Source organism: Pedobacter cryoconitis (assembly GCF_014200605.1).
In the GTDB taxonomy this organism is placed as follows: Bacteria; Bacteroidota; Bacteroidia; order Sphingobacteriales; family Sphingobacteriaceae; genus Pedobacter; species Pedobacter cryoconitis_B.
On record NZ_JACHCE010000002.1, the window covers coordinates 53,300 to 110,970 of the forward strand.

Sequence of the window (57,671 nt, forward strand, 5' to 3'; positions counted from 1 at the left end):
CAGCAGCGTCAGCAACGTGATGCCCAGCAACAGCAACAACAACGCCAGCAGCAGGATCAGCAGCGTCAGCAACGTGATGCCCAGCAACAGCAACAACGCCAGCAGCAGGATCAGCAGCGTCAGCAACAACAACGTCAACAGCGTGATGTGCAGCAACAACAGCAACGTCAACAACAGCAACAACAACGCCAGCAGGAATCAAGAAACTCTGGAGGAGACGCTTCTCAAAGACCTGAATCTTCAAGGGCAGGAAGAAGTTAATTACAATAAAAAGGAACCGGCTGTAATGGCCGGTTTTTATTTTATATATTATATTTATCTTTGCAGCCTCATCAAGCAATATGCTTAACCCTTTATGATTCACCCCGAAATAGAAAAACGAAAAACATTCGCCATTATCAGTCACCCGGATGCCGGAAAAACAACATTAACTGAAAAGTTTCTGCTGTTTGGAGGAGCGATCAATACCGCTGGTGCTGTAAAACGTAACAAAGCCAATCAAAGCAGTACTTCAGATTTTATGGAGATTGAGAAACAACGTGGAATATCCGTTGCAACCTCAGTAATGGGTTTTGAATACAAAGATAAACGCATCAACATTCTGGATACACCAGGTCACAAGGATTTCGCTGAAGATACTTACAGAACTTTATCTGCAGTAGATAGCGTAATCCTGGTTGTAGACTGTGTAAAAGGTGTAGAGGAACAAACAGAGAAGCTAATGGCTGTATGCCGGATGCGTAATACCCCTGTAATTATCTTTATCAATAAAATGGATAGAGAAGGTAAAGATGCCTTTGATCTGCTGGACGAAATCGAGACTAAATTGAATATCAGTTTATGCCCGTTATCATGGCCAATTGGACAGGGACATACTTTTAAGGGTGTTTACAGTATCTACAACAAACACCTTAATCTGTTCGAACCAGATAAAACAAAGATTGCCGACCCTGTTATAGAAGTAAGCGACCTGAACGATCCGAACCTGAACAATTTCCTGAAACCAAAAGAACTTGGAGAATTAAAAAATGACCTTGAACTAGTAGAAGGTGTTTATGGTACATTAGATCAGAATATGTACACAGAAGGTCTGCTGGCCCCTGTATTTTTTGGCAGTGCCATTAATAACTTCGGGATCAAAGAATTACTGGATACGTTTATTAATATCGCTCCAAGCCCAAGAAGCAGAGAAGCAGAACAAAGAGAAGTATTGGTTGAAGAGAAAAACTTTTCAGGCTTTGTCTTTAAAATACATGCCAATCTTGATCCTAAACACCGTGACCGTATCGCTTTCTTAAGGATATGTTCCGGTAAATTTGAAAGAAATAAGTTCTATTTCCATACACGTCAGGGTAAAAAACTTAAGTTTTCTAACCCAATGGACTTTATGGCTAACGAAAAAAGTATTGTAGAAGAAGCCTGGCCAGGTGATGTGGTTGGTCTTTATGACAGTGGTAACTTTAAAATTGGAGATACCCTGACTGAAGGCGAACAATTGCAATTTAAGGGTATTCCCAGCTTCTCTCCCGAAATATTCAAGGAAGTGGAGAACAAAGATCCGCTAAGGACCAAGCAGCTTGAGAAAGGGATACAACAGCTCACAGAAGAAGGCGTTGCTCAATTATTTACGCAACAGCCAGGAAACAGAAAAATTATTGGTGCAGTTGGTGAATTACAGTTCGAAGTAATCGCCTTCAGGTTAGAGCATGAATATGGTGCAAAAGCACATTTCCGCATGTTAAGCTATAGCAGATCAAACTGGGTAACTTCAACAGATAAAAAGAAACTGGAAGAGTTTGTGAAACGCAAAGGACAACATATTGGAGAAGATAAAGACGGAAATCCAGTATTTCTTGCCGACAATGATTTCATGATCAATATGACTAAAAGAGATTATCCGGATATTGAATTCCATAAGACTTCTGAATTCAAATAATCAGAATTCATATCAAAATTAAAGGCAGTACGGGAAAAACCGGCACTGCCTTTTTTTATACCCGAAAACACGGATATAAAAAAACAGACAAATTTCGACAAACGCCCATTTTCAATCTACGAATGCCAAAATAACATTCAAATAGGCCATTAACCTTGACTTAACCGTTCATCTAGGATAACAAGCAATTGGTATAAAACATTTTAGCTGCATTTTTTAAATCATTCTATTTGTTTCATCAAAACAAATGATTATGAAAAATCTGTTTAATGTCTCGCCATTTATACTCTTATTAATTCCGGTTTTTGTACTCATGGTCTTTACAGTAATGATCGGTCCGAACCCTATTATTCAGGATACAAATACCGCTGCAAAGACTACTATAAACACAGGTGATCCTTTAGTAAAAACTAACTTACCTCTTTCTCAATAATGATTAATACAGCTATCCAAACACATGAACTTACCTATTATTTTGGTAAACAAAAGATCGTAGATAACCTATCTCTGAAAATTGAAAAAGGCAGTATCTACGGTTTTCTTGGCCATAACGGGGCGGGCAAAACCACAACGATCAAAATACTTCTGAACTTATTAAAATCTCCTGAAGACACTGTTTTTATTTTTGGAAAAGAGATCAACAAGCACAGGATAGAAATCTTGAAGAAAATAGGTGCCTTAGTTGAACAACCAGCCTTGTATGCACACCTTTCTGGTAAAGAGAATCTGTTAAACCGCTGTATATTGCTGAACATCCAAAAAAACAGGGCCTTAGCGCAATTAGAACTGGTCGGTTTAAAAGATGCTGCCGATAAAAAAACAAGTGAATATTCTTTGGGAATGAAACAGCGCTTAGGTATCGCTATGGCCTTATTAGCTAATCCTGAGTTATTGTTATTGGATGAGCCGACTAACGGATTAGATCCGGGTGGGATTATAGAAATCCGCAATCTGATAATTGAGCTGGCCACTAAACATCAGAAAACAATATTAATATCCAGTCATTTATTAAGTGAAATTGAAAAAATAGCGACCCATGTTGGTATTATTAACAAAGGAAAGCTTTTATTCCAGGGTACTATCAATGAATTGCATCAGTTGAGTAATCCTACCATTGAAATCGAAGTCAGTCAGCCGGAACGGGCGGTCAGTTTTTTAATCCAGCAAGGCTTTAAAATACAAATTCAAACAGAAACCCGGATTATTCTGGATTATACATCTCCAGAGGAAACCGGAGAAATCAACACCCTGCTAATTCAAAATGGCTTCACTGTGTTTAGCTTATTTCAGGTTAGAAAAAATCTTGAAAATCTATTCTTAGACATTACCAGAAATAATTAATATGCAGTCATTATACTTATCATTACGCTCTGAATTCTATAAATCAAGAAAAACATTAGCCTTCTGGGCATCAATTCTGCTACCGGTAATTATTTGTGGATTGATTTCTTTTGGTTATCTCGCAACGACAAGAGGCCTGACCGAAATGTCTCCCAATATTTTGTGGTTTAACTATACAGGACAGATTGTGAGCCCTATGGGATACCTCATCTTACCTTTTTACGTCATCTTTATGGCTTTTTCTGTTCATAACATAGAGCATAAAAATGATACCTGGAAAAGTCTCTTTTCTCTGCCTTTAAATAGACTATCAATCTATAGCGCAAAATATTTATATGCAGTAATCCTGACCTTTATCTGTCTCTCACTTTTTTGTCTGTTAACTTATCTATTTGGCAATGCTGCACATTTACTCAAACCAGCACTCAGGTTTAATGAGTTTAACCCTATTGAATTACTTTCAAGAATATATCTGAAACTATTTCTGGCTGCTTTGGGCATATTGTCCCTTCAATTTATCATCAGCCTGATCTGGAGCGACTTTTTAAAACCAATGGGATTAGGATTTGTTGGGATAATCATCGGGATTATGATCGCTTCAGCTAAATGGAAATTTGCTTATCTTTTTCCTTATAGTCATCCCGTCATTACACTGTCTATGGCTAAAGATAGTACTCAATTCTTTACCAGAGAACTCTGGGCCAGCCTTACTTATGCAATACTATTTTTCACATCTGGTTATTTAATTGTTTCACGCAGGAGTATCAAATAATAAAAAAGGGTATCCCGATCAGTGTGATCAGCATACCCTTTTCAATTTATAAATCTTAAAGATTATTTCAACTTGCTTAACGCAGCTTTAACGCGTGGAATCATTTCATTGATATCAGCCAGAGAACAAGCACCAACCGAAGCACGGAACCAGGCTTTAGTTTCATCATTACCGAAGCAAGAAAACGGCACTAATGCGACCTGTGCTTCTTTAATCAGGTAAGAGTTCACATCAGTACTGTCTTTCAATAAATCGCCTTCAGCAGTAGTTTTACCGATATAATCAATTTTTAAAGTCAGATAAATCGCACCCATAGGTTCAATTGCATCAACAGCGAAACCATCACTTTTAATCCCCTGGAAACCTTTATACAAAGCGTTCAGACTATCCTGAATCTGTGCTTTAAATGAAGTTAAGAACTCATCAACCTTTCCTTTGCCGGCAAAAAACTTACCAACAGCTACCTGTTCCGCTTTAGGTGCCCATGCACCAATATGCGTTAATAAAGCTTTCATTTTACTGATCACTTTATCTGGTCCGAAAGCCCATCCTACACGTACACCGGTACTTGCAAGACATTTAGAGATCCCATCAATATAAATCGTGTAATCTTTTAATTCGGGGCGCAAACTAACAGGATTGATGTGCTCTTTTCCAAAGGTTAATAAAGAGTAAATCTGATCGTACATAATGTACAATGGTTTCTCACCAGCAGCTCTTGAGTTGTTTTCTTCAATTACAAGATCACAGATCTCTTCCAGCTGCTCTTTAGTAAACATTGTACCGGTAGGGTTCAATGGAGAACATAAAGCCAGCAGGGTCGCTCCTTTAAGATGTGGCTTTAACAGCTCAGCCGTAGGCATGAAATTGTTTTCAGCAGTAGTTTCTACAGCAATACCTTCTGCAGAAGAAAGGTGACAGTAGTGATTATTATTCCATGATGGAGCAGGATAAATTACTTTATCCCCCGGATCAATCAATGCCAGGTAAGTTGCATAGATCAAAGGACGCGAACCGCCTGAAACTAATATTTCATTGGTTTTAAAATCAAGATCATATCTGTCTTTTAATACGTCTACTATTGTTTCACGCAGCGCCAAAATACCGTCAGCAGGAGGATAATTTGTATGATTATGATTATAAGCATCAACAATCTCAGCTTTCAGTCCTGCAGGTATAGGAAAAATTGAAGGGTCAAAATCACCGATAGTTAAATTGGCAATCTTAGCACCTTTGCTTTTCAGCTCATTAACCTCATTACCAATTTTAATGATTTCTGACCCAATAAGTGTATTTGCTAATACTGATACATTCATGTTTTATAATTTATTAATGGTTAGAATTATGCCAGCAAACTTTGAATAGCTGACTTCGTTTTTTCAAAATTAAACTGGTCGAGAATAGTCTCCATCATCTCTTCAATTTGCGGATTGCATAGATTTCCTATACTACCCTCATGTGTATGATTGACCTTAACTCCCGGTACAAAGGTACCATTTTCAATCGTCTCTCCTACTATCTGATAAGCTTCTCTGAAAGGAACACCCTTTAAAGCTAAATCATTAACCACCTCTACACTAAATAAATAAGCATATTTTTTATCTGATAGAATATCATCTTTAAGAGAGATATGCTGCAACATATAAGTTGTCATTTCAAGACATTCATTTAAAGACACTATCGAAGGGAAAAGGTTTTCTTTTAATAATTGCAAATCACGGTGATAACCTGATGGCAGGTTAGTGGTCATCATTGCAATTTCATTCGGCAATGCCTGGATCTTATTACATCTGGAACGGATCAGTTCAAATACATCCGGATTTTTCTTGTGCGGCATGATGCTCGAACCTGTAGTCAGTTCATCAGGGAACTTAATAAAACCGAAATTCTGATTGATAAATAAACAAACGTCCATAGCCATTTTAGCCAGTGTTGCTGCTACAGAAGACATCGCCTGAGCAAGTACTCTTTCTGTCTTACCTCTGCCCATTTGCGCATAAACGACATTATAATTCAGGTTTTCAAAACCCAGAAGATTGGTTGTCATAGTCCTGTTTAATGGGAAAGACGAGCCATAACCCGCAGCAGAACCTAAAGGGTTTTTATTACAGATTTTCCAGGCTGCAAGCATCATTTCCATATCATCGACCAGGCTTTCTGCATAAGCACCAAACCAAAGCCCAAAAGAAGAAGGCATGGCAATCTGCAAATGCGTATAACCTGGCAATAATTTGTCTTTATGGGTATTGCTCAGCGCGATAAGCTGCTGAAATAAAACAGCAGAATTGCTTACCATTTCTTCAATTCTGTCTCTGAAAAACAATTTGAGGTCAACCAGCACCTGATCATTACGTGATCTGCCACTGTGAATTTTTTTACCTGCTTCTCCGATACGCTGGGTCAGCAACCATTCTACCTGTGAATGAACGTCCTCTACCGTATCTTCAATTTTAAAGTCTCCAGCTTCAATTTCAGCGTAAATATTTTTAAGCTCTTTTTGTATTTCAGCAAGTTCAGCAGCAGTCAGTAAACCAATACTTTCCAGCATTTCTACATGCGCCAGCGATCCAAGTACATCAAAAGCCGCCATTTGTAAATCCAGCTCTCTGTCTTTACCCACAGTGAAACTCTCAATACCTTTATTTACTTCTATATTTTTTTGCCAGATCTTCATTATATATTCAAATTATAAAACGCTCTTTAAGAGCAAATATTAAATGACAGAATAAGTATCATCCTGTCTTATCAGCTTACTTCCCTTTAATCACAGGTTTAAGCATATCAATGTATAGTTGTATGCCTTCAGCAACCTCTTTTACAAACACGTATTCATCTGCCATATGGGAACGCGCAGAATCGCCCGGACCTACTTTTACAGATGGGATGCTTAATAAAGCCTGATCTGAAGTAGTTGGTGACCCATAAGTAGTTCTGCCAAGCGCAATACCAGACTGCACCAGCGGATGCTCTTTATCAATTGATGAAGGTTTTAACCGGACAGACCGTGCCTTTACATCACAATCCACATTGGTCCGGATAATTTTCAAGACCTCTTCATTGCTGTAAGCATCTGTAACACGTACATCAACGGTGAAGGTACAGGTTGCAGGGACCACGTTGTGCTGAGAACCTGCATTGATAATAGTCACAGACATTTTCAATGGGCCAAAAACCTCTGATACCTTTGCAAAACGGTAACTTCTAAACCATTCAATATCTTTTAACGCTTTATAAATAGCGTTATCCCCCTCTTCTCTTGCCGCATGGCCAGCTTTTCCGGTCACAGTACAATCCAGAACTAATAACCCTCTTTCTGCAATGGCAAGATTCATCTCTGTCGGTTCACCCACAATAGCGAATTCCAGTTCTCCAAGATCAGGGATTACACATTCCAACCCATTATTACCTGATATTTCTTCCTCAGCAGTAGCTGCTAAACAAATATTATAAGCCAGGTCTTCCTGTTCATAAAAATAAAGGAAAGTTGCGATCAAAGAAACCAGACACCCCCCTGCATCATTACTTCCCAGTCCATATAACTTTCCGTCTTCAATTTTCGGTTCATATGGATCTCTCGTATAGCCTGTATTAGGCTTTACCGTATCATGGTGCGAATTTAAAAGTACAGTAGGCTTACTGGCATCAAAGTATTTGTTGTAAGCCCAGATATTATTCAGCTTACGGTGTATTTTAATTTGTCGTTCCTGCAAAAATTGCCCGATCAGGTCAGCAGTTTTATCTTCCTCTTTACTGAAAGATTGTATACTGATCAGATTCTTTAACAATTCTAAACTATCCTTTTGCAGCGTCTCTATCATAATTTATTCTTTTGTATATAATGCCCCGGCTTTTATAGCCGAAAGCTTAATGCCTTTAATCAGAGATGAACTGAACCCATTATGTTCCATTTCATTCAGTCCGGCAATGGTACATCCCTTTGGCGATGTTACTTTATCAATTTCCTGCTCAGGGTGCGATTGCATCTGTAATAATAGGTCCGCTGCCCCTTTTGCCGTCTGAACTGCCATTTTTAAAGCTTCATCTGCATGGAAACCAATTTCTACCCCACCTTGTGAAGCCGCACGGATTCCCCTTAAAAAGAAAGCAATACCACAGGCACATAAAGCTGTCGCAGCAGTCATCAGGTCTTCATTTATCTTCACTACAGCACCAACAGTTTCAAACATGGTGGATACTTCACTTACATGGGCTGCAGAAGCATTATCTGTCGCAATACAGGTCATAGACTGGCCAATGGCGATAGCCGTATTAGGCATCGCACGAATAACTTCTAAGGTTTCTCCTAATTTTTCACGGATAGCCGCACAGCTTACTCCCGAAGCCACAGAAATGATCACATGCTTTTTCAGATCAATTGCACCTGCAATCTGTTCCATCAGTTGATTCAGCTGCTGAGGCAGTACCGCAAGCACGATAACATCAGAACTGGCTACAGCAGCAGCATTATCTGCACTGATCTGATAACCAAGATCAGCAAATGCTGTTAAATGGCTTATCGTTCTTCTGGTTAATGTAATCTGATCCGCTTTTACATAATTCGCTTTAACTAATCCCTTAGCCAGCGAGAGACCAATGTTTCCGCTGCCAAGTATGGCAATCTTTCTTGTAAATTCTCCCATATTAATCTATTAATCGGGTTCCAAAACCCAGTGTATCAATCTGTGGTAATTCATCTGCTTTGCCAATATAGACTGCCTTAACCCCTTGTCTGATGGCTTCAAATGCATTATGTAATTTAGGGATCATCCCTCCTGAAACTATTCCTTCTGTTTGTAATCTTTCAAAATCTTCTCTCTTGATTTCTGTTACCAGCGAATTTTCATCCTCCACATCTTTCAATACCCCTTTTTTCTCAAAACAGTAAACCAGCCTGGTCTCATAAACTGAAGACATCGCTACAGCAACCGCAGAAGCAATAGTATCTGCATTTGTATTCAGCAGCTGACTTTCTCCATCATGTGTAATGGCACATAAAACGGGTACCAGCTGACTTTTCAGTAAACTGTCCAGCGTAGTAACCGATACCGAATTTTCATCCAGATCACCTACAAAACCAAAGTCTATCTCTTTTACAGGACGTTTTACAGCCCTGATCACATTGCCATCTGCCCCACTCAATCCAATTGCATTACATCCTCTGGCCTGTAACTGCGCTACCATATTTTTATTAATCAGCCCGCCGTAGACCATTGTAACGACACGCAGCGTTTCAATATCTGTAATTCTGCGTCCATCTACCAGTTTAGGTTCAATTCCCAGAGAAGTACCTAATTCAGTAGCAATCTTACCACCACCATGAATCAGAATCTTATCTCCCTGCAAAGCTGTAAAGTCAACAAGAAACTGGTGCAGCTTCTCTGAGTTATCGATTACATTTCCACCTATTTTTATAACTGTTAGCTGCTTCATTCTTTATTTTTTAAGGAATTCGTTGATGATAGGAAATTCTTTTTCCGGTTCTTCTACCTGTGGGTTATGACCTGATTTTTCAAACATTACAAATTGTGCCTGCGGACAGTATTCTTTGTATTTTACCATCATCCAGGGCGTTGCAACTCTGTCAAAACGACCACCAATAATCAGAATTGGCATTTTTAAATCCTTTAACTGCTTTCTGAAATCAAAAGTCCCGATATCACTTCCCACATAGAAATCACCATCTCTGCCTACCATCTGATAGTAAAGTTTGGTATTCATACTATTTGGATATGGTTTTCTGCCTCTGGCGACAAACTGACCAGGATTATAAGCGTATAAAAATCCGTAAGGGACTTTACCGTAAATTTCCTGATGCTGAGCATCACTTGAAACAGCCCCCTGCTCTCTGATTTTCATCAGGTCTGCCCATACTTCAGGATAATTGGTTTTGATTTCATGGTTAGAGTTATCATCATTTTCCTGCCACATCACATAACTGTGAAAAGTATTGGCAAGAATCAGGTGACTGACGTTATTCGGGTACTTAATTGCATAGCCCTGCGCAACCAGGCCACCATAAGAATGCCCTAAAAGAGAGACTTTATTTAATTTTAAAGCTTTTCTTAACCCTTCTATATCTTCAATATCTCTTTGTAAACTATAATCTGAAACGACTTTTGCAGTATCTGACTTCCCTCTTCCAAACCCGTCAAAGTAGATTAACTGGTGATTGGCATCTGCTAAAGGATCAAAACTTCTTAGTCCGGGATGTGCTCCGCCAGGTCCGCCGGCAATAAAAATGATGGGGTCACCCTGTCCAACAGTTACCACCCATAATTTAGCACCGTTGACGGTAATAAATTTACCGTCAGTCCAGCTGTCGACAGTTTTTTGCTGCGCAAAAGATAGTGCGGTAAAGAATAGCGCACAAAATAAAAGGCTTATTCGTTTCATCTGTTGGTCTATTTGTTATTTAGGTTTGTAATGGTTTAAAGCCATCAGAAGCATCATTTTACAGCGCTATCCGGCCCTCCTAAGATAGCTTTTGTAACAGACCTTTCAAAACTGCTTGTGCTGCCCACAAACGGTTTCCTGCTTCATGTATCACTAAAGAATTTGGCCCGTCCAATACTTCAGATGAGAGTTCCAGATCTCTTCTAACTGGCAGACAATGCATTACTTTAGCGTCATTCGTCTCTTTTAAAAGCTCATTAGTTAGCATCCAGCCTTCCGGATAAGGAAGTATTTTTCCGTATTCTTTATAGCCTGACCAGTTTTTCACATAAATATAATCGGCACCTTCTAATGCTTGGTGCAGGTTATTCGTGATATGAGCTCCAGAAGTAAAATCTTCGGAAAGTTCGTAACCTTCTGGCTGTACTATGGTAAAATCAAGCATATCTTCCTCTTGTGCTTTACACATCCATTCTGCAAAAGAGTTAGGAACTGCCTGTGGTAAAGCTTTGATATGTGGTGCCCATGCTAAAACAACTTTAGGTTTAGCTGTTCCTTTCCAGGTTTCTTTAATTGTAACCAAATCTGCCAGACTCTGTAAAGGGTGACGGGTTGCACTTTCCAGACTAACTACAGGTACACCACAATATTTGATAAACTTATTAAAGAAATCTTCGTTATAATCTTCTTCTCTGCTAACCAGTTTTGGAAAAGAACGAAGCCCCAGGATATCACAATACTGGCCCATTACCGCTGCTGCTTCACGAATATGTTCCACAGTATTCCCATTCATTACTACTCCATCTTCAGTTTCCAGTGCCCATCCTTCTTTATCCATATTCATCACCATTACACTCATTCCTAAGTTGATGGCTGCTTTCTGAGTACTTAAACGGGTACGTAAACTTGGGTTCAGGAAAACCAGCCCAAGAGTTTTATTTTTTCCCAGCTGCTGATCTGCATAGGGATTGCTTTTTAATGCAAGGGCATCCTTTACTAATTGGCTGATGTCCTGGACATCATTTACTGAAGTGAACTGGTTCATCCTTTTATAGCAATTTTAAAGTTTTCTAAAAATTGATCTGCTTGTGCTTTAGTCAGGTTAAGTGCTGGTAATAATCTGATCACATTAGGTTTAGCTTCTCCTGTGAAGATAAACTGTTTAAACAACAGGTTCTTTTTCACCTGAGAAAGTTCTTCCGGAAGGTCAATACCGATCATTAAACCACGTCCTCTTACTTCACGGATTTCTTCGGTCTTTTTAAGTTCTGTGATTAAATAGTCACCGATTTTCGCTGCATTTTCCATCAGCTGATCCTGTTCCATGATTTCCAGAACTGCAAGAGCAGCTGCACAAGCCAGGTGATTTCCACCAAAAGTAGTACCCAGCATAGAGTGCCATGCAGTGAATTTTGGTGCAATAGCAATTCCCGCTACCGGAAATCCATTGCCCATTCCTTTGGCCATGGTATAAACGTCTGCATTTACACCTGCATAGTCATGTGAATAAAATAGACCTGTTCTGCCATAACCGCATTGAACACTATCAGCAATATATACTGCATTGTACTGATCACATAAAGTGCGGATAAGCTGTAAGAAACTTACAGAAGCTTCTTTAATACCGCCAACACCTTGTATGCCTTCAATGATCACAGAACTGATTTCTTCTCCGTATGCTGCGAAAGCCTCTTTAAGAGCCTGTTCATCATTGAAAGGAAGAAAAACAATATGGTCTGTGCTGTTTACCGGTGCAATAATTTTAGGATTGTCTGTAGCAGACACCGCAAGAGAAGTACGGCCGTGGAAAGCACCTTTGAAAGCGATTACTTTTTTTCTTCCATTATAGAAAGATGCCAGTTTTAAAGCATTTTCATTAGCCTCAGCACCAGAATTACAAAGAAATAACTGGTAGTCAGTCTTTCCTGATACTTTACCTAATTTTTCTGCAAGCTCTGCCTGCAGTGGTATTTTTACTGAATTAGAGTAAAACCCTACTTTGTTCAACTGATCTGTCAAACGTTTTACATAGTGAGGATGGGTATGACCAATAGAAATTACAGCGTGTCCGCCATAAAGGTCAAGGTACTCCTGCCCATTGGCATCCCATACGGTACTGCCTGAGGCTTTAACAATTTCTATATCATTTAAAGGGTATACATCGAATAAGTTCATCTTTTTAAAAGCTTTTTACCTCAGATTCTGATCTCAGGTGGTTCGTAAAATAATTTGATTGCAAAGCAGACTATTTAAATAGACAGTCTGCTTTTGTTGGTCTAAAAAGCTGCTGCTTTAAGTTTCAGGCCCTGCCGTTCGTCTAATCCAAACATCAAATTCATATTCTGTACCGCCTGTCCGCTTGCCCCTTTTAATAAGTTATCTATAATACTGATTATTAACAACTTGCTACCATGCTTCTCGACATGCACTAATCCTTTATTCGTATTGACTACTTGTTTAAGATCGATATTCTTTTTACTTACATGTGTAAAAGGATGTTCGCTATAATAATCTTCGTAAATAGTTTGTGCCTGTTCTGCTGTTAAATCACTCTCCAGATAAACCGCAGCCAGAATTCCCCTGGTGAAATCTCCGCGTTGCGGGATAAAGTTCAGTTCCTGGTTAAAATCTGTGTCAAGCTGTAAAAGGCTTTGCCCGATTTCATTCAAATGCTGATGTTCAAAAGCCTTATAAACAGACAGGTTATTGTTACGCCAGCTAAAATGAGATGTTGCTGCCAGACTTTGTCCTGCTCCTGTTGAACCTGTAGTGGCATTGATATGGACTTCACTTTTCAACAGGCCATTTGCAGCCAGAGGTAATAAAGCCAGTTGGATACAAGTTGCAAAACAACCTGGGTTTGCGACAAAGTCAGCTGTTTTGATACGCTCTCTGTTGAGTTCAGGCAGACCATAAATCCAATCTGTACCTGCTGCCTGGGCCAATCTGAAATCCTGGCTCAGGTCTATTATTTTAATCCCTGCCGCAATAGGATTTGCGTCAAGGAATTTTTTTGCATCGCCATGGCCTACGCATAAAAAAAGCACGTCAATGGCAGAAGAAAGTTCAGCTGTAAAACGCAGATCAGTATCTCCTAAAAGATCAGTATGAACATCTGAGATCAGATTACCACCATTACTGTTGCTATGTACAAATACAATTTCTACGTCTGGATGATGAACTAACAGACGCAGCATTTCACCACCGGTATATCCGGCACCGCCAACTATACCTGCTTTAATCTTCATTGCTGTTCACTTTATGCCAGATCATGACCTGGTTGCCAAATATTTTAGAGAAGCCTTTAACGTCCTCGCCACTCCATGCATTGTTCATTTCACCATAGCTGCCAAATTTATTGCTCATCAGGTCGTGATCAGACTCAATACCGATAATCTGGAATCTGTATGGTAATAACTCTACAAACACTTTTCCGCTTACCGTCTGTTGTGTATCTGCAAGGAAGGCTTCGATATTACGCATAATAGGATCATGGAATTGACCTTCATGCAGCCAGTTTCCATAAAAAGAAGATAATTGCTCTTTCCATGACAACTGCCATTTTGTTAAAGTATGTTTTTCTAAAGTATGGTGTGCTTTAATGATAACCATTGGCGCAGCAGCTTCAAAACCTACACGTCCTTTAATTCCAATGATTGTATCTCCAACGTGGATATCACGTCCTATACCATAAGGCTGTGCAATAGCCTGTAATTTCTGAATTGCTTTTACTGGTTCTAATTGCTCACCGTCAAGTGCCACTAACTCTCCTTTTTCAAAAGTAAGTTCAATCCTGCGGCTCTGTGTTTCAGAAACCTGTGTTGGCCATGCTTCTTCTGGTAAAGTTTCGTTAGAGGTCAGCGTTTCTTTTCCTCCTACCGAAGTACCCCATAAACCTTTGTTGATAGAATATCTTGCTTTTTCTGCGCTATATTCAACTCCGTGTTTACTTAAATATTCTATTTCCGCTTCGCGGGATAATTTCAAATCTCTGATCGGAGTGATAATTTCTACATTAGGAATGATAATATTAAAGATCATATCAAAACGAACCTGATCATTACCTGCCCCTGTACTTCCGTGAGCCACGTAATCAGCACCAATCTTTTTCACATAATTTGCTATTGCTGTAGCCTGGCTTACACGCTCAGCACTTACAGAAAGCGGATAAGTTGCATTTTTCAATACATTACCAAATACGAGGTATTTAATACATCCATCGTAATAATTTGCAGTTTCATCAACCACTGCATGAGAAGCTACCCCTAAAGCGTAAGCTCTTTTTTCGATTTCCTGTAGTTCTTCATCAGAAAAACCACCTGTATTGACAATTACTGAATGAACTTCCAGTCCACGGTCCTGTGCCAGGTGAATACAGCAAAATGAAGTATCTAAACCTCCGCTAAAAGCTAAAACTACTTTCTTTTTCATGAGCAATGTGTGTGTGTTATTATTTAAAAAATAGAGTTGGTAAATGTAATATTGATTTCAGGCCTCCTTTATCATCAGGAGATTTTGGCTTAAGCACTAGTCTTTGTTTGATGCGCATAAAGCGTTCATATAACTTAGGCTTGCGTTCTAATTCTTCTGCAAATTTCTTTGCTACGTCATGTTTCTGTGTGGCAGGATCATAAAGCATTGCTGTACACATACAGTTCTTACGGTCTTTACTTTTCAGGATTTCGAAATTCACACAGCTCTGACATCCTTTCCAGAATTCTTCATCCTGAGAAAGCTCAGAATAAGTTACTGGTTCATAACCCAGATCGGAGTTAATTTTCATTACTGCCAGCCCCGTAGTCAATCCGAATATCTTAGCCTTAGGATATTTTTGACGTGATAACTCAAAAATTTTGTGTTTAATCGTATGGGCAAGTCCCACTTTTCTGTACTTAGGACTGACTACTAATCCTGAATTGGCCACAAACTGTCCGTGGCTCCAGGTTTCAATATAGCAGAACCCAGCCCATGAGCCATCCTTGTGAAAAGCAATGACTGATTTCCCCTCAGTCATTTTTCCACCCACATACTCAGGAGAGCGTTTAGCGATACCTGTGCCTCGTGCTTTAGCCGATTCAGCCATTTCTTCACAGATTTCTTCTGCAAAAACACGATGTTCAGGAAGTGCAACCTGCACTATAAAATCGTTTATATTCATTAATAGTTAACGAAAAAAAGATAAAATATTCTTATTAATTGATTTTGAAGAGACGTAAGCCTCTAAAGATTGAGTTAGAATTAACTCAAATACGGGGTGTATAATTTTGCCGGCTGGTGGTTACATAAATGACCGGTTCCAGACGTTCAATATATAAACTTCTCGCAGCAATGTTCTTTGCTGTTACGATTGAAAGTTTATGTATTATCTGTTTGATCATTTTCTGTACAATTCCCGCTTTAAAATATTAATGCTGTAAAGGTTTAAATAAATATCGAGTTGTGCAACAGGTTTTTTATTTTTTTACATTTCATCAACTCCTTGGGCCTCATGAGGTCAACGCTCAAAATTACGGGATATCTCAATAAGATAAAACAGCATAAAGATTAAATATTTGTTAATTCGCCGAGGGGATGAATATGCTGTCAATCTGGAGGAATAAGTCAGACTTATTTCCGCTCCAGTTTTTGAATCTGATATCCTTAAACCATCCTGTTAATTTATTTGTAAGTTTATCCTGGTTAGTTAATGCCCATTTTATGAAGAAATTCCTTTTTCTTATAGCACTTATTTTTTCAGGATTCCCTTCTGCTGTCTCCGCACAAAATATGTCTGCAGCCAGAAAGACTATAAAAAAGCTTACCTCTACAGACTTTTGGGGAAGAGGTTATACCAAAGAAGGAATGGCCAGGGCAGCAGTTTATCTTTGCGATGAATTCAGGAAGGCCGGCCTGAAACCTATGGAAGGAAATGATTACAGGCAGAATTTCTCTTATCCTGTGAATACTTTCCCGGGGAAAATGGAAGTCTCCGTTAATGGACAACAGTTAATCCCGGGCAGGGATTTTATCATTGAGCCCTCCAGCAAAGGTCTGCATGGCAAAATGAAGATGCAGCAAACGGACAGCATCTTTGTAAACCCCGAACAGCGGGTAGCTGTTGTGCTGAAAGATAAACTCACCTGGAGTGCGGCATTGAAAGTGGAAGATTTTACGGTACTGGAAATTAAAAAGACCGCCCTGACCGCCAAACCAGATTCTATTGAGGCGAATATTGAACAGGAGTTTATTCCTGAATTTATCACCAGCAATATCTGTGGAGTAGTCAAAGGGACAAAACATCCTGATTCGTTATTGATGATCACTGCACATTATGATCATTTGGGGGGCATGGGTGACCATACATTTTTCCCCGGAGCGAATGATAACGCAAGCGGAATAGCCCTATTGCTGAACCTTGCTAAATATTATGCTAAAAACCCAGCACCCTATACTATTGCATTTGTCTGTTTTGCAGGAGAAGAACCGGGGCTCAAAGGCTCTTCTTTCTTTACAACATTTCCTCCGGTCCCTCTTTCCAATATCAGGTTCTTAATCAACATGGATATGGTTGGCACGGGAGAAAAAGGGATTACAGTAGTAAATGCGACGATCCTCCCAAAAGAATTTGCATTGCTGAATAAAATAAATGACCAGTATAAATATCTGAGTAAAATTAATCCCCGTAATAAAGCAGCGAACAGTGATCATTACTTTTTCACAGAAAAGGGGGTTCCTGCATTTTTTATTTATACCCAGGGAGGTATAAGTGCTTACCATGATATTGATGATGTTTATGCCACCCTGCCGCTCACCAAGTTTGCTGATTTATTTAAGTTATTTATCCGCTTTAATGCAGCACTGATGCAATCATCCTCTTAACACGTACGATTGTGTAAACAAGTCCTTTATCGCTTTTCTGTCATATATTAAAAAAACAATATTCCCGTGATAAACAAATCGATCCTGACACCGTTTATTTGCATATAAATCTACAGGTCAATGTCAATTTTATTATCGCCATTAAATATCAAGAACATCACCTTGAAAAACAGGATTGTTGTTTCTCCAATGTGTCAGTATTCGGCCGAAGATGGCTATGCTAACGATTGGCATTTAGTCCATTTAGGCAGTCGTGCGATAGGCGGATCTGCATTGATTATTCAGGAAGCTACTGCGATTTCCCCGGCGGGAAGAATTTCTCCGGGAGATTTGGGAATCTGGTCTGACGGACATATCCCTGTTCTGAAACGTATTACTTCTTTTATTCGTCAAAATGGTGCTGTTGCTGGTATCCAGCTAGCCCATGCTGGCAGGAAAGCAAGTTTTGATTTACCCTGGAACGGAGGTAAACAAATTAAAGAAATAGATGGGGGCTGGAAAGCTGAAGCTCCAAGTGCAATTCCTTTCCACGACCATGATGAGGCTCCCATAGCTTTAACTGTCAATGATATTGAAAAGATTAAATCAGACTTCAGGGCTGCCACATTAAGAAGTATTGAAGCCGGTTATCAAGTCATAGAAATCCATGCTGCACATGGTTATCTTTTCCATCAGTTTTTCTCTCCGCTAAGTAATCTGCGAACAGATGAATACGGTGGAAGCTTCGAAAACAGGATACGTCTTTTACTGGAGGTTATCGTCCTGGTCCGTGAAGTATGGACAACCGAAAAACCCCTGTTTGTTCGTATTTCTGCTACTGACTGGGCTGAGAACGGCTGGTCTCCAGAAGATGCAGTCAAACTATCAGCTATTCTTAAAACTAAAGGTGTCGATTTAATTGACTGTTCATCGGGCGGAAATATCCATTACCAGGAAATCCCTCTTTTTCCGGGTTATCAGGTACAATTTTCTGATGCCATCCGCAAAGAGACAGGTATTTTAACAGGTGCCGTAGGCTTAATCACGACAGCAAAACAAGCTGAGGACATTCTTCAGGAGGGAAAGGCCGACCTGATTATGTTAGCCAGAGAACTTCTAAGAGATCCTTATTTCCCACTGCATGCCGCATTTGAACTGGATGATGAAATCAAATGGCCGGATCAGTATGTACGTGCTAAACCAAGGAAAAAGAGTTGAGCACTCCCATTTTTAAACTGTTTCTAAACCAATTTGTCTTAATTTTGTTCTTCAATAAAAAAAAGAAATTATGTTCGATAAATTAATGGCTGCTCAGCAAAAAGCTGAAGAAATCAAAAAACGTTTAGACTCAGTTTACGTTTATGCAGAAGTTGAAAGTGGTGCAATCAAAGTAACTTCAACAGCAAACAAAACAATTACAGCGATAGACATCAATGAAGAGTTCTACAAACAAGCTGACAAAGAAGAAATTGAAGAACTACTTTTAACCGCTATCAACAAAGCACTGCAACAGGCAGAAATAGTTAATACGACCGAAATGCAGGCTGCCACTCAGGATATGCTTGGTGGTTTAGGCGGAATGTTCGGTCAGTAAACCCAAACATTAAAACACAAAAAAAATGAAATACACCTATTACGGACAATCCTGTTTTCTTTTAGAGGCTGATGGAAAGAAATTTCTATTCGATCCATTTATCACTCATAACCCTCTTGCTTCAGCAATTGACACGACTAAAATCGAAGCTGATTACATCCTGGTAAGTCATGGACATGGTGACCATGTTGCTGATCTTGTACTTCTGGGAAAACAAACAGGTGCAGTAGTTATAGCGATGCCAGAAGTTGCTGCCTGGGCTGAACAACAAGGACTGACAAATATTCACCCAATGAATTATGGTTCTGCAACGTTTAACTTTGGAAAACTTCGTATGGTTTGGGCTACACATTCAAGCTCAATGCCAGATGGAAGCTACGGCGGGAACCCAGCAGGCTTCGTTTTGGAAACAGGAGGAAAAACCGTCTATTTTGCAGGTGATACTTCTTTAAACTACGACATGAAGATCCTTGCTGATCTTTATAACCTGGATTATGCAATTCTGCCAATCGGTGGTAATTACACCATGGATGCAGATGACGCAATCATTGCTGCTAAATATATCAATTGCAGCCGTGTTATTGGTGTTCACTATAACACTTTCCCGGCTATAGCAATTGATACTGCAGAAGCAGTAGCCAAATTTGAAAGAGAGGGTAAAGTGTTGTTATTACCTGAAATAGGAGAAACAATTACGATCTAAGGTTAGGTTTCTTTTAATGGTTTCTTTTTAAGTTTTTGAATTAAACATTAACCACCTTACCAACAACACACCCCTGAGGAAATCCTGGATTTATTTCCAGAGTTTCTTTAGAATTTACAAACAGCGATGCCCTGGTTTCTGATATCTTTCATCCCTTCAGATGAATGCGATCAGTAAACCAGGGCATCGCTGTTTGTAAACCGTAAGATGATCGCCCCTTAATGCGCCTCCAGCCAGGTACTACCTTCACCGATTTCGATCTCAATAGGTACCGTCGTCTTAATCGCCGTCTTCATTCGATGTGTAATAATCTTTTTCATTGCCTCAACTTCCGGTTTCAGTACATCAAACACAAGCTCATCATGTACCTGCATCGTCATTTTAGACTGCAACTTCTGATCTTTAATATCCTGATGAATATTGATCATAGCAATTTTGATCATATCAGCAGCAGATCCTTGTATTGGCGCATTAATCGCATTTCGCTCTGCAAAGCCACGTACGGTCTGATTAGCTGAATTAATATCTCTTAAATACCTTCTTCTACCCATCATTGTCTCCACAAAACCATTTTCACGGGCAAAATTCATCGTATCAGTCATATACCTCTTAATTCCCGGATACTGCGTAAAATACTGTTCAATCATTTCCGCAGCCTCTTTTCTCGGAATACCCAGGTTTTGAGACAAACCAAAAGCAGACTGTCCATAAATAATCCCAAAGTTTACTGCTTTCGCATTACGGCGTTGTGTAGAATCTACTTCTTCAATCGTAATTCCATAAACTTTTGCTGCTGTTGCCGTATGGATATCGATCCCTTTGTTAAAAGCATCCAGCATGTTTTCTTCCTTACTGATATCAGCAATAATACGAAGCTCTATCTGCGAATAATCCGCAGAAAGCAACACATGATCCGCATCTCTTGCAATAAATGCTTTACGGACTTCCCTGCCACGCTCTGTACGAATAGGGATATTCTGAAGATTAGGGTTATTTGAGCTTAATCTTCCTGTAGCAGCTACCGCCTGGTTATAACTTGTATGTACACGGCCTGTTTTTGGATTAACCAATAAAGGAAGTGCATCTACATAAGTTGATTTTAGTTTTTGCAGCTGGCGGAAGTCAAGAATATCTTTGACAATATCACTCTTATGGGCCAGGGCCGATAAAACATCCTCCCCGGTCTGATACTGACCTGTTTTTGTCTTTTTTGCTTTAGGATCAAGCTGTAGCTTATCAAAAAGGACTTCTCCCAATTGTTTCGGAGAAGCAAGGTTGAAGACCACTCCTGCTTTATCATAAACACTTTGTTCAAATCTGCGGATATCCACTTCCAGATCTTTAGAATAACTGATCAGTGTTTCCATATCGATCCGAACCCCTTCTTTCTCCATATCAGCCAATACATAAACCAGCGGATTCTCAATATTGGTAATCAGGTCTTCTGCATTCAGGTCTTTCAGGATCGGCTTGAAAACATGGGCAAGCTGTAAAGTAACATCAGCGTCTTCAGCAGCATAATCCACAACAGATTCTACTGGTACATCTCTCATATTACCCTGATTTTTTCCTTTCGGGCCAATCAGCGTAGTAATAGAAATCGGGGTATAACCTAAATAGTTCTCCGAAAGTACGTCCATATTATGACGTGTATCAGGATCTATCAGATAATGTGCAAGCATGGTATCAAAAAGTTTTCCTTTGATCTCTACTCCGTACCATTTAAGCACTAAAATATCATATTTAATATTCTGTCCTGTCTTGCCTATTTTTTCATTTTCCAGTACAGGCCTGAATTCATCTACTATAACCTGTGCTTCTGCTGCATCTGCCGGAACCGGGATATACCATGCTTTTCCGGCTTCAATACAAAAAGAAAGACCAACAAGCTCTGCTCTGTTCGCGTCTGTTCCTGTAGTCTCTGTATCAAATGATATACTTTCCTGCTGAAGCAACAGGTCAATTAGTGTTTTCCTTTTGGCTGCCGTATCTACCAGTTGATAGTCAGGCTTAGTATCTGCAATTGTTTTTCCGACAGGTGGCTGCTCAAACAAATTAGGCAGTTGTTCAAATGTCTTAGGTTTGCTTACGGGCTGATCTACAGCATTTCCGAACAAATCAGTTTGCTGTGATCCGCCTGCCCTGGCATCTCCGATATTGAATCCGTCTCCAAATACCCTTTTACCTAAAGTACGGAATTCCAGCTCTGCAAAAAGAGGTTCCAGCAACTCTCTGCTTGGCTCTTCTAAAAGCAATGACTTTTCGTCAAATTCTACAGGCACATCCAGAATGATTGTCGCCAGTTTTTTAGAAATCATCCCCTGATCAGCAAAAGCAATCACATTTTCACGCTGCTTGCCTTTTAACTGCTCTGCATTTGCAATAATATTCTCCATAGAGCCATATTGCTTAATCAGCAATTTAGCAGTTTTTTCCCCTATTCCAGGGATTCCAGGGATATTATCAACTGCATCTCCCCATAAACCGAGGATATCAATTACTTGTAACACATTTTCTATTTCCCATTTGGCCAGAACTTCCGGAACACCGATGATCTCCATCTCATTACCCATTCTGGCTGGTTTATAGATAAAAATATTCTCAGAAACCAACTGGGCAAAATCTTTATCAGGTGTCATACAGAAAACCGTGAAACCAGCTTTTTCTCCTTCTTTGGCCAGGGTTCCAATAATATCATCCGCTTCAAAACCATCTTTGGTAATGACAGGGATATTAAAGCCTTCAATCAGTTTAAAAATATAAGGTAAAGCTGCAGATAAATCTTCTGGCATACTTTCCCGGTGTGCTTTGTAAGCAACAAAATCTGTATGTCTTTCTGTAGGCGCTTCAGTATCAAAAACTACCGCTATATGGCTTGGTTTTTCCTTTTTAAGGACTTCCATTAAAGTATTGGCAAAGCCCATTACTGCCGAGGTGTTGATACCGGTAGAAGTAAATCTAGGGCTTTTACTTAATGCAAAATGCGCTCTGTAGATCAACGCCATACCGTCAAGCAGGAAAAGTTTTTTCATTGGATTATATATTATTTTTTATCAAATACCGAACCCGTAGGTTCTCTGTCCAAAGTTAACACCTGAATCTGAGCTAACCTAATTAGTATTTAGCTATAAATAAAAGTACCGGGAAGAAATTATACAGGGCATGAAGTGCAAATGAGTATTTAAGCCCATAATTCATCCTTGCATATCCTAAAACAAGGCCTACTGCCAATTGAGGTAAAGTATATAGTATGCCTAAGGGCAGCAGACTAATCCCCTTTTCAAAATTACTGAGATGTATCAGTGCAAAGCAAATAGCTGTCAAATGAAAATGCCAGGGAAAAATACGTTCCCAGAATTCGAATTTTAAAGTAACACTGCGGGCAAGGTTATACCGGTAAATAAGATATAAAACAATGAAAACGAGAGGGCTGATCAGAAAAGCCCAGTCAGTTTTAATAATGGCGCTCAAAAATGCACCACAGATAAAGGAAATAAACAAAAGACTCCCTGTAAAACGTCTCAACTGAGCTCTGAAAAGAAGCTCTTCGGACAATGGGGCCCAAACTACTGCCATGATAAAAAGTAAGGGTTTCGCCATTTCCTTTTTTTCAATCAGGGATGGCCCTGGAGACGGAATCAGTTTCAGACCAATCAATATACTGAGCAATATTCCACCACTAATCCCCGCCATTAAACAGATCAATGCCAGCTTAAGCAATAAAATAAATGGCTTTTCTGTTTTCTGAGGAATTCTGGCCAGATAAGGCTGTTTGAGATAACTTGTTAAATCATGTATCAGATCCAGCATTTATTTTGCTATACAGCCCTCTATATGATCGTTAACCATTCCTGTAGCCTGCATAAAGGCATAACAGATTGTTGTCCCAAAAAACTTAAAGCCCCGTTTTTTCATATCGCTGCTGATCGCATCAGATATCTCCGTTTTTGCAGGAACCGCAATGAGTGATTTAAAGTCATTTACAATGGGTTTCTGAGCTGGCAGAAATCCCCATATGTATTTTGCGAATGAGCCAAATTCCTTTTGTATGGCTACAAAAAGCTGTGCATTTTTTATGGCAGAGTTAACTTTGAGCTTATTCCGGATAATTCCGGTGTCATTCATCAGGCGTTCTGCATCGGCGGCTGTAAAAGCAGCAACTTTATTAACATCAAAATCAGCAAATGCAGCACGGTATGCTTCTCTTCTACGCAGAATTGTAATCCAGCTTAATCCGGCCTGTGCCCCTTCAAGTATAAGAAATTCAAATAATATCTGGTCATCGTAAACAGGTTTACCCCATTCTTCGTCGTGATATTTCGTATACAGAGGGTCGGTTCCGCACCAGCCGCATCTTTTCGGTTCTGCGCTCATTTTATATTACATGCTTAATTCGTCCCAATATTCCACAGCACGACGGTAATGTGGAATAACAATAGAGCCGCCCACCAGGTTGGCGATCATAAACACTTCATTAATTTCGGCGTCATTTACCCCGGCATCAAAACATTTTTCCAAATGATATTTGATACAATCATCACAACGTAAAACCATTGAAGCAACCAGTCCCATCATTTCTTTGCTTTTCACATCCAATGCACCCGCGGCATAGGTTGTGGTATCCAGTGCAAAAAAACGTTTGATGTTTGTATTGGCAGTCTCCATTATTCTATCGTTCATTTTTGAACGGTAGTCATTAAATTCTTCTACTAATTTGCCCATATAATATTTTATCTGATTACAGCTCTAATGCAGGATCCCAAAAAAGGTTTTTAAAGTCTTTAACTTTGTCCTGATCGATAACTACTCCTTCATTTTCTAACAGTTCCTGCATCAGTTCGGGGGTGGGAAAATGAAACTTCCCTGTAAGTAACCCTTTGTGGTTTACTACCCGGTGTGCTGGTATAGGAGGTAAAGCATCATGTGCATTGTTCATGGCGTAACCTACCAGCCGGGAAGATTTCCCTGCTCCAAGCGCTTTAGCAATGGCCCCATAAGAAGTCACTCTTCCTTTAGGGATTAACCGCACTACTTCATAAACCTGCTCATAAAATGATTGTTCCATTAGTCGAGTGAGAATTGTATGTAATTTATGTTTTTATCTTGTTTTAAATAGATTCTTTCATAATGTGTTTTGATCTTTAGCACATCATCATAAAACTCAGAAGTATATAAGTGATCTGTCTTTTTATAACAAGGCAGATTCAGCTCTTCAACCTTTTCAACTGTATAAGCATATAAACCGTCATTATCGGTCTTCAGGTTAATTTTACCGCCCGGCTTTAGAAGCCCTTTATATTTATCCAGGAAACCAGGAAAAGTTAATCTTTTCTTCTCTCTGCTATCCTGAGGCTGCGGATCAGGAAACGTAATCCAGATTTCATCTACTTCATTTTCGCCGAAATAGGCTGCAATATCTTCAATTTGAATTCTTAAGAAGGCCAGGTTACTGATGTTTTCATCTACTCCTGTCCTTGCGCCTCTCCAGATACGGTTCCCTTTTAAGTCTATGCCTATAAAGTTCTTCTCAGGGAAAAACTTAGCCATATTAACTGAATATTCTCCTTTACCACAAGCCAGTTCCAATACTACCGGATTGTCATTTTTAAAATGCTGTACCGCCCATTTGCCTTTAAGTTCCATTCCCTGCTCCATCTGATAGACGTTTGGAAAGGTATCAATTTCAGCAAATTTCCTTAACTTATCTTTACCCACTATTATTTTTTTTCTGCAAAAATACAATTTAATCTTCTCAGAGCCTATAAACAAATTAAGCCGATGAATTTTGGACAGCTCCCTTGGTTATGCTCACTTCTAATTCGTATTTTTGTATAAATACTACATCAAAACAAATTGGAAAAGAGCGCAAAAATTTATATCGCAGGCCACCGTGGGATGGTTGGATCAGCTATTCAACGTAAACTAACCAGTCAGGGTTTTACCAACCTGGTTATCCGGACTTCTTCAGAGTTAGACCTGAGGAATCAGCAGGCCGTTACAGATTTTTTCGCCCTTGAAAAACCTGATTATGTCTTTTTGGCTGCTGCAAAAGTAGGTGGAATTATTGCGAATAACACTTACAGAGCCGATTTCCTTTATGAGAATCTGACTATACAGAATAATGTAATCCATCAGGCCTATGTAACTGGGGTAAAAAAACTAATGTTTCTTGGTTCAAGCTGTATTTATCCAAAATTAGCTCCTCAGCCTTTAAAAGAAGAATATCTTCTGACAGGCTTACTGGAAGAAACAAATGAGCCTTATGCAATTGCTAAAATAGCTGGTATCAAAATGTGTGATGCTTACCGTGCACAGTATAATTGTAATTTCATTTCTGTGATGCCAACCAATTTATATGGCTATAATGATAATTATCACCCTCAGAATTCTCATGTACTGCCAGCTTTAATCCGCAAATTTCATGAGGCGAAGGTTAATGCGACCCCTGAAGTAATCATCTGGGGCTCGGGCTCACCAATGCGCGAATTCTTATTTGCAGATGATCTTGCAGATGCTTGTTATTTCTTAATGGAGAACTATAACGAACCTCATTTGATCAATATTGGTACCGGAGAGGACTTAACGATCAAGGACCTGGCTTTACTGGTTAAAAAAGTAACAGGATTTGAAGGCGACCTTACTTTTGACAGCACTAAACCGGATGGCACTCCCCGTAAATTAATGGATGTCTCTAAACTGCATAACCTTGGATGGAAACACCAGATTGAACTGGAAGAGGGAATTAACCTTGCTTATCGGGATTTTCTGGCCAAACATATTTAACATATTTTAGCCACAACTCATATAGCTTAAATTTATACATTTGTAAAAGTAAATAAATTTAAGCTATATGACCTTAGTTCAACTGGAATATATTGTAGCTGTAGATACCTACAGGAGCTTTGTTGGTGCCGCTGAAAAGTGCTTTGTAACTCAGCCAACGCTGAGTATGCAAGTACAAAAGCTGGAAGAAATGCTGAATGTGAAAATATTCGACAGAAGCAAACAACCTGTAATACCTACAGAAATCGGTTCTCAAATCATAGAACAAGCCCGCCTGGTCCTACAGGAGAGTCAAAAAATCAAAGAAATTATCAGCAGTCAGCAACAGGATATTGTTGGTGAACTTAAAGTGGGTATTATTCCTACTGTAGCCCCTTACTTATTACCGCAGGTGATCGCTTCAATGATGGAGAAATATCCTGACCTGAAATTACTCATCTGGGAATATACGACTGAAGATATTATTCATCACCTTAAAACGGGCGTACTGGACTGCGGTATCCTGGCTACTCCTCTAGGAGATACTTCAATTACGGAAATCCCGATGTATTACGAGAATTTTGTGACATATATCAGCAAGAACAGTAAGCTCTTTAAGAAGAAAAACATTGATGCCAATGATTTAGAGGATGAAAATATCTGGTTGCTTAACGAAGGCCATTGTATGCGTTCACAGGTACTTAATATTTGCAGATCTACAAAGGATAACCGCTTGCAGGGTTTAACTTATAATACAGGAAGTGTAGAGACACTGATCCGTATGGTGGATATGAATAATGGGGCTACGTTGTTGCCAGAATTGGCTTTGACGGAATTAACTGCTAAACAACTCAGCAAAGTGAGAACGTTTAAATCTCCGGAACCTGTAAGGGAAATTAGTTTGGTGACACATAAGAATTATATCAAGAAAAGGATGTTGAATGCGCTTAAGGAAGAGATTTTGGCGATTATACCGAAGGCGATGAAACAGAAGAAGAAAAAGGATGTCGTAGGGATCTAGAGGGAGGGGTACCGGGCTTCGCAAAAAAAAATTGTACTATATTCAGCCGGCATTACCTTTTCCTGAAGAAGGAAAAAGAACGCTATGTCCTCACATGAGTACAAGTTTTTTTTATATCCCTGCCTGGTTGGTGGTTATTGATTGGTGGCTACGAAAATATAATTATTTGTACCTAACCATCCTTACAGGAACACCTGAAACCTGGCGATATCTCCGGTCCGGATTGCGCCTCAGGGTAGCCTAAAATAAAAGGGAAGGCCGTGTTTTCTGACATCAGCCATCCCTTCAGATGGGTGCGGACAGTAAAACACGGCCTTCCCTTTTATTTTAGAGTTCCTTTAAAGCTTACGCTTTTTTGAAACGTTCTGCAACTGCGTCCCAGTTTACTACATTCCAGAATGCAGCAATATAATCAGGACGTTTGTTTTGATATTTTAAGTAATAAGCATGTTCCCAAACATCCATTCCTAAGATTGGAGTACCTTTAACCTCAGCAATATCCATTAATGGATTATCCTGGTTAGGAGTTGAAGAAACAATTAATTTACGGTCAGCACCAACGCTTAACCAAGCCCATCCAGAACCGAAACGGGTTGCACCTGCCTCAGCAAATTTAGTTTTGAACTCAGCGAAAGAACCAAAAGCAGCTTTAATAGCCTCAGCTAATTCTCCTGTAGGCTCACCACCTTTATTGTGACCCATAACTTCCCAGAATAATGAGTGATTGAAGTGACCACCACCATTGTTTCTTACTGCTGCAGGAAACTTAGAGATATGTTTGATAATCTCTTCAATGCTTTGTGAAGCTTCAGGTTTGCCTTCTAAAGCTTTGTTTAAATTCGTAACATAAGCCTGGTGATGTTTATCATGGTGAATTTCCATGGTTGTTTTATCGATATGCGGTTCTAGTGCATCTGTTGCGTAAGGTAACGCAGGTAATTCAAAAGCCATATTATTGTATATTTAAGTTTAAAAATTAATGGTTCACAAAGATAACATTCGAGGCTAAGTATTGTTCAGTATTTTGTCATTTACCCTCGTTTGTTCTCAAAAAACCGCTTCATCAGTTGTGCACATTCCGCTGCCAGTACGCCTTTTTGTGTCACTGTTTTTGGATGAAGCAAATTAGCATTTTTGCTTGTAAATCCACGCTTTTCTTCTGAAGCCCCATAAACTATTCTGCTAATCTGAGTCCAGTAAGCCGCTCCCGCACACATTACACAAGGCTCAATCGTTACATACAGTGTGCAATCTTTCAGATACTTGCCGCCAAGAGTCAGACTTGCTGCAGTGAATGCCTGCATCTCGGCATGCGCCGTAACATCATTCAGTTGCTCGGTAAGGTTATGTCCGCGTCCAACAATCCTGCCCTTGCAAACCACAATTGCCCCGATAGGAATTTCTTCATTGTCAAAGGCTATTTGTGCTTCCTGTAAAGCAAGACGCATATAATGCTCATCTTCTTTAGGCAAGTCGTTTTCTTCAGAAAAATTATAATAACTCATTTAATCTAACACAATTTACTGCCATTGGGTACTTTCCCCATCAGCGTTGTTAATACAATATTTCCATCTTCATCAGCAAATCCGGTGACTAAAAACTCGGACATAAACTTGCCAATTTGCTTCTTCGGGAAATTAACCACACCAACTATTTGTTTTCCTACTAATTCTTCTTTCGTATAATGGGCAGTAATTTGTGCACTGCTCATTTTTTCTCCATACTCACCGAAATCTACCCTGACTTTATAAGCAGGGTTTCTGGCTTCAGGAAATTCCAGGACTTCTAAAATTGTGCCTGCTCTTAATTCGACCTTCTCAAAATCATTCCAGTCTATATGCTCCATATTTGATATCCAATTTTGTACACCGATAAAATTACGAATCTTCAGCTTATAAAGCCGTATGTTGCGTATTGCTTTTTATTACCTTTGTAACATGATTGATGTTGTACTTAAAAAAGGCAAGGAAAAAGCCGTCCACCAAAAACACCCCTGGATATTTTCAGGAGCGATAGATAAAGTTAAAGGTAATCCGCTAAATGGCGAGGTTATCAGGGTTCTTGCAGCCGACCAGTCTTTTTTAGGTTATGGTTATTATAACGGCCAGTCACGCGTAGCAGTACGTTTATTGGAATGGGAAGAAGACAACATCATTGATAAAGCATGGTATGAGCTCAGGTTAAAAAATGCAATTGCTTCCCGTGCCCACCTGCTTAGCGATCTGGAAACGAATACTTGCCGCCTGGTATTTAGCGAAGCTGATTACCTGCCAGGATTAATCGTTGATAAATATGCCGATTATCTTTCCCTACAGATCCTGAGCGCAGGAATGGAGAATGTTAAAGCTGAACTGATTGAGATCTTAATCGCAGAATTAAACCCTATAGGAATCTTTGATAAAAGCGATGCGAACGCACGTACACATGAGAACCTGGAAGTTTCACAGGGACTGCTTTGGGGAGAAACCCCGCCAGAATTTATTGAAGTAAAAGAAAATGGTGTTCGTTACCACATCAATATCGCAGATGGTCAGAAATCCGGGTTCTATTGCGATCAGCGCGATAACCGTGAAATCCTTGCTGCTTATACAAAAGATAAAGAAGTACTGGATTGTTTCTGTTACAGCGGCGGGTTCACTTTAAACAGCTTAAAACATGGTGCTAAACATCTAACCAGTGTAGACAGTTCAGCGTTGGCCATTGAAACGTTAAAACACAATCTTGGTTTAAACGGATTCATGGAACATCAGCAAACCAGCATACAATCTGACGTAAACAAACAGCTCCGCACTTTTAAAGAGGAAGGAAAGCTTTTTGATGTGATCGTCCTTGATCCGCCAAAATATGCCCCTTCAAGATCTGCATTGGACAGGGCTGCCCGTGCTTATAAAGATTTAAACAGATTAGGGATGTTATTGCTTAAAAAAGGCGGTATCCTGGCTACATATTCCTGCTCCGGAGCCGTTGATCTGGAAACTTTCAAACAGATTATTGCCTGGGCAGCATTGGACGCAGGCAGAGAAGTACAAATCATTAAACAATTTCATCAGCCGGAAGACCATCCTGTAAGAATTTCCTTTCCAGAAGGAGAATATCTTAAAGGTTTATTATTGAGGGTATTGTAATAGAAAAAAAAGCATTTTATTCATAGGGGTAGCAAACAAATTTGCGTTTTGTTTGTAGATTAGACAAAACGCAAATTTCCCGAATGCTAATAGTACATAATATCCGGTTAAGCCGTATTCTAAGGAATACATGGCAAGTAGACCTCATCATGATCTTTTCCTGCACAGGAGCTTATCTTACCAGGGCATTCCTGATTAAACATAACTTTGAGATCCCATCTATCATTCCTACCGTTTTAGGTACAGCAATAGCTTTTTTTATTGGATTCAATAATAATCAGGCTTATGACCGGTGGTGGGAAGCCAGAAAAATATGGGGTGCGCTCGTCAATGATTCCAGATCATGGGCAAGAAGTGTCATTACCTATATCTCTCAGAATGAAGTCAGCAACCAGGATTTTAAAGCAATAAAAGACAGAATGGTCCGCCGGCATATCGGTTTCCTATATGCACTTAAAGCCAAACTCAGGGATGCTGTTGATGAAAACTATCAGCAATACCTGGATGAAGCAGATCTGCAGGAAATTAATCTGCACAGTAATGTACACAATGCAATCCTGACACTGCAATCCAGAGACTTACAGCAATTGAGTAAAGATGGGATGATAGATGGCTTCCGTTTTATGGAGCTGAACCAGCTACTGGTTAAATTCTCTGACCATATGGGCAGAGCGGAAAGAATCAAAAACACTGTTTTCCCAACCACTTACAATTATTTCACCAAAGTCTTTATCTGGTTATTTGTCGTTTCTCTAACACTGGTAGTGAGCCATGAAGCAGGTGTATGGGCAATTTTTATTGGCTGGCTGGTAGGCTTTGTTTTTGTTTCCACACAAATCAATGGAATGAGCCTGATTGATCCTTTCGAAAATAACTCATCCTCAGTTCCACTGAACCAGATTACCAGAACTATTGAGATCAATTTACTGGAAATGATAGGTGCCGAAAAAATTCCTGCACCTGTCAAACCTATTAATGACGAATATATTCTGTAATTGCTATTCTTCTTCTTTAAAGTAAACTTTATAATAGTTCATAGACTTATCGTCATCAAAACCTTTTTCTATGAGCTCTTTGTTTCCGTGAATATAGATATGGAAGTTTTTATCCAGTTTTAACACACTTTTGAATGCTTTGGCTTGTTTTTTAACCGCAGCTCCCGAAATATCAAAACTATCAGGTATAGGGGTTTCGAATTCTTCTTCGTAATTCTTTTTATAATTTTTGAAAGACTCGATCCCATCTTTATTCCCAATCACTTCGTTAGAGAACTCATCCATATCAAAACTCTCCTTCTCTTTGAAATACTTCATGGAGCGGTTCAGCAGATCTATCTTATCAGCTTTAGTAATATCATACTCCTGATCGAGTTTGTCTGTTACAAAGCTTTTATATACCCCTAATACGTTCTTTGTCTGATTATAATTATCATTTCTGACTTTGAGCTTTAAAAACTCGTCTTTCCAGTACACAGCTTCATTACTTTTGTTGGTCTGATCTATAACAGCAACTTTATAGCCTTCTTCTTTTTCAGTATTAAAGATAATGCATCCTTTATCAAGTTTATTGATATTGATCGCATCTTCTTCATAACTCAGTGCAAAACCTGCCTGCTCGGGATAAACCTTCAGGTAAGTTTCTTTTGTCTCTGATTTAAAGATCCCAATGGCATCATGCAGCTCTCCTTCAATCTGTACGTTTTCAAAATAGGCGACATACAACTCCCCTGCTTTAATTTTAGGATGGTTAGAGGTATCGTAAAGAAATTTTGCCAGCTGCTCACTATTTTTATGAAAGTGCTCTCCATTTTCAAATACCTGCGCAATGAAATGGTAAACCTCATTCAGATTCAAGTCGTCATTCGGATGAAAAAAACGGAAAATCTCATTAACCTTTTCATAAGGACTTAAAAAATATTGGATCAGCAGGTTTTTTAACTGCTCATCCTGAATTTGCATCGAAGCTTCAGATAATACATAAAACTCATCTTGTGCCTTATTACCAATTCTATGTATAGAAAGCTCTGCTAGAGAGGCTTCTGGAAAATAAATCATATACGCTGTAATTTATAGCTGTGTTAACGGGATTGCAAAAATACTTATTTTTCTTCTTTTGCAGTATTCCTGAGCGCTACAGGTTTGGTAGATTTCTTCTTCATTTTCAGATTCAGCAACTCTACCAATACAGAGAATGCCATTGCAAAATAAATATATCCCTTAGGAATATGCTGATCCAGCCCTTCAGCAAGCAACGAAACACCGATTAACAACAGAAATGAAAGTGCCAGCATTTTCACCGTTGGATGATTATTGACAAAGTCACTGATCGCATTTGCCGAAACCATCATGATAATCACAGCTATAATTACCGCAGCAATCATAATCTGAACATGATCGGCCATACCTATTGCAGTAATGACAGAATCTAAAGAGAAAACAATGTCCAGTACAAGGATCTGTGCAATTACACCAGCAAAAGAATGTACTTTAACCTTCCCTTCTTCTTCCTCTTCCCCTTCCAGCTTCAGGTGAATTTCATGGGTACTCTTATAAATTAAAAACATCCCCCCTAAAATCAGGATCAGGTCACGGCCCGAGATAGCCAGTTTTTCCAGCCATTCTTTATTATCCAGGTTAATCCATTCGCCAATATTAAATAATGTGGCAGTAAGGCTCATCACCCAGCTTAAAGATAAAAGCAATAATACCCTGGTAATCATAGCAAGCCCTAATCCCAATTGCCGGCCTTTCTTTTGCTGATGTGCAGGCAATTTTCCAGAAAGGATGGAAATAAATACAATGTTGTCAATTCCCAGTACAATTTCCAGAACAGTAAGGGTTAACAGCGAAATCCAGGCTTCGGGTGTACTAAAAAATTCCATATATTAATTGTTTTGCCGTAAAGCTAAAAAAAAAGCTTGTTGAATTAATCAACAAGCTTCGCACCGATTAGTTTTTTCTTATCTAAAGGTAACAGATCCATAATCGGCATTTACACGAATATTTGATCTTCCGCCACTCCCGATTTTACCAGTATAGGTTTTTGAATTATCGTCATCCTTAGAATCTCCCTGACGCATGGTTACTTTATCTCCCGATTTAAATCCGCTATAACTGGTTTGCACATTGAAATCACCATTAAAAGAATCGGAGAAATTCAATTTCGAGTCTACATAATCTGTATTGATAGTTAAGTTTTTACATCCTGCCCCTACTTCTGTAACTTCAAAATTATTATAGCTCATTTTGAAGTTGCCATCACCTCTTAAGTTCCCAACATTTACATTTGCATATTGCGCTTTAAGATCTAATTTACCTACCGTACCTATTTTAATATTATTGTATTGCTGTCTGATTACTGCATTCCCTTTGATATTATCAATCCTGGCATTTGCATATTGTATATCCAGATCAAGATTATTAACATTTGCAATACTGATTCCCGATCCATATTGTTGTTTAATTACCGCATCCCCTCTGATATTATTAATTGTGACTGTAGCATACTGTGCATTCAGATCCAGTGTTCCTGCTGCTGCGATAGTTACTCCTGAGCCATATTGCTGCCTGATCACCCCTTTATTAATTTCTGCAATAGTGGTTTTACCATACTGAACGGATACATAATTGTTTACACTGGTCAGTTTGCCTGCATTAAAATCCCCATACTGTACCTTGGCATAAAGAGGTCCTGCAAAATCTTCCATATTGACGTTACCAAATTCCTGCGTTAAAGTAAGAGAGTTTGTCGCTGGCAGATAAACCACGTAATTTACTTTTACCTCTCTTCTTCGATTCCGCCCCGACCACATATTCCGTTCACCTATAGTTGTTTTACAAGTGACCTGGTCACCGTTTTTCTCGGCAGATACATTGACCTGGTCAATCAGTTTCCCGGCTTCTTTATCTTCATTGCTATAGGCTTTGATCGAAACATCTATTTTCACTTCCTTCTTATCCCAGATTTTAATCACCATTCCGCCATACTGATTGTGAAGATTTATTTTATCTGAGGGACTCAAAGAGAAACTCTTACTGATGTACTTTGACCGCATCGAATCATCTCCGTTTTGCAAACCAGTGTTTTGTTCAGGGCTATTTCCAGAAATGGTTGTATTGGTATTCACGCTGGAACTTACCGCATAAACAGGGGCCTCATTAATAACCATACCTGTTTCACTTTGCGCATTAGCCATACTAAATGAACACAACAGAGCTCCTGCAAGGATCAACTTTTTCATATACTATTCTCCTTTTTATATTGACTGACTTCATTAATAATGAACAGCTGCTGATTTAACAGCTGGATTTGTATTTCCAGATTTCTGACCATTGCCTTTACAACCATTTGCTGATTTGGACTTCCTGCCATTTCTTTAGTCAGCCCTTCATAGGTTTTATTCAGGACTTCGAAATCTGCTTTAAATTTGCGGTAGAGTTCAGGGTTTGTTTTCGCAAAAGCCTGTAAACTATCTTGTTTCTGTTCAATCAGGCTTACAAACTTAACTTGTTTCTGTGCATATACAGGATTCACATCTGCTACACTTAACCGCCCTCTTTTTGCTGGAATAACATACAGGAAGGTAACAGCCAGCACAACTATAAATGAAGCCGCTATTCCAGCCCATAGTTGTATATTAAACATCCTTTTATGTTTTTTTTTAAGCTGTTCTTTTTTATCCAGCTCCGCTTCGATTTTATTCCAAAGACCTGCTGAAGGCCTGTCGGTATCAAACTCCCGCTTGTTGTCCCTGATAAAATCTTCCAGTTTAGTACTCATCTCTTGCTCCTTTCTTTTCTAATATATTTCTCAATTTCATTTTTGCTCTCATCAATTGTGACCGGGAAGTAACTTCCGATATTTTAAGGATATGAGAAATCTCTTCATGATCATAACCTTCAAATAAGTATAAAGTAAGCACTACTCTATAACCATCTGCCAAACCCTGTACTGCAGCTTTTACTTCCTCTACCCTTAATTCCAGTTCTTCCTGATCTGCTGATTCCTCTGCCGGAATTTCTACGCCATCCAGGCCTGTAAATTCAACTTTCCTTTTTCGCAGACAGTTAATTGACTTGTTAACGATAATCTGTTTTAACCAAAGGCCAAAAGTGGTATCTCCTCTAAAATCGCCAATCCGTAAAAATGCATCCAGGAAAGCCTCCTGTACAACGTCTTCTGCTTCAGCTTCATGGTTGACAATCCTGAGCGCTGCACTGTACATAGCTCTTTCATACAACTTGTATAATTCAAATTGTGCCGGTCTGCTTCCCTTTCGGCAAGCATTAACCAAGTCAATATTTTTATCTATGTATACTGCTTCCAATGTCTTCGTATTCGTTATAAATGACAGGATGATTTTCCAAACGTTGCATCTTAATGAAAAAACTTTTCAATATACCCCGTTAAATCAACAACCGTTTATAATATATGGCTCAAAATGAATATTTTTGCGGCTTAATCCGATGAAAAAATGTTAAGAACAACAACTTGCGGAGCGCTGACGATTGAGAATCTAGGCGAAAACGTAGTTCTGTGCGGTTGGGTACAGAAATCCAGAGACTTGGGAGGAATGACTTTTATTGATATCCGTGATCGTTATGGTATCACCCAATTGGTTTTTAATATGGATGATAACACTCAACTCTGTGAGAAAGCCCGCAGTTTAGGTCGCGAATTTGTGATTAAAGCAAGCGGACTGGTTGTTGAGCGTTCCAATAAAAACCTGAAAATGCCAACAGGAGAAGTGGAAATTAAAATCACTGACCTTGAAGTATTGAATGCTTCTAAGATCCCGCCATTCTTAATTGATGATGAGACCGATGGTGGAGATGATTTACGCATGAAATATCGTTACCTGGATCTGAGAAGAAATCCGGTAAGAAATAATATGGTTCTGCGTCATAGAATGGCACAGTCTGTAAGAAGATATCTGGATGCTTTAGATTTTATCGAGGTGGAAACTCCTGTTCTGATTAAATCTACGCCTGAAGGCGCAAGGGACTTCGTGGTTCCAAGCCGGATGAATGCTGGTGAGTTTTATGCTTTACCTCAATCTCCTCAGACTTTTAAGCAATTGCTGATGGTTTCTGGTTTTGACAGATATTTCCAGATCGTAAAATGTTTCAGAGATGAGGACTTACGTGCTGACAGACAGCCTGAATTTACTCAGATTGACTGTGAGATGTCATTTATTGAGCAGGAAGACATTCTGAACACATTTGAAGGACTGATCCGTACTTTATTCAAAGAGGTTAAAAACTTCGATTTACCTGAGGTTCCAAGAATGCAGTATGCTGATGCAATGCGCTGGTATGGATCTGATAAACCTGATACGCGTTTCGAAATGCGCTTCGTTGAATTAAACGGGGTAGTCAAAGGGAAAAACTTCCCTGTCTTTGATAATGCAGAACTGGTTATCGGGATCAATGCAAAGGGCTGTGCACACTATACACGTAAGCAGATGGATGAACTGACCGACTTCATTAAACGTCCGCAAATCGGAGCTACAGGCCTGATTTATGCAAGACACGGTGAAGATGGGTCAATCAAATCGTCTGTTGACAAATTCTATACAGAAGAAGATTTAAAACAATGGGCTGAAGCTCTTCAAACTCAACCAGGCGATTTAATGTTGCTGATGGCTGGCACTAAAGATAAAGTACGTAAACAATTAAGTGAATTACGTCTTGAAATAGGTACCAGACTAGGCTTAAGAGATAAAAATGTATTCAGCGCTTTATGGGTACTTGATTTCCCTCTTTTAGAGTGGGATGAAGAATCTGAGCGTTACCATGCTATGCACCACCCTTTTACATCACCTAAACCAGAAGATATCCCTATGCTGGATACTAATCCTGGTGAAGTAAGAGCGAATGCCTATGATATGGTCGTTAACGGAACTGAGATTGGTGGTGGGTCTATTCGTATCCATGACCGTACGCTGCAGGCTTTAATGTTCAAACATTTAGGCTTTACTGCCGAAGAGGCTCAAAAACAATTCGGCTTCCTGATGGATGCTTTTGAATTCGGAGCTCCTCCGCATGGTGGTATTGCTTTTGGTTTTGACAGACTTTGTTCAATTTTCGCTGGTTTGGATAGTATCCGTGACGTGATTGCTTTCCCTAAAAATAATTCGGGAAGAGATGTGATGATTGATAGCCCTTCGACTATTGATGAGAAGCAATTGAAAGAGTTAAAAATAAAAACTAATTTATAAGGAGTATTTCAGGAGGTGTTAAATTCTCCTTTCCTTAAAAATCAAAAAGCCTTTCAGTAGATACTGAAAGGCTTTTTGATTTTTAAGGAAAGGTTTTCTGCTTATAAAAAAGACGGGACAATATATTTAGCCAGAATTTCGAAAGCCTGTTTACTTTTAAATGAGCCATAATTTCCCTGTGCAAAAACAATGGTCAGATCTAAATCCTTTAGCATAAAAATATATTGTCCCCCATTACCAGAAGCAAACAATAGATCCTTCTGAAAGTCTTTTGTTTTCAGGAGTTCGCGATACCAATAAAATCCATAATACGCTGGCTGAGGAAGTATGAGCTGACTTCTGCTGGATTTAGCGAAAGAGAAATCAGGAATAGGAATATCACATTTTGTGGACTGGCTGATCCATTGCTCAGAGATAACCCGTTTACCTTTCCAAATTCCATTTCCATTGACAAGCTGCCCCAATTTGATCATATCCGATGGGTGTATATAAAAAGAACCGCCCGTCATCCCATGTCCTGCCGGGTCAACTGTCCATTTATAATCTGAAATTCCGAGTGGTTCAAATAAATACTTCCTGGAAAACTCCATAACCGTCATTTTTGCAGCTTTACTAATAATACCGCTTAAAATCATTGGATCAACGGAAGTATAAGACCAGGCCTCTCCAGGTTTATATTTCATGGGCAGGTTCAGGGCGAACTTCACCCAGTCTTTACTCAGGCTCATCTCCTGCTCACAATCTTTAGTACCATTAAACTCCTCACAATCGAATCCCGATCTCATCTCAAGGAGGTTTTTAATTGTCATCTCCTTTTTGAGCTTATCGTTTTTAAAAAACGGATACTCCGGAAAGAATGAATAAACCTTCTGATTGATATCTTTAATCAGGCCCCGATCAATTGCAATCCCGATCAGCAGGCTTGTCACGGATTTAAATGAAGAGCGGGAATCCTGTAAAGAATCCTTAGAGAAACCGTTAAAATAATGCTCATATATCGAATTACCCCTTTTAAAAATCAGAACACTATTGATTTTTGGATATTGTCCATTTTCAATTGCGCTGGTCATCTGCGTTAAAAGTGGATTCTTATTTACTTCCCCATCCTGTGCAGCAGCAGTTAAACCAAACAATAAAAACAATACACATATAATTATTATATTCTTCATTCCCCTAAGTTATATAACATTACCTTCACGTTAAACAACAATCCTCCTCAATCTTCTAATTATATGCCTTTTAACAGATTTAGCTGTCTTTTACTCCTGATTTTAATAGTCAGATCAACCCCTTCTTTTTCGCAGTCAGCGGCCCCTGCTTTTCAGCGCATTGATTCGCTATTGAAAGCAAAAAGCTCAAAACCATTTAATGGGGTAATCATCATTGCTAAAGAAGGAAAAACACTGTATGAGAACCAAAATGGATCTCCTGTACCGGGTCAAAAGAAGCTATTTAAGGAAACTGATCAGTTTGTTATTGGCTCTATCAGTAAACAGATCACGGCCGTGCTGGTCTTGCGGGAATTGGATAAGAAAAGACTAAATCTCCGGGACCCTATCAGAAAATATCTTCCTGAATTAGAAATGCCATGGGCAGACACCGTTACCATTCACCAGCTATTAACCCATACCCATGGAATTACGGCTCTTAATGAGCCCCTGGCTTATCCTGCTGGCACTAAATTCAATTATTCTACTATCGGATATCAGTTACTGGCAAAAATTGTGGCTAAAACATCAGGAAAATCCTTTCCGGAGTTATCCGATGAGCTATTTATTACTTGTGGAATGGAAAACACTTTTGATTCCAATCTGAAAAAACACAAAAGGCTTGTCAACGGATACATTGAAAAAGAAAATGGGAAACTGCACCTTCAAACCAGCCCGCTGAAAGACTTTACACCAGCAGCAACCTTCATATCGACCGCAAGAGATTTAGTCCTTTGGAACACCGCTCTGCACTTAGGAAAGCTGCTTTCACCTGAAACCTATCAACTGATGATTACACCATATGCTACCCGTCAGCATGCCTTTCTGGGAAAAACTGATTACGGCTATGGACCTACGATCACCACTACTGATAGGCTGTTACAAATTGGTCAGACAGGGTATATCCCTGGATTTGTCTCAATGGACTATTATTTCCCCAAGACAAAAACCAGCATCATCATGCTGGAGAACACTGCCTGGAGTTTAGATGATCTTTCAAAAACCTTTAGTTATCATTTACAGGCTTTAAAGTTTTTGAAAGAAGCTTTACTAAAGTAATTAAGAAACTACCTGGCAGAAACTTTTTTAAGGTGGGTATCAATCAGTTCAATCATAGCTGCAAACTCTTTAGGTTCATAACCTATAGACTGATAAATGATTTTCCCTGTTTCATCAACGATAATATTTCTGGGGATGGATTGCAGGGCAAATTTTTTAAATATACCTCTATCCACGTCTGGAAGAATAGGAAACGTAAAGCCTTTTTTCGCTTTAAAAGGGATTAATTTGTCCCATCCTTCTTCCCTTCCAAAAACAAAAAAGGCAAAACCAGGATTATCCTTATACTTCTCCCATATACGTTTTTGAACTTCCGGAAGCTCCGCATTACAAGGGGGGCACCACGTCGCGAAAAGATTAATCAGAATTAACTTTCCTTTATAATCATGAATAGAAACCGTCTTTCCTTTCTCAATTTCGAAATTAAAAACCGGAACAGCATCTCCAACCTTAGTTATTGTACCCTCATCCTGCTGTGCAAAAGAAACAAACGGCAGCAAAGCAAACAGTACAATAAAATATTTTAGCTTTCTCATCAGGATATATGTTTATACACAATAATACCAAAATAAAACTATTTACCCACCACTTTCTACCCTCTATTTCTACAGCAGGCAATACATTTCGCAAAGCAAAACCAGTATAAAACAGACTGGTTACCCCCATGTTAACCAGGGTATGAACCCACCTTTTTGCAGTAAATAGGCCGACTCATCATGGACTTGATGTCTATCTATTTCTCCTCTACGTTTCGCCAACCTGTTTCACCTCCCAATTTGACTTCTTTCTCCAAATCCGCATTAGATAAAAATTTGGCCTTTAAAAAAAACAAGGCTGTATAGTTTGTCAACATTGGCCATCTCTTCAGATGGGCGCAGTTGACAAACTATACAGCCTTGTTTTTTTTACCCGTACTAAGACTTTAACTAAAAGGTCTCACTATCCGCAGGAATCCCATAATCTACAAATCCAGGTCCTTTTTCTTTTTTCTTTTTCCCTGTAAACAATCCTTTAACGCTATTAAATATTGCAGAAAGATGTTCTGCATCCAGCGTCTTGCCAACCTTACTCGTTGCTAATCCTACCAATGCTTTTGTAACAAAGCCAGAGCCTTTAAACAGCGTGCTATTCATCAGAATAGGCAACACCATAGACATCAGTTTACTACTGATATTCAATTTATCATCAACCTTTAAAAATGCAGATGGTGTAGCATATTTTTTAATCAGGCTACCAAAAGTAAACTGTTTTAAATAAACCTTTACATCGTCCTTTATCATCTCTTCCTGCATCTTATAGTCTACCTTAAGACCAATCAGTCTTACGTTAAGATCCTGCAGGTTATTGATTTCATACTTTTTGCTCATCTTCCTCGTCCTCCTGTAGTTTTTTAAAATATTTCCTGATTGTGAAGTTGACAATAGCCTTTTCAATGAATTTCTCTTTGGTTACATATACAATAACGGCTAAAAAAAGATAAAGCAGTGAAACACAACCAAAGCCTGCTGTATAACTGGCAAAAAGAGTAGATAAGAACAGAGCAAGCGTAATTGTTCCCAAAATAAAGGCCAATACAAAACATACAGCCACAATAGCATTGGTGACAAGATCAGCAAACACTTTCGATGATCTTTTAATTAACACCAGACGTGCATACTCTAAACGTGTATCCACATATAGCTTAGCTTCTGAGAATATTTCTTCGATATTCTTTTCTTTCTTTTCCTCCATTGGTATTCAAAATTAACTTATGATGTAACCTGTAAGGTTACTCGTAATCAATATATCAGGCGTATTTGCCTAAGCGTGTTCAGCATCATCTACAAATTCTTCTTCAGCTTCATGCAGTTTACTTTTTACAGAACTTACTACTTTATCTTTCAGGCCAGTCAGATGATCAATTTCATCAGCTGCTCTTTCTTTTAATGCATCACCAAGTTCTTTTAATGACTGATTTAATCTATCACGAGTCTCACTTCCTTTTTCGGGTGCAAACAACAATCCCAATGCTGCACCAGCAGCCAAACCCGTTAATAATCCAATTAATACTTTTGAGTTATCGTTCATGACTTTAATTTTTATGTTTAATAATTGATTTTGTAGTGATGTAATAGATAGTAGCTGATATTATTTTGTTATAACTCTTTAGTCCTGTGAATTGTTTTAATCTTCTGAGAATTTAGAAGAATAGCCGCTCCTCCGACAAACACCAAAGAGAAACCAAAGGAGCAATGACAAACATTATCCTCTGATTCATAAATACAAAAAATAATTTGGCTAGGTATCCAGATTTATTGCCTTCATCTTATTATAAAGGGTTTTTCTATCTATATTTAATATTTTGGCAGCTTTTGTTTTATTGAAATTTACTTCCCGCAGAACTTTCAATATCGCTTCATACTCTGCCTCTGAAGCTGCATTTTTCAAGTCCCTTGACTTCTCATGGTTCCGGTGAATTGTATTTTCAATAGCAGTAACCTTGGCATCTGTAGAAATTTCAAGTGGTAATGCTTTAAGCTGAATTTCATCAGATTCAGTAAGTAATGTTGCTCTGCGAACCACATTTTTCAGTTCCCTGACATTTCCCGGCCAGTTATAACTCAGGAAGCACTCCTCTACATCTTTAGAGAATCCCATTACATTTCTGCCCAGCTCTTCATTAGCGAAATCAAGAAAAGTTTTTGCGAAGATCATAATATCTTTTCCTCTCATACTTAATGGGGGAAGATTGATAGAGAATTCATTGAAACGGTGATATAAATCCTCTCTGAAGCGGCCTCTTTGTATTGCAGTGGCCAGATTTTCATTCGTTGCAACAATAATCCTGACATCAAGATCAATCTCTTTAGTACTTCCAATACGTTTAATCTTTCTTTCCTGAACAGTCCTGAGTAAAGCAGCTTGTAAATCATAAGATAGATTGCCTACTTCGTCCAAAAAAAGTGTTCCGCCGTTGGCCATTTCAAAATGCCCGATTTTTGTATTCAAAGCACCTGTAAAAGATCCCTTTTCATGACCAAAAAACTCACTGCCAGCTAATTCTTTCGTTAATGAACCACAATCCATAGCAACAAAAGGATTATCTCTTCTGGGACTGTTTAAGTGAATAGCTTTTGCTACAGACTCTTTTCCTGTACCACTCTCACCAGTTAAAATTACGCTGTAAGATGTTGGAGCTACTAATTGGATCTGCTTCAATAACTCTTTCGAAGCCTGGCTTTGTCCAGCCACAAAATTCTCCACCTGATTGTAAACAGGTTTCGAAGTTTTTGCCTTTTGCACCTCAGATCTTACGCCTTCGGCCGTAGTATCATTCAGCGCTATTTGTGTATCTATAGCTTTATTTATTGTATTTAAGATTTCATCTGGATATAAAGGCTTGGTAATATAATCGTAAGCCCCTAATTTGATGAGTTCGACAGCAAGTTTGATATCCGAATAGCCAGTAATTATAATTACACCTGTTTGAGGATAATTCTCTTTGATTTTAATGAGCATCTCCTTTCCATCGGTATCTTCCAGCCTGTAGTCACATAAAACAAGGTCATATTGTTCTTTAGTCAGATAATCTTGTGCAGAAACGCCACTGGTTGCAGTATTCACACTAAACCCATTTCTGGTTAAGAATTTTGACAGTAATAAACCTATATTAATTTCATCATCTACTATTAGTATTCTTTTCATATCTCGCAACAAATTCTAAACTTATTAGATGATAAATATAAAGAAATATTTTATATGGGAAATATTTTCTACACTTATATATTCATATTCCCCTTATTCGCATACTTATCCCCTGAGATGCATGATATCATCCCTCAACAAATTTTAAACCATTTAAGATTAAGCAGTTATCTGCCTTTGAAATTTGCACGACGCTTTTCAAGAAAGGCACCTGCACCTTCTTTGAAATCTTCTGTGTCAAAACATTTACCAAATTCTTCAATTTCAACCTCAAACCCGTTTACCCCCTCATTTACAGCGGCATTAACACATCTTATCGCTGCTGCTATTGCAAGCGGTGCACGCTGCCTGATTTTGTTCAGAATCTCTTCAGCTTTTGTAATCAGCTCTGCAAGAGGTACAACATGGTTTACAAGGCCTATTTTCTCTGCTCTGTCCGCAGTAATCATATCAGCTGTAGTAATTAACTCTGTAGCTCTCCCTTTACCGATCAGTTTTGTCAATCTTTGTGTTCCGCCATAGCCAGGAATCAGTCCAAGGGTAACTTCCGGAAGGCCCATTTTTGCTGTATCAGCAGCCACACGAATATGACAGGCCATTGCCAGCTCCAGTCCACCGCCCAGGGCGAAGCCATTTATTGCCGCAACAAAAGGTTTAGTACAGTTTTCTATCGCATTAAAAACATTTACTTGTCCGCTTCTGGCCAGGTCTTCTCCCTGTTCTGTATTATAAGTTGAAAACTCCGATATATCTGCCCCTGCGACAAATGCCTTTTCACCGGCACCCGTTAAAAGAACCCCTCTTACTTCTTCTGTTTCTGAAGCAAAAACGATCACATCTGCCAGCTCAGCAAGGGTTTCCTTATTAAGTGCATTTAATTTTGACTCCCGGTTAATAGTTACGTAAAGTATATTCGCTTTAAGCTCTGATATTAGATTCTGATAGATCATAATTTAAAAATTTCTGTGTTCGTTAACCCTATCGCGGATATAATCAACGATAGTCATGATTGTTGTTCCGGGTGCAAATAATTCCACCACCAGTTAATATTACATTATTAAGTTACATTTGTTTTATAAACGTATATAAATCAATCGATACCAGCATTAAGCAGAAAGATTGCAATCAATTTACCCTGTAGTCATGCCCATCCAGACTGAATTGACTATTAAAACAGGAACAGGTCTATTTAATGTTTTGCTCATTATTACACCGATAATCTATCGTAAATGTAAGTAAATTAGCTCTTTTATATTAACTTTGAATATAAATTTACAGTTTTTATGAGTGAGGAAAGATCATTGAACTTTATTGAAGAGATCATTGAAAACGATTTAAATAGTGGAAAGTACAAAACTTTAGTTACACGTTTTCCACCTGAACCTAATGGATATTTACATATCGGTCATGCTAAGGCTATTTGTCTGAACTTTGGATTAACCCAGAAATATGGTGGTTATACCAATCTGAGATTTGATGACACAAATCCTGTGACGGAAAAAACTGAATATGTGGACAGCCAGCAGGAAGATATCAGGTGGCTGGGTTTTGAATGGAAACATGAATTATATACTTCAGATTATTTTGACACCCTATATGATTTTGCTGTTAAACTAATAGAAAATGGTCTTGCATACGTAGATCATGGCACTGCTGATGAAATAGCTGCCCTTAAAGGCACGCCAACAGAGCCAGGTAAAGATAGTCCATACCGCAACCGCAGCGTTGAGGAGAACCTGAGCTTGTTCAGCAGTATGAAAGCTGGTGAATTTGAAGACGGGGCCTGCATTCTGCGTGCTAAAATTGACATGTCAAGTCCTAATATGCTGATGCGTGATCCGATTATTTATCGTATTAAACATGCAGAACATCACCGTACAGGTAACAAATGGTGTATCTATCCAATGTATGACTTTGCGCACGGCCAGAGTGATAGTATTGAGGAAATTACACATTCTATATGTACTCTTGAATATGTATCTCACCGCGAACTGTATGACTGGTTTATCGCACAACTGGGTATTTTCCCTTCACACCAATATGAGTTTGCCCGTTTAAACCTTACTTATACAGTAATGAGTAAACGTAAATTGCTGCAATTAGTGAATGAAGGCGTAGTTACCGGATGGGATGATCCACGCATGCCTACTATAAGCGGATTGAGAAGAAGAGGTTATACCCCGGAAAGTATCCGTGAATTTTGTGAAAGAATCGGAATTGCTAAAAGAGAAAACCTGATTGAACTGAGTTTATTGGAATTCTGTATTCGTGAGCATTTAAATAAAACAGCCAACCGTGTAATGGCAGTTCTTGATCCTATTAAATTAGTGATTACAAACTATCCTGAAGGTAAAGAGGAAATTCTGATTGGTGAAAACAATCCTGAAGCTGAAGATAAAGGCGGTGTGAGAGAAATTCCTTTCAGCAATGAGCTTTGGATCGAACGTGAGGATTTCATGGAAGAGCCTGCTAAAAAATGGTTCAGACTTGCGCCTGGTGCAATGGTAAGGTTAAAGAACGCTTACATTGTGAAATGTGAAGATTTCAAAAAGGATGCTGATGGAAACGTGACTGAAATCCACTGTACTTATATCCCTGAATCTAAAAGCGGTGAAGATACCAGTGAAATCCATGTGAAGGGAACAATCCACTGGGTGAGTACCAAACATGCTAAAACTGCTGAGATCAGAGTTTATGACCGTTTATTCTCAGTAGAGTCTCCTGACAGTGAAGAAGGTGATTTCAAAGATTATCTGCATCCTGATAGCGTGAAAGTTATTAAAGAAGCTTATATCGAACCTTATCTTGCAGGTGCTGACCTTGAATCAAGATATCAGTTTATCCGTAAAGGATATTACTGCCTGGACAAGGATTCTACTACCGATCATTTGGTATTCAATCAAACTGTTGGTTTGAAAGATGCCTGGGCAAAAGCGAAAAAATAACTATTAAAATGTCCCTGATTTTCTAAATCAGGGTTTAAAATACAAAGGCCGCATCATTACTGATGCGGCCTTTGTATTTTAATACTTTTTATAAAGGTTAAATAAAATCATCTTATCTCCGTCAGTCAATACAGGACTGATGTCTGTCTGTACAAAGTGGCGCTTAAACGCAACAATTGCTGCTGGCAGATTACTTACATCATAACCGATAATACGCAAGGCAATTGCCGGATCAAATTCTACAGGGGGGATTTGCAGTATAGGATCGTACCACAATCCAAATCCTTTGTCAGCAAGCTGTTTCCATGGAAACTTATTAGGATCCTGCTTACGTTTTGGGGCTATATCCGAATGTCCGATAATATTTGATGTTGGAATATTATACTTTTTCTTCAGGGAAGTCAGCAGAGATAACAGGCTGTTCATCTGTGCATCAGAATATGGTTCATTTCCATTGTTATCCAGCTCAATTCCAAGAGAACAAGAATTTAAATCATATTCATTCCCCCATTTAGCAACTCCAGCATGGTTTGCACGCAGATAATCATTTACCATTTGCACTACTTTACCATCTCTTCCAACAATATAGTGTGCGCTGGTTTGTGTCTCCTTCTTAATAAAAGCTCTGATTGTTCCTTCTGTGGAAGTCATAGCCGTATGATGAATAATAATGAAGTTAGGTTTACGTATACCAAAATTCACAGAGCCAACAAAAGACTGCTGATCAGCTGGCAACGTCTCAATATTCTGGTTAAGCGGAGGCATAGCCGTCAGGATTTCACCAAATTCTTTAGCCTGGCTTTTATAGATCTTATTGGTTGCTGCATATTTATTTGTTGAACAGGCGGCTAGAAAAAGCACAGGCATGCTCAACAGTAAAATATTTTTACTTAGGTGGATTTGTTTCATAACAGGTAATTATAACGGTGAAATTACTAATAATAACATAAATGTATTAGAATACGCTAATCTTTATGCCCGGCTTATTATTTTTCCTAATTTAGTTGCGTTATAAAAAATTACCATGAGCAAAACTACCAAAGCAGCCTTATTTTTAGCAGGATGCTCGATCGTTGCAGGTTTAGGATCCTGTACTAATACATCGGGGACCAAGACGGCTACAACTACTACAGAGAAGCCAAGTGCAGTCAAAGACAGTTTACAGGAATATGTCCACAAAAGACTGGACATTTATGAAACCGTTAAATTAACGACCAACCTGAATGCATTAAGTGCTAATGAGCGCAAAATACTTCCTTTGCTTATTCAAGCGGCACAAATTATGGATGAATTGTTCTGGAAACAAGCCTATCCACAACGTGACAGCCTGATGGCAGGATTGAAAGATGAAAAAACTAAAGAGTTTGTAAGAATAAATTACGGTCCATGGGACAGGCTGAATGGCGATAAACCATTCATAGCTGGTATTGGGGCCAAACCAGAAGGAGCGTCATTTTATCCTGCAGGTATGACTAAAGCAGACCTGGATAAATCTACTTTAAAAGATAAGTTCAACGCATATTCTGTAATTCAAAAAGACTCAGCAGGAAAGCTGGTAAGTGTTCCTTATCACGTTTTATTTGCATCAGAACTACAGAGAGCATCCAGTTTATTAAAACAGGCAGCGCTCATGACTGAGGATACAGGTTTCAAAAAATACCTGAACCTTAGAGCCGATGCGTTAATGAATGATAATTTTACGGCAAGTGATTATGCATGGCTGGATATGAAAACCAATATTCTGGATATCGTTATCGGCCCTATTGAGAATTACGAAGATAAAATGTTTAATGCACGTACTTCTTATGAAGCCTATGTTTTAGTCAAAGACAAAGTTTGGAGTAAACGTCTGGCAAAATATGTAAGTATGTTACCAGAATTACAAAAAGGATTACCTGTTGCAGAAAAATATAAAAAAGAAAAACCAGGTACAGATTCAGAATTAAACGCTTATGATGTAGTTTATTATGCTGGAGATTGTAATGCAGGATCAAAAACAATAGCTGTTAATTTACCGAATGATGAGGTTATCCAACAGAAAAAAGGTACACGCAGATCACAATTGAAAAATGCAATGAAAGCTAAATTCGATAAGATTTTAGTACCTATTGCAGCAGAACTGATCGATAAAGATCAGCAGCAGTATATAAATTTTGATGCTTTTTTTGCAAATGTTATGTTTCATGAAGTAGCACACGGCCTGGGTATCAAAAATACGGTTAACGGCAAAGGTTTTGTAAAAGAAGCCCTTAAAGAACAATCTGGCTGGCTGGAAGAAGGGAAAGCAGATATCCTGGGGCTTTATATGGTCACAGGCTTATTGAAAAAAGGTGAGCTGACAGGTGATATTAAGACCTATTACACCACCTTTATGGCCGGCTTGCTTCGTTCAGTAAGATTTGGTGCTTCAAGTGCCCATGGTAAAGCAAATATGCAATGCTTTAACTTCTTCAAAGAGAAAGGTGCATTCGTAAGAACAGCAAACGGAACTTACAAAGTAGATTTCGCGAAATTCCAGACCGCGATGAATGAGCTGAGCAATGTGATCCTTACCTTACAGGGAAATGGAGACAGAGCTGCAGTAGAAAAAGTACAAAAAACTTATGCAGTAATCAGCCCTGAGTTACAGGCAGATTTAGAGAGGCTGAGTAAAAAAGGAATTCCGGTTGATATTATCTTTGAACAGGGAGTTGACGTACTAGGCGTAAAATAAATCCTGATTATATCAAAAGCCCTCGTCATATGTAATAACTATGACGAGGGCTTTTTGATTAAATATTTTAAGCGGGAAGGTGTTTCAGTATAATATTTTCAAGTTCCTGAATATCGAAGGGTTTCGATAAATAGCCATCTGCGCCAGCTTGCTCTGCAAGGGACATGACATCATTATTTGCAGAAAAATAGATAACTGGTATATTTTTAAGCTTTTCATCACTTTTTAGCGCTCTGGTGGCATCAATACCACCTACGTCAGGTAACCAGTTATCCATAAAAATAATATCCGGTATATAAGCCATAACCTGATCTATGATATTATTTGAAGTAGAAGAGGTTTTGATCTCATAACCTGCATCCTCCAAAATAAAGGTACATAGTTCAAGGATGTCAGTGTTATCATCAAAAATGAATACTTTTTTTTGTTCGGCCATTTAACAGTGTAGATTAGGACAACAAATTTATGAATTCCGCCATATCTTCAATGCGTAAAGTGTAATCTATTTTAGCATGTATAGAAGCTTGTTGCGGCATATAGGAAACTTGTGCTGTTGCAGGGTCCTGAATTGCTGTAATTCCACCCCATGCTTTTGCACTAATCAGGCCATTTACCCCATCAGAATTAGATCCTGACAGCAATAAACAGACTAATTTGTCCTGGTAAACTTCGGCGGCTGTTTGAAAGGTAGCATCAATTGCAGGCCGCGAGTAATTTATTTTCTCTGAATAATCAAGAGAGAAACTTTTGTCTTTTTCAATAAGTGTATGATAATCTGAAGGTGCAACGTAAATTGTTCCGGCTAAAATGGGCTCTTTTTCATCAATTTCTTTAACGATCAGTCCCGTTTTTCCCGAGAGCAGTTCAGGTAGCAGTGAATCCGCGCCATGTTTTCTGTGAACAACGATAATAATAGGAAAACTAAGTGTATAGTCAAGCCCTGGCAATACCTTTAAAAGTACATCCAGGCTTCCGGCAGAGCCTCCTATGATTAAAGCGTCACATTTTTCCATCAGCTTATCTTCCTCCAGATTTTTTCTGCAGGAATCCTTTTATAATTTTTAGAAAGGGGAGAAAAATCAAGAGTCTCCTTACTTCCTAAGGCAAGATAACCTAATCCTTCCAGGCTTTCATCAAAAAGGCCCAAAACCTTATGCTGAAGATCTCTGTCAAAGTAAATCAGCACATTACGGCATAAAATAAGTTGAAATTCATTAAAAGAATGATCTGATACCAGATTATGTGTAGAAAAAATGATCTTGCTTTTTAACTCATCACTAAATTTCGCCAGAGAATAATTTGCTGTATAATAACTTGAAAAATCTTTTGTCCCTCCGGATAGAATATAGTTTTCCGAATACTGTTTCATCTGGCTCATTGCAAACATGCTCTGTGCCGCCTTCTCCAATACAACAGGGTTTAAATCTGTCGCATAGATCAAAGACTTATGCAATAGATTCAATTCTTTCAGAATAATTGAAATAGAATAAGCTTCTTCACCTGTCGAACAGCCAGCCAGCCAGATCCTGATAAAAGGATACGTACCCAGATTAGGAAGGACAACATCTCTCAACGTTTTAAAGAAACCCGGATCCCTGAACATCTCAGTCACATTTACAGTAATCTGCTCAACAAATCTCTTAAAATAAAAGTTATCATTGTTTATTTTGTACCGGAACTCAGCAAAGCTTACCTGCTTATCCAGTGAATATAACCTCAATATTCTTCTTTTAATAGAAGCTTTGGAATACCCTGTAAAATCGTACCCGTAATTTTCCAGCAGGTCTGCCAGCAAAACTTCGATTTGCTCATCAGTAATCACACATAATTCCTGGCTCATTTAAATATATTTAGCTAATAAAGCTGTTAAACTGTCTACATTAATAGGTTTTGACACATAGCCAACAGCACCTGCATTCAGACAGCGTTCTTTATCCCCAAGCATCGCCTGCGCTGTAACAGCAATCACTGGAATATCTTTTAATTCCGGATCTTTGCCCATAATAGCCATCGCTTCATATCCATCCATTCCCGGCATCATCATGTCCATTAATACCACAGCAATATCTTTTTGTTCTTCGAGCAGCTGCAGCCCTTCTTCTCCCCCAATCGCCGAAAGACACTGATAACCTTTTGATTTTAATACTGCCTTTAATGCAAAGATATTCCGGTTATCGTCATCTATAATTAATATTCTCTTCTTTTCCATACCTTAATACAGGGTGGTTTTTTTAATTTTTATCATAAAGCCATACACGCAATAAAGAAATCAACTGATCTACATCAACCGGTTTGGAGATGTAATCAGATGCACCTGCGGCTATGCATTTTTCCCTATCCCCCATCATTGCTTTCGCAGTAACAGCCAAAACAGGTAGATGTTTAAACGCATTTATTTTTCTGATTTCCTTTGTACTCTCATATCCGTCCATCTCCGGCATCATCATATCCATGAGCACAATATCTACAGAAGGATTATCTTTAAGCAAAGACAGAGCCTCTTTTCCGTCCGTAGCAGCCAATACTTTCATCTTATGCTGCTCAAGGGCTTTGGTCAGTGAAAAAATATTCCTGACATCATCATCAGCAATCAATACCGTCTTATTATGCAGCACCTCATACAGTCCGCCTAAAGTCTCTTTCGCTTTTTTAGTTTTGCTTTCTATAGATTTTTCTTCCACTAAATGCAGGAAAAGTCCCGCTTCATCCAGAATACGCTGATAAGAATGTGCTGTCTTTACCACAATAGAGTCTGCATACTGCTTGATCCTTCGTTCTTCGCCCTGCGAGAGATTCTTACCTGTAAAAATAATGATCGGAAGATTCTCCAGTCCATGACTCTTTTTAATCGTTTCAAGCGTCAGATAAGCATTTTTATCAGGAATACCCATATCCAGAATCACACAGTCAACTTCTTTGCGGTGAAGCGCATCAACGCTTTGCACCACATTATTGACTACCTCTGTTTGTATATCATGGTTACTTAAGAAATAACTAAGTGCCTTAGCATGCTGCTCATTTTCTTCAACAATCAGTACCTTTTTAGGATGACGGCTTAAAGCATGTTCCAGCTTTTGAAAAATCTGCTGCATATGTTCCAGCGCAATCGGCTTATTGATAAAATCTACCGCCCCTTTCAGCAAACTTTCTTTCTTCACTTCGAGTGAAGACATAATATGTACAGGAATAGGTCTTGTTGCCGGATTCGCTTTCAGTTCTTCCATAACCTGCCAGCCATCTTTTACCGGAAGCTGAATATCAAGCAAAATTGCCAGCGGTTTATAATGATTAGCCAGATCAATTCCAATATCACCTCTTACAGCAACTACCCCTTTATAATTGCGTTTCCGTGTAAAGTTTAATAATGCTTTGGCAAACGCAGTATCATCTTCAATAATCAGAATGATTTTGTCGCCCTTAACAATATTTGCCCGGTCATCTTCAATTTCCTGTGGGATATGATCTACAGTGAACCGTTCTGGTAATCTGGACTCTTCTGTTTCAATTTCCGAAATATCGGTATAGTCATAAGCTGCGTTAATTTCTTCTTCCAGCTCAGCAGCAATACCATCGACTGGCAGGGTCAGGATGAAAGTACTGCCTGCATTTTCTGCACTGTTCAGTTCTATTTCACCACCTAACAACTTGGCCAGTTCACGGCTGATAGAAAGTCCTAGCCCTGTACCGCCAAATTTCCTTCTTGTTGAACCATCTGCCTGCTGAAAGGCTTCAAATACCAGGCCTTGTTTAGCTATAGGAATGCCAATACCAGTATCTGTTACCTTGAAAATCATAGCATTATTAGCCAGATCTCCTTTAATGTTTAAGATTACACTTCCTTTAGCAGTAAACTTAATTGCATTGGACAATAAGTTCTTTAAGATCTGCTCCAGACGCATTTTATCCGTATGGAGTTTTAAGCCCTCTTCTTCCATTTCGATCCTGAACTCCAGGTTTTTATTTTTTGCTATCGGATTGAATAAAGAACGCATATCTGATGAGACTTCAGTTAAGCTGATATCAGCCAGCTCGAGTTTCATTTTCCCTGCCTCTATCTTGGACAGGTCCAGAATCTCATCTATCAGTCCTAATAACCCCTGTCCGGAACTTTGAATCACCTCAGCATACTCAATATATTCAGGATCAAGTTCTTCATTATCAGACATCAATTTAGAAAGTAATAAAATAGAATTTAAAGGTGTCCTTAACTCATGGGACATATTTGCCAGGAACTCTGATTTATACTTCGTACTTTGTTCCAGTTGTTCTGATTTCTGCTGAATCTCCACATTATGTTCATGGATCATCTGATTTTTTTCTTCCAGTAAAGTAGTTCTTTCTTCTAACTCCTGGTTACTTTGTAAAAGCTCTTCCTGCTGTACACGAAGCTCTTCTTCTGAAGTCTGGATCTTTTGCGTTTGTGCTTCGAGTTCAGCATTTAACCCTTCCAGCTCACTATGCTGTGCCTGTAATTCTTCTGCCTGCGCCTGTGTCTCTTCCAGAAAATCCTGTAATCTTTTACGGTTTTGAGCCACATGAACAGCAACACCAATATTTGCCGATATATTATTAAAAAAGTCTAATTGTAATTGGCTAAATGTATTTAAAGAGCCAAACTCCATTACTCCTACAATGACCTTATCTCTGACAATAGGTATAGCTACAATATTTTTAGGTTTAGTATTTCCGGCAGCATAGCTAATAGTCAGCTCACCATCAGGAATATCGTTTAACAGCAACTGTTTACCCGATTTTAATGCTTGTCCGACCAGTCCCTCGCCTTGTTTCAGCGTATCTCTGCGCTGATCTGCAGTAAGGGCATAACTTCCTCTCAAATGAAGCAGGCGGTCCTCTTCCAGGATATAAAATGCAGCTATCTGAGCATCAGTATGCTGGATTATATTCTCCAGAATGTCATTAGCCAGCATATCTACACTTTTTTCCCCTACCATTTTATCATTCAGGCTGGCAATCCCGGATTGCAGCCATTCTTTGTCAGCCAGTAAGGAGAACGAATACTGTAAAGATTCTGCCATTGAATTTAAGGAGACTGCTAAGCGGCCTAAACCATCTTCTGATAGTTCATCCAGTCTGATCAGATAATTTCCGCTAGAAATCTGAGCCGCTATTTCCTGAATTACACGGATCCTTCGGTCAACTTCTTTATTAGTCTCTTCTAATTCCTCCTGTAATTTAAGTCTGGCATCAAAATCAGTTGATACTCTGCGGTAAAAAAATATGGTAATTAAAATAGCAAGAAATGCCGCTAGAATGATTAAAACCGGAGTGAAATCAGCTAGTTTACTTTGGCTGGCTGTACGTGTAACCAACAAAGCCTGTTCCTCGGTCTGCATGGTTTTGATGACTTTCCTTGCATTGTCCATATAGGCTTTGCCAGTCAGCAGATCCCCGATACTTACAGACCCCCCTTTTCTCTTAATTGCGATAGTTTTTTCAAGAATTACCAGACGACCTTCTACAATTTCTTTCAGCTTATTGATATTAACCTGCTGGGCAGGATTATCGGTAGTTTGACGCTGTAAAGTATCCAGTAAAGCGACAGCTTCTGCCCTGGCCCCGTTATAGGGCTCAAGAAATACTTCTTCCCCTGTTAACAGAAACCCTCTTTGACCGGTCTCTGCATCTTTGAGCGTTGATATAACGCTATCCGTATGCCTGATAATTGAGTTACTATGAGAAACCAGTTCTGAGTTTTTAATCAGGTTCCTGATACTTATATAAGAAGCTAATGAGCTGATAAAAAGCAATAACAAAGATAACCCTAATCCAAAACGCAGGTTATTTTTTAATGTTTTCTTGATCATAAAAAGGGATATTTTTAAGCTGTTTCAGTTGTTGAAATAAGAGGAATATTGAAATAAAATTCAGATCCCTCTCCTAAAGTACTATTTACACCCACAGTTCCTCCGTGTCTTTCAATAATTTCGGCTGATATATATAAGCCAATCCCAAGACCCTGGAAATGAATAGAGGTTTCTTCGACACGATAAAATTTGTCAAAGACATTTTTTTGCTGTTCTGGCTGGATTCCTATTCCAAAATCTCTGACGGCTACAGTTACACGGTCACCTTCAACTGTCACACTGATATGAACCTCAGTTGTCCCGGGCGCATATTTAATCGCATTGGTCAGAAAATTTACCACCACCTGTTCAATCCGCATTTCATCAGCATAAATATCTGAGGGAACATGGCCAGATTTTTTAATTGTAAATTCAGGATTAGATTGATGAATAACTTCTAATATACCATCCAGAAGCGTATTTAAATTGAAGTATTTTTTATTAAACTTTAATTTACCACTTTCAATTTTAGAGATATCAAGCAAATCAGCAATCAAATCGTTCAGTTTATCTAATTGCAGCTGCGCCTTCTTTAAATGTTTTTTTACCGTTGGAATATCACCTTTATCAACACTTCTTTCCAATAATTGCACATATCCTTTGACACTCGTTAACGGAGTTTTTAATTCATGACTGGCAATACTGATAAATTCATCCTTTTTCCGCTCAGCCCTTTTCCTGAACTCTATTTCTTCGAGCAGCGTTTTCTGGATTTCTATTAACTTTCTGCTTTGTTCATAAATCCGGTAAAAGGTTTTTACTTTCAGCAGTAGTATATTGATATCTACAGGTTTAGTGATATAATCAAGACCTCCCGAAGAATAACCTTTAGTGATAAAACTTAATTCTGTATTTGCAGCCGATAAGAATATGATTGCTGTTTCTTTAGCCTTACTGTATCCAGCGATTGCTTCTGCAACCTCAAACCCATCCATCCCTGGCATCTGAACATCCAATATAATCAATACATAGGCCGTTTTAAGCACTTTTTTCAATGCCTCTTCACCTGAGGAAGCTGTATCGACTTCAAAGTTGTGTCTTTCGAGAACCTTTTTTAGAGAAATTAAATTCTCTGGAGTATCGTCTACAATTAGGATCATTATAATGAATAAATAATACTTCAACTATCTCACTATCAAACATGACAGCTTTCAAAACTTTCGTAAATTAGAGAATTTATTTTGTTTAAATTATACCCGTAATAAAATTGTGGCTTTATCTTAAAGCCTGGTGCTACTAAAAGTATCGCCCTGGTTAATATCACCAGTGTCAAAACCTTTTTTGAACCAATAAACCCTTTGTGCCGAAGTTCCATGCGTAAAAGCATCAGGGACTACCTGTCCACTGGATTGTTTCTGCAAATTGTCATCTCCAATAGCATTAGCAGCAGTTAATGCCTCTTCCAGATCTCCCGGATCCATCTCAAAATCCTTTAGCTTTCGTGCATGATTAGCCCATAGGCCTGCCAGAAAATCAGCCTGCAGTTCCAGTTTTACAGAAAGCTTATTATATTCAGTTTTAGATAAAGAGCTACGCGCACGCTCAACTTTTTCAGATATTCCTAATAGATTTTGTACGTGATGCCCTACTTCATGCGCTACGACATAGGCCTGTGCAAAATCCCCTGCAGCTCCAAAACGATCTTTCAGTTCTGTATAAAAACTCAGATCGATATACACTTTACGATCAGCCGGGCAGTAAAATGGACCAACAGCAGATTCAGCGAAACCACAGGCCGAAGGCGTACTTCCTGTAAAGACATATAATTTAGGATGTACATAGGTTTTACCCATTTTGCTGAATTCCTCATCCCAAATCTGTTCCGTGGATTCCAGTACACCACTGACAAATTTCAGTTCAGGATCATTATTTGAACCTTTTTTAACTTCAGCCTGGTTAGTTTCACCCAAAGGTAATTGCGAAACCAGTCCGGTAAGGTCAGTGCCAAAAAACAAGCCTGCAATAATTATAATCAGGCCAATACCACCACCCAACATAGTTTTACCTCCAGAGAGGCCTCTTGCGTCTTCTACATTATCACTGCCCTTACCGAACCATTTCATATTTTTTCCGTTAATCAGTTATAACAAATATTTAGTCCAATTGTTGTATTGAAATTAATTAAAATTCCAGGCTACGCAAAAGCAGCAAGAGCTGCTAAAATCCGTTTTTTTGTATCTTCAGCTCCTAGCGTTACTGCAATATCAAAAACACCGGGACCAAATTTTCCGCCTACCAGCATAATCCGGAATGGCAGCATTAATTCTCCAGGTTTCAGGTTATGTTCAACAGCTAAAGCTTTGAATTTTTCTTCCAGTTCCACAGCACCCGGCCCATCTTCAAGCAGCGCTATATAAGACTTAAAGAATGCATCTTTTTCAGCGTTCCATTTACTTTGTACCGCAGGCAGATCATATACTGCAGGCGCAGTAAAGAAATATTCACTCTGAGCAACAAAATCAGTAAGCAGATTACATCTGTCTTTAATCAGGTCA

58 protein-coding genes (1 of these 58 cut by a window edge) are annotated in these 57,671 nt (G+C 38.9%); 17 read left to right on the top strand and 41 right to left on the bottom strand.

Annotated elements, in window-relative coordinates:
* From HDE68_RS26500 to HDE68_RS06265, 5 genes are all read left to right on the top strand, one after another.
* A partial coding sequence (locus HDE68_RS26500; RefSeq protein ID WP_260171660.1) for a hypothetical protein occupies positions 1 to 261 on the top strand: 261 nt, incomplete at its 5' end.
* Between the two features lie 94 nt (positions 262 to 355).
* Positions 356 to 1,936: a peptide chain release factor 3 gene (locus HDE68_RS06250; protein ID WP_183880079.1), complete on the top strand. Its 1,581-nt coding sequence runs from the start codon at positions 356 to 358 to the stop codon at positions 1,934 to 1,936.
* Between the two features lie 253 nt (positions 1,937 to 2,189).
* A complete protein-coding gene (locus tag HDE68_RS06255) occupies positions 2,190 to 2,369 on the top strand; it encodes a hypothetical protein (protein WP_183880081.1) in 180 nt (59 codons plus the stop codon).
* Positions 2,369 to 3,277 carry an ABC transporter ATP-binding protein gene (locus tag HDE68_RS06260; protein ID WP_183880083.1) on the top strand — a complete coding sequence of 303 codons (909 nt, stop codon included), beginning with the start codon at positions 2,369 to 2,371 and terminating at the stop codon, positions 3,275 to 3,277. Before HDE68_RS06255 ends, HDE68_RS06260 begins: the two co-directional genes overlap by 1 nt.
* A gap of 1 nt (position 3,278) precedes the next feature.
* The gene (locus HDE68_RS06265; RefSeq protein ID WP_183880085.1) at positions 3,279 to 4,049 is read left to right on the top strand and encodes an ABC transporter permease; all 771 of its coding nucleotides are present in this window, start codon (positions 3,279 to 3,281) and stop codon (positions 4,047 to 4,049) included.
* A 62-nt stretch (positions 4,050 to 4,111) separates the two neighbouring features.
* Here HDE68_RS06265 and HDE68_RS06270 read toward each other — a convergent pair whose 3' ends face one another.
* The 11 genes from HDE68_RS06270 to HDE68_RS06320 all read right to left on the bottom strand — a co-directional run bounded on the left by HDE68_RS06270 (position 4,112) and on the right by HDE68_RS06320 (position 15,600).
* Positions 4,112 to 5,365: a pyridoxal phosphate-dependent aminotransferase gene (locus tag HDE68_RS06270; RefSeq protein ID WP_183880087.1), complete on the bottom strand. Its 1,254-nt coding sequence runs from the start codon at positions 5,363 to 5,365 to the stop codon at positions 4,112 to 4,114.
* A gap of 26 nt (positions 5,366 to 5,391) precedes the next feature.
* On the bottom strand, positions 5,392 to 6,723 hold the full coding sequence (argH, locus tag HDE68_RS06275; protein WP_183880089.1) for an argininosuccinate lyase: 1,332 nt from the start codon (positions 6,721 to 6,723) through the stop codon (positions 5,392 to 5,394).
* 76 nt (positions 6,724 to 6,799) lie between these two features.
* Positions 6,800 to 7,867, bottom strand: coding sequence for a M20 family metallo-hydrolase (locus HDE68_RS06280; RefSeq protein WP_183880091.1), 1,068 nt, complete (start codon positions 7,865 to 7,867; stop codon positions 6,800 to 6,802).
* A 3-nt stretch (positions 7,868 to 7,870) separates the two neighbouring features.
* Positions 7,871 to 8,689, bottom strand: a complete 819-nt coding sequence (gene proC, locus HDE68_RS06285) for a pyrroline-5-carboxylate reductase (RefSeq protein ID WP_183880093.1) — start codon at positions 8,687 to 8,689, stop codon at positions 7,871 to 7,873.
* Between the two features lies 1 nt (position 8,690).
* Positions 8,691 to 9,479, bottom strand: a complete 789-nt coding sequence (gene argB / locus HDE68_RS06290; RefSeq protein WP_183880095.1) for an acetylglutamate kinase — start codon at positions 9,477 to 9,479, stop codon at positions 8,691 to 8,693.
* A gap of 3 nt (positions 9,480 to 9,482) precedes the next feature.
* Positions 9,483 to 10,442 carry an alpha/beta fold hydrolase gene (locus tag HDE68_RS06295; RefSeq protein WP_183880097.1) on the bottom strand — a complete coding sequence of 320 codons (960 nt, stop codon included), beginning with the start codon at positions 10,440 to 10,442 and terminating at the stop codon, positions 9,483 to 9,485.
* 79 nt (positions 10,443 to 10,521) lie between these two features.
* Positions 10,522 to 11,487: an acetylornithine carbamoyltransferase gene (locus HDE68_RS06300; RefSeq protein ID WP_183880099.1), complete on the bottom strand. Its 966-nt coding sequence runs from the start codon at positions 11,485 to 11,487 to the stop codon at positions 10,522 to 10,524.
* Positions 11,484 to 12,617: an aspartate aminotransferase family protein gene (locus HDE68_RS06305; protein WP_183880101.1), complete on the bottom strand. Its 1,134-nt coding sequence runs from the start codon at positions 12,615 to 12,617 to the stop codon at positions 11,484 to 11,486. The genes HDE68_RS06300 and HDE68_RS06305 overlap by 4 nt, the downstream gene beginning before the upstream one ends.
* Positions 12,618 to 12,718: 101 nt before the next feature.
* Positions 12,719 to 13,690, bottom strand: coding sequence for an N-acetyl-gamma-glutamyl-phosphate reductase (gene argC, locus HDE68_RS06310; RefSeq protein WP_183880103.1), 972 nt, complete (start codon positions 13,688 to 13,690; stop codon positions 12,719 to 12,721).
* Positions 13,680 to 14,873 (bottom strand): argininosuccinate synthase, encoded by a 1,194-nt coding sequence (gene argG / locus HDE68_RS06315; RefSeq protein ID WP_183880105.1) that lies wholly within the window; start codon positions 14,871 to 14,873, stop codon positions 13,680 to 13,682. The genes argC and argG overlap by 11 nt, the downstream gene beginning before the upstream one ends.
* Positions 14,874 to 14,892: 19 nt before the next feature.
* Positions 14,893 to 15,600: a GNAT family N-acetyltransferase gene (locus HDE68_RS06320; protein ID WP_183880107.1), complete on the bottom strand. Its 708-nt coding sequence runs from the start codon at positions 15,598 to 15,600 to the stop codon at positions 14,893 to 14,895.
* A gap of 539 nt (positions 15,601 to 16,139) precedes the next feature.
* Here HDE68_RS06320 and HDE68_RS06325 point away from each other — a divergent pair.
* From HDE68_RS06325 to HDE68_RS06340, 4 genes are all read left to right on the top strand, one after another.
* Positions 16,140 to 17,300: a M28 family metallopeptidase gene (locus HDE68_RS06325; protein WP_183880109.1), complete on the top strand. Its 1,161-nt coding sequence runs from the start codon at positions 16,140 to 16,142 to the stop codon at positions 17,298 to 17,300.
* A 120-nt stretch (positions 17,301 to 17,420) separates the two neighbouring features.
* Positions 17,421 to 18,497 (top strand): NADPH dehydrogenase NamA, encoded by a 1,077-nt coding sequence (gene namA / locus HDE68_RS06330; RefSeq protein WP_183880111.1) that lies wholly within the window; start codon positions 17,421 to 17,423, stop codon positions 18,495 to 18,497.
* 70 nt (positions 18,498 to 18,567) lie between these two features.
* Complete coding sequence (locus tag HDE68_RS06335; protein WP_183880113.1) at positions 18,568 to 18,873, top strand: YbaB/EbfC family nucleoid-associated protein; 306 nt, start codon at positions 18,568 to 18,570, stop codon at positions 18,871 to 18,873.
* Between the two features lie 25 nt (positions 18,874 to 18,898).
* Positions 18,899 to 19,576, top strand: coding sequence for a metal-dependent hydrolase (locus tag HDE68_RS06340; RefSeq protein WP_183880115.1), 678 nt, complete (start codon positions 18,899 to 18,901; stop codon positions 19,574 to 19,576).
* Between the two features lie 218 nt (positions 19,577 to 19,794).
* On the opposite strand, the gene polA is transcribed toward HDE68_RS06340, so the two are convergent.
* The 6 genes from polA to trmB all read right to left on the bottom strand — a co-directional run bounded on the left by polA (position 19,795) and on the right by trmB (position 25,291).
* Entirely contained in the window at positions 19,795 to 22,608 is a 2,814-nt protein-coding gene (gene polA / locus HDE68_RS06345; protein WP_183880117.1) for a DNA polymerase I, read from the bottom strand.
* Between the two features lie 82 nt (positions 22,609 to 22,690).
* A complete protein-coding gene (locus HDE68_RS06350; RefSeq protein WP_183880119.1) occupies positions 22,691 to 23,386 on the bottom strand; it encodes a type II CAAX prenyl endopeptidase Rce1 family protein in 696 nt (231 codons plus the stop codon).
* Positions 23,387 to 23,950: a DNA-3-methyladenine glycosylase I gene (locus tag HDE68_RS06355; protein WP_183880121.1), complete on the bottom strand. Its 564-nt coding sequence runs from the start codon at positions 23,948 to 23,950 to the stop codon at positions 23,387 to 23,389.
* Between the two features lie 6 nt (positions 23,951 to 23,956).
* The gene (locus HDE68_RS06360; protein ID WP_041882030.1) at positions 23,957 to 24,298 is read right to left on the bottom strand and encodes a carboxymuconolactone decarboxylase family protein; all 342 of its coding nucleotides are present in this window, start codon (positions 24,296 to 24,298) and stop codon (positions 23,957 to 23,959) included.
* 16 nt (positions 24,299 to 24,314) lie between these two features.
* Positions 24,315 to 24,641 carry an MGMT family protein gene (locus HDE68_RS06365; RefSeq protein WP_183880123.1) on the bottom strand — a complete coding sequence of 109 codons (327 nt, stop codon included), beginning with the start codon at positions 24,639 to 24,641 and terminating at the stop codon, positions 24,315 to 24,317.
* Positions 24,641 to 25,291, bottom strand: a complete 651-nt coding sequence (trmB, locus tag HDE68_RS06370; protein WP_183880125.1) for a tRNA (guanosine(46)-N7)-methyltransferase TrmB — start codon at positions 25,289 to 25,291, stop codon at positions 24,641 to 24,643. The genes HDE68_RS06365 and trmB overlap by 1 nt, the downstream gene beginning before the upstream one ends.
* 138 nt (positions 25,292 to 25,429) lie before the next feature.
* On the opposite strand from trmB, the gene HDE68_RS06375 reads away from it, so the two are divergent.
* Both HDE68_RS06375 and HDE68_RS06380 read left to right on the top strand, forming a co-directional pair.
* Positions 25,430 to 26,359: a GDP-L-fucose synthase gene (locus HDE68_RS06375; RefSeq protein WP_183880127.1), complete on the top strand. Its 930-nt coding sequence runs from the start codon at positions 25,430 to 25,432 to the stop codon at positions 26,357 to 26,359.
* Between the two features lie 67 nt (positions 26,360 to 26,426).
* Positions 26,427 to 27,359, top strand: coding sequence for a hydrogen peroxide-inducible genes activator (locus tag HDE68_RS06380; protein WP_183880129.1), 933 nt, complete (start codon positions 26,427 to 26,429; stop codon positions 27,357 to 27,359).
* A gap of 345 nt (positions 27,360 to 27,704) precedes the next feature.
* Here the strand turns inward: HDE68_RS06380 and HDE68_RS06385 are convergent, their stop codons facing one another.
* From HDE68_RS06385 to HDE68_RS06395, 3 genes are all read right to left on the bottom strand, one after another.
* The gene (locus HDE68_RS06385; protein ID WP_183880131.1) at positions 27,705 to 28,310 is read right to left on the bottom strand and encodes a superoxide dismutase; all 606 of its coding nucleotides are present in this window, start codon (positions 28,308 to 28,310) and stop codon (positions 27,705 to 27,707) included.
* An 80-nt stretch (positions 28,311 to 28,390) separates the two neighbouring features.
* Positions 28,391 to 28,864, bottom strand: a complete 474-nt coding sequence (locus HDE68_RS06390) for a nucleoside deaminase (RefSeq protein ID WP_183880133.1) — start codon at positions 28,862 to 28,864, stop codon at positions 28,391 to 28,393.
* Positions 28,865 to 28,869: 5 nt separating this feature from the next.
* Positions 28,870 to 29,205, bottom strand: coding sequence for a tRNA-binding protein (locus tag HDE68_RS06395; protein ID WP_183880135.1), 336 nt, complete (start codon positions 29,203 to 29,205; stop codon positions 28,870 to 28,872).
* Between the two features lie 91 nt (positions 29,206 to 29,296).
* On the opposite strand from HDE68_RS06395, the gene HDE68_RS06400 reads away from it, so the two are divergent.
* Entirely contained in the window at positions 29,297 to 30,484 is a 1,188-nt protein-coding gene (locus tag HDE68_RS06400; RefSeq protein WP_183880137.1) for a class I SAM-dependent rRNA methyltransferase, read from the top strand.
* Positions 30,485 to 30,567: 83 nt separating this feature from the next.
* A complete protein-coding gene (locus tag HDE68_RS06405) occupies positions 30,568 to 31,479 on the top strand; it encodes a bestrophin family protein (RefSeq protein WP_183880138.1) in 912 nt (303 codons plus the stop codon).
* Between the two features lie 3 nt (positions 31,480 to 31,482).
* Here HDE68_RS06405 and HDE68_RS06410 read toward each other — a convergent pair whose 3' ends face one another.
* From HDE68_RS06410 to HDE68_RS06430, 5 genes are all read right to left on the bottom strand, one after another.
* The gene (locus tag HDE68_RS06410) at positions 31,483 to 32,538 is read right to left on the bottom strand and encodes a nucleoid-associated protein (protein WP_183880140.1); all 1,056 of its coding nucleotides are present in this window, start codon (positions 32,536 to 32,538) and stop codon (positions 31,483 to 31,485) included.
* A gap of 44 nt (positions 32,539 to 32,582) precedes the next feature.
* Positions 32,583 to 33,365 (bottom strand): TerC family protein, encoded by a 783-nt coding sequence (locus HDE68_RS06415; protein WP_183880143.1) that lies wholly within the window; start codon positions 33,363 to 33,365, stop codon positions 32,583 to 32,585.
* Positions 33,366 to 33,443: 78 nt separating this feature from the next.
* Positions 33,444 to 34,724 (bottom strand): hypothetical protein, encoded by a 1,281-nt coding sequence (locus HDE68_RS06420; RefSeq protein WP_183880145.1) that lies wholly within the window; start codon positions 34,722 to 34,724, stop codon positions 33,444 to 33,446.
* Positions 34,721 to 35,263: a hypothetical protein gene (locus HDE68_RS06425; protein WP_183880147.1), complete on the bottom strand. Its 543-nt coding sequence runs from the start codon at positions 35,261 to 35,263 to the stop codon at positions 34,721 to 34,723. The genes HDE68_RS06420 and HDE68_RS06425 overlap by 4 nt, the downstream gene beginning before the upstream one ends.
* Positions 35,253 to 35,810: an RNA polymerase sigma factor gene (locus HDE68_RS06430; protein ID WP_183880149.1), complete on the bottom strand. Its 558-nt coding sequence runs from the start codon at positions 35,808 to 35,810 to the stop codon at positions 35,253 to 35,255. The genes HDE68_RS06425 and HDE68_RS06430 overlap by 11 nt, the downstream gene beginning before the upstream one ends.
* A 147-nt stretch (positions 35,811 to 35,957) precedes the next feature.
* Between HDE68_RS06430 and aspS the strand changes: the two genes are divergently transcribed.
* Positions 35,958 to 37,703: an aspartate--tRNA ligase gene (gene aspS / locus HDE68_RS06435; protein WP_183880151.1), complete on the top strand. Its 1,746-nt coding sequence runs from the start codon at positions 35,958 to 35,960 to the stop codon at positions 37,701 to 37,703.
* Positions 37,704 to 37,804: 101 nt separating this feature from the next.
* Here aspS and HDE68_RS06440 read toward each other — a convergent pair whose 3' ends face one another.
* Positions 37,805 to 38,872: a serine hydrolase domain-containing protein gene (locus HDE68_RS06440; RefSeq protein ID WP_183880153.1), complete on the bottom strand. Its 1,068-nt coding sequence runs from the start codon at positions 38,870 to 38,872 to the stop codon at positions 37,805 to 37,807.
* Positions 38,873 to 38,935: 63 nt separating this feature from the next.
* On the opposite strand from HDE68_RS06440, the gene HDE68_RS06445 reads away from it, so the two are divergent.
* Positions 38,936 to 39,970, top strand: coding sequence for a serine hydrolase domain-containing protein (locus HDE68_RS06445; protein ID WP_183880155.1), 1,035 nt, complete (start codon positions 38,936 to 38,938; stop codon positions 39,968 to 39,970).
* Between the two features lie 8 nt (positions 39,971 to 39,978).
* Here HDE68_RS06445 and HDE68_RS06450 read toward each other — a convergent pair whose 3' ends face one another.
* The 6 genes from HDE68_RS06450 to HDE68_RS06475 form a co-directional block, all read right to left on the bottom strand.
* The gene (locus HDE68_RS06450; RefSeq protein WP_183880157.1) at positions 39,979 to 40,506 is read right to left on the bottom strand and encodes a TlpA family protein disulfide reductase; all 528 of its coding nucleotides are present in this window, start codon (positions 40,504 to 40,506) and stop codon (positions 39,979 to 39,981) included.
* A gap of 390 nt (positions 40,507 to 40,896) precedes the next feature.
* Positions 40,897 to 41,337 carry a hypothetical protein gene (locus tag HDE68_RS06455; protein ID WP_183880159.1) on the bottom strand — a complete coding sequence of 147 codons (441 nt, stop codon included), beginning with the start codon at positions 41,335 to 41,337 and terminating at the stop codon, positions 40,897 to 40,899.
* The gene (locus HDE68_RS06460; RefSeq protein ID WP_183880161.1) at positions 41,321 to 41,701 is read right to left on the bottom strand and encodes a phage holin family protein; all 381 of its coding nucleotides are present in this window, start codon (positions 41,699 to 41,701) and stop codon (positions 41,321 to 41,323) included. The genes HDE68_RS06455 and HDE68_RS06460 overlap by 17 nt, the downstream gene beginning before the upstream one ends.
* A 69-nt stretch (positions 41,702 to 41,770) precedes the next feature.
* On the bottom strand, positions 41,771 to 42,037 hold the full coding sequence (locus HDE68_RS06465; protein WP_183880163.1) for a YtxH domain-containing protein: 267 nt from the start codon (positions 42,035 to 42,037) through the stop codon (positions 41,771 to 41,773).
* A gap of 210 nt (positions 42,038 to 42,247) precedes the next feature.
* On the bottom strand, positions 42,248 to 43,654 hold the full coding sequence (locus tag HDE68_RS06470; RefSeq protein ID WP_183880165.1) for a sigma-54-dependent transcriptional regulator: 1,407 nt from the start codon (positions 43,652 to 43,654) through the stop codon (positions 42,248 to 42,250).
* 167 nt (positions 43,655 to 43,821) lie between these two features.
* Positions 43,822 to 44,604 carry an enoyl-CoA hydratase/isomerase family protein gene (locus HDE68_RS06475; protein WP_183880167.1) on the bottom strand — a complete coding sequence of 261 codons (783 nt, stop codon included), beginning with the start codon at positions 44,602 to 44,604 and terminating at the stop codon, positions 43,822 to 43,824.
* A 333-nt stretch (positions 44,605 to 44,937) separates the two neighbouring features.
* Between HDE68_RS06475 and HDE68_RS06480 the strand changes: the two genes are divergently transcribed.
* Positions 44,938 to 46,599 (top strand): glutamine--tRNA ligase/YqeY domain fusion protein, encoded by a 1,662-nt coding sequence (locus tag HDE68_RS06480; RefSeq protein WP_183880169.1) that lies wholly within the window; start codon positions 44,938 to 44,940, stop codon positions 46,597 to 46,599.
* Between the two features lie 78 nt (positions 46,600 to 46,677).
* Here HDE68_RS06480 and HDE68_RS06485 read toward each other — a convergent pair whose 3' ends face one another.
* Entirely contained in the window at positions 46,678 to 47,508 is an 831-nt protein-coding gene (locus HDE68_RS06485; protein ID WP_183880171.1) for an N-acetylmuramoyl-L-alanine amidase, read from the bottom strand.
* 115 nt (positions 47,509 to 47,623) lie between these two features.
* On the opposite strand from HDE68_RS06485, the gene HDE68_RS06490 reads away from it, so the two are divergent.
* Entirely contained in the window at positions 47,624 to 49,312 is a 1,689-nt protein-coding gene (locus HDE68_RS06490) for a dipeptidyl-peptidase 3 family protein (RefSeq protein WP_183880173.1), read from the top strand.
* A 67-nt stretch (positions 49,313 to 49,379) separates the two neighbouring features.
* On the opposite strand, the gene HDE68_RS06495 is transcribed toward HDE68_RS06490, so the two are convergent.
* The 8 genes from HDE68_RS06495 to gltX all read right to left on the bottom strand — a co-directional run.
* Positions 49,380 to 49,748, bottom strand: coding sequence for a response regulator (locus HDE68_RS06495; protein ID WP_183880175.1), 369 nt, complete (start codon positions 49,746 to 49,748; stop codon positions 49,380 to 49,382).
* 13 nt (positions 49,749 to 49,761) lie between these two features.
* Positions 49,762 to 50,325, bottom strand: coding sequence for a chemotaxis protein CheB (locus HDE68_RS06500; protein ID WP_183880177.1), 564 nt, complete (start codon positions 50,323 to 50,325; stop codon positions 49,762 to 49,764).
* Positions 50,325 to 51,152, bottom strand: coding sequence for a CheR family methyltransferase (locus HDE68_RS06505; protein ID WP_183880179.1), 828 nt, complete (start codon positions 51,150 to 51,152; stop codon positions 50,325 to 50,327). Before HDE68_RS06505 ends, HDE68_RS06500 begins: the two co-directional genes overlap by 1 nt.
* On the bottom strand, positions 51,153 to 51,521 hold the full coding sequence (locus HDE68_RS06510; RefSeq protein ID WP_183880181.1) for a response regulator: 369 nt from the start codon (positions 51,519 to 51,521) through the stop codon (positions 51,153 to 51,155).
* Positions 51,522 to 51,543: 22 nt separating this feature from the next.
* A complete protein-coding gene (locus HDE68_RS06515; protein WP_183880183.1) occupies positions 51,544 to 55,137 on the bottom strand; it encodes a response regulator in 3,594 nt (1,197 codons plus the stop codon).
* Between the two features lie 14 nt (positions 55,138 to 55,151).
* Entirely contained in the window at positions 55,152 to 56,276 is a 1,125-nt protein-coding gene (locus HDE68_RS06520) for a hybrid sensor histidine kinase/response regulator (RefSeq protein WP_183880185.1), read from the bottom strand.
* A 120-nt stretch (positions 56,277 to 56,396) separates the two neighbouring features.
* Positions 56,397 to 57,239, bottom strand: a complete 843-nt coding sequence (locus tag HDE68_RS06525) for a neutral zinc metallopeptidase (RefSeq protein WP_183880187.1) — start codon at positions 57,237 to 57,239, stop codon at positions 56,397 to 56,399.
* A gap of 71 nt (positions 57,240 to 57,310) precedes the next feature.
* A protein-coding gene (gene gltX, locus HDE68_RS06530; RefSeq protein WP_183880189.1) for a glutamate--tRNA ligase crosses the window boundary here: on the bottom strand, positions 57,311 to 57,671 show its 3' portion. Its footprint extends 1,148 nt past the window's final position; only the last 361 of its 1,509 coding nucleotides appear in the window; the start codon falls outside the window, past its right edge; its stop codon occupies positions 57,311 to 57,313.

What these genes read in the sequence shown, in the direction of transcription:
- HDE68_RS06380 (WP_183880129.1), top strand. Translation starts at nt 26,427, where the DNA reads ATGACCTTAGTTCAACTGGAATATATTGTAGCTGTAGATACCTACAGG.
- HDE68_RS06365 (WP_183880123.1), bottom strand. Translation starts at nt 24,641, where the DNA reads ATGGAACAATCATTTTATGAGCAGGTTTATGAAGTAGTGCGGTTAATC.
- HDE68_RS06420 (WP_183880145.1), bottom strand. Translation starts at nt 34,724, where the DNA reads ATGAAAAAGTTGATCCTTGCAGGAGCTCTGTTGTGTTCATTTAGTATG.
- HDE68_RS06260 (WP_183880083.1), top strand. Translation starts at nt 2,369, where the DNA reads ATGATTAATACAGCTATCCAAACACATGAACTTACCTATTATTTTGGT.
- HDE68_RS06415 (WP_183880143.1), bottom strand. Translation starts at nt 33,365, where the DNA reads ATGGAATTTTTTAGTACACCCGAAGCCTGGATTTCGCTGTTAACCCTT.
- HDE68_RS06440 (WP_183880153.1), bottom strand. Translation starts at nt 38,872, where the DNA reads ATGAAGAATATAATAATTATATGTGTATTGTTTTTATTGTTTGGTTTA.
- HDE68_RS06515 (WP_183880183.1), bottom strand. Translation starts at nt 55,137, where the DNA reads ATGATCAAGAAAACATTAAAAAATAACCTGCGTTTTGGATTAGGGTTA.
- HDE68_RS06510 (WP_183880181.1), bottom strand. Translation starts at nt 51,521, where the DNA reads ATGGAAAAGAAGAGAATATTAATTATAGATGACGATAACCGGAATATC.
- HDE68_RS06400 (WP_183880137.1), top strand. Translation starts at nt 29,297, where the DNA reads ATGATTGATGTTGTACTTAAAAAAGGCAAGGAAAAAGCCGTCCACCAA.
- HDE68_RS06325 (WP_183880109.1), top strand. Translation starts at nt 16,140, where the DNA reads ATGAAGAAATTCCTTTTTCTTATAGCACTTATTTTTTCAGGATTCCCT.
- HDE68_RS06470 (WP_183880165.1), bottom strand. Translation starts at nt 43,654, where the DNA reads ATGAAAAGAATACTAATAGTAGATGATGAAATTAATATAGGTTTATTA.
- polA (WP_183880117.1), bottom strand. Translation starts at nt 22,608, where the DNA reads ATGAAAAAACTTTTCCTGCTTGACGGTATGGCGTTGATCTACAGAGCG.
- HDE68_RS06450 (WP_183880157.1), bottom strand. Translation starts at nt 40,506, where the DNA reads ATGAGAAAGCTAAAATATTTTATTGTACTGTTTGCTTTGCTGCCGTTT.
- argC (WP_183880103.1), bottom strand. Translation starts at nt 13,690, where the DNA reads ATGAAGATTAAAGCAGGTATAGTTGGCGGTGCCGGATATACCGGTGGT.
- HDE68_RS06335 (WP_183880113.1), top strand. Translation starts at nt 18,568, where the DNA reads ATGTTCGATAAATTAATGGCTGCTCAGCAAAAAGCTGAAGAAATCAAA.
- HDE68_RS06480 (WP_183880169.1), top strand. Translation starts at nt 44,938, where the DNA reads ATGAGTGAGGAAAGATCATTGAACTTTATTGAAGAGATCATTGAAAAC.
- HDE68_RS06280 (WP_183880091.1), bottom strand. Translation starts at nt 7,867, where the DNA reads ATGATAGAGACGCTGCAAAAGGATAGTTTAGAATTGTTAAAGAATCTG.
- argG (WP_183880105.1), bottom strand. Translation starts at nt 14,873, where the DNA reads ATGAAAAAGAAAGTAGTTTTAGCTTTTAGCGGAGGTTTAGATACTTCA.
- HDE68_RS06405 (WP_183880138.1), top strand. Translation starts at nt 30,568, where the DNA reads ATGCTAATAGTACATAATATCCGGTTAAGCCGTATTCTAAGGAATACA.
- HDE68_RS06390 (WP_183880133.1), bottom strand. Translation starts at nt 28,864, where the DNA reads ATGAGTTATTATAATTTTTCTGAAGAAAACGACTTGCCTAAAGAAGAT.
- HDE68_RS06500 (WP_183880177.1), bottom strand. Translation starts at nt 50,325, where the DNA reads ATGGAAAAATGTGACGCTTTAATCATAGGAGGCTCTGCCGGAAGCCTG.
- HDE68_RS06520 (WP_183880185.1), bottom strand. Translation starts at nt 56,276, where the DNA reads ATGATCCTAATTGTAGACGATACTCCAGAGAATTTAATTTCTCTAAAA.
- HDE68_RS06300 (WP_183880099.1), bottom strand. Translation starts at nt 11,487, where the DNA reads ATGAACCAGTTCACTTCAGTAAATGATGTCCAGGACATCAGCCAATTA.
- HDE68_RS06340 (WP_183880115.1), top strand. Translation starts at nt 18,899, where the DNA reads ATGAAATACACCTATTACGGACAATCCTGTTTTCTTTTAGAGGCTGAT.
- HDE68_RS06270 (WP_183880087.1), bottom strand. Translation starts at nt 5,365, where the DNA reads ATGAATGTATCAGTATTAGCAAATACACTTATTGGGTCAGAAATCATT.
- HDE68_RS06350 (WP_183880119.1), bottom strand. Translation starts at nt 23,386, where the DNA reads ATGCTGGATCTGATACATGATTTAACAAGTTATCTCAAACAGCCTTAT.
- HDE68_RS06445 (WP_183880155.1), top strand. Translation starts at nt 38,936, where the DNA reads ATGCCTTTTAACAGATTTAGCTGTCTTTTACTCCTGATTTTAATAGTC.
- HDE68_RS06355 (WP_183880121.1), bottom strand. Translation starts at nt 23,950, where the DNA reads ATGAGCGCAGAACCGAAAAGATGCGGCTGGTGCGGAACCGACCCTCTG.
- HDE68_RS06495 (WP_183880175.1), bottom strand. Translation starts at nt 49,748, where the DNA reads ATGGCCGAACAAAAAAAAGTATTCATTTTTGATGATAACACTGACATC.
- HDE68_RS06465 (WP_183880163.1), bottom strand. Translation starts at nt 42,037, where the DNA reads ATGAACGATAACTCAAAAGTATTAATTGGATTATTAACGGGTTTGGCT.
- HDE68_RS06360 (WP_041882030.1), bottom strand. Translation starts at nt 24,298, where the DNA reads ATGGGCAAATTAGTAGAAGAATTTAATGACTACCGTTCAAAAATGAAC.
- HDE68_RS06320 (WP_183880107.1), bottom strand. Translation starts at nt 15,600, where the DNA reads ATGAATATAAACGATTTTATAGTGCAGGTTGCACTTCCTGAACATCGT.
- HDE68_RS06265 (WP_183880085.1), top strand. Translation starts at nt 3,279, where the DNA reads ATGCAGTCATTATACTTATCATTACGCTCTGAATTCTATAAATCAAGA.
- HDE68_RS06525 (WP_183880187.1), bottom strand. Translation starts at nt 57,239, where the DNA reads ATGAAATGGTTCGGTAAGGGCAGTGATAATGTAGAAGACGCAAGAGGC.
- HDE68_RS06485 (WP_183880171.1), bottom strand. Translation starts at nt 47,508, where the DNA reads ATGAAACAAATCCACCTAAGTAAAAATATTTTACTGTTGAGCATGCCT.
- HDE68_RS06255 (WP_183880081.1), top strand. Translation starts at nt 2,190, where the DNA reads ATGAAAAATCTGTTTAATGTCTCGCCATTTATACTCTTATTAATTCCG.
- argB (WP_183880095.1), bottom strand. Translation starts at nt 9,479, where the DNA reads ATGAAGCAGCTAACAGTTATAAAAATAGGTGGAAATGTAATCGATAAC.
- HDE68_RS06490 (WP_183880173.1), top strand. Translation starts at nt 47,624, where the DNA reads ATGAGCAAAACTACCAAAGCAGCCTTATTTTTAGCAGGATGCTCGATC.
- argH (WP_183880089.1), bottom strand. Translation starts at nt 6,723, where the DNA reads ATGAAGATCTGGCAAAAAAATATAGAAGTAAATAAAGGTATTGAGAGT.
- HDE68_RS06410 (WP_183880140.1), bottom strand. Translation starts at nt 32,538, where the DNA reads ATGATTTATTTTCCAGAAGCCTCTCTAGCAGAGCTTTCTATACATAGA.
- namA (WP_183880111.1), top strand. Translation starts at nt 17,421, where the DNA reads ATGTCAATTTTATTATCGCCATTAAATATCAAGAACATCACCTTGAAA.
- aspS (WP_183880151.1), top strand. Translation starts at nt 35,958, where the DNA reads ATGTTAAGAACAACAACTTGCGGAGCGCTGACGATTGAGAATCTAGGC.
- HDE68_RS06505 (WP_183880179.1), bottom strand. Translation starts at nt 51,152, where the DNA reads ATGAGCCAGGAATTATGTGTGATTACTGATGAGCAAATCGAAGTTTTG.
- proC (WP_183880093.1), bottom strand. Translation starts at nt 8,689, where the DNA reads ATGGGAGAATTTACAAGAAAGATTGCCATACTTGGCAGCGGAAACATT.
- HDE68_RS06455 (WP_183880159.1), bottom strand. Translation starts at nt 41,337, where the DNA reads ATGAGCAAAAAGTATGAAATCAATAACCTGCAGGATCTTAACGTAAGA.
- HDE68_RS06395 (WP_183880135.1), bottom strand. Translation starts at nt 29,205, where the DNA reads ATGGAGCATATAGACTGGAATGATTTTGAGAAGGTCGAATTAAGAGCA.
- HDE68_RS06475 (WP_183880167.1), bottom strand. Translation starts at nt 44,604, where the DNA reads ATGATCTATCAGAATCTAATATCAGAGCTTAAAGCGAATATACTTTAC.
- HDE68_RS06460 (WP_183880161.1), bottom strand. Translation starts at nt 41,701, where the DNA reads ATGGAGGAAAAGAAAGAAAAGAATATCGAAGAAATATTCTCAGAAGCT.
- HDE68_RS06385 (WP_183880131.1), bottom strand. Translation starts at nt 28,310, where the DNA reads ATGGCTTTTGAATTACCTGCGTTACCTTACGCAACAGATGCACTAGAA.
- HDE68_RS06250 (WP_183880079.1), top strand. Translation starts at nt 356, where the DNA reads ATGATTCACCCCGAAATAGAAAAACGAAAAACATTCGCCATTATCAGT.
- HDE68_RS06295 (WP_183880097.1), bottom strand. Translation starts at nt 10,442, where the DNA reads ATGAAACGAATAAGCCTTTTATTTTGTGCGCTATTCTTTACCGCACTA.
- HDE68_RS06305 (WP_183880101.1), bottom strand. Translation starts at nt 12,617, where the DNA reads ATGAACTTATTCGATGTATACCCTTTAAATGATATAGAAATTGTTAAA.
- HDE68_RS06425 (WP_183880147.1), bottom strand. Translation starts at nt 35,263, where the DNA reads ATGAGTACTAAACTGGAAGATTTTATCAGGGACAACAAGCGGGAGTTT.